The following is a 57,671-nucleotide window of genomic DNA, read 5'->3' on the forward strand; positions in this document are numbered from 1 at the left end:
GGTAGGTTATCCACGCGTTACTCACCCGTTCGCCACTAAGCTTCAAAGTAGCAAGCTACTTATCTGCTCCGTTCGACTTGCATGTGTTAGGCATGCCGCCAGCGTTCGTCCTGAGCCAGGATCAAACTCTCCAAAAAAGGATGTTTTGGAGTTAACCGCGCCATGGATGGCGTCAGCGGTTAACTTCCTTTGCATTCCTTATATATGGGTGAGCCTGATAAAGCTCTTAATTGACTTAATTTAGTACAATTCGCTTTGCCCCATCAGGGACTCAGCAAAATGTCAAAATTGTTTCTGAATTGTTGTGGGGTCTGACCCCCGAGCAATTCGCACAATTTCTTGTTTCGCACGCTTGACTTGTTTACAACTGTTTGATTTTCAAGGACCGATGTTTTGTCTGATATTGTCGCTTTTTGTTTGCGTCAACGAAGGATATCTTATCACATCTGCTTCGTTGTGTCAACAACTTTTTTTGAGGTTTTTTATCGCAAATCGGCGACAAGGAGTATCTTAGCATAGTTACTCCCTTGGGTCAACAACTTTTTTTAGAAAAATGTTATGCACAGTTCTATTCGTTCTGCTCTATCCCTTTGGTTACATCTATCGAAGGTTTTACACCTGTATCGCCACGCATATAGACATTAGGTACAGCACCAGGAATGATGGTGGTGGAAATGGGGATGTGGGTGTGAACAGGTATTTCTGATGATAGCAGGGGAACTACAATACGAATAACTGCTTCTATATTAAGAAAGACCATAAACTTGGTTTGATTGATACCGGCTTCTTCAAAAGTCTCCACTGGTTTTACCGTGACAGTTCCTATCGGTAATATATGAACAGGTAGTGAGGGACCTCTGTTTGCAAAGAGCGTAGAACCTGATAGTTGTCCCAAAGGTATTTTTAATTCGCTGGTACTTAGATTTGACAATGTATCTTGTACCTCTAAGGCCGTTTCCGCGGCAAGATGGTTGATCATGATGGTGTTTGGCTGTAAAAGAACAATTCTTCCTTGTTGATCTGTTTTGTAGACAATGAGATCTTGAAAATTGCCATGATTGACAATACGATGTCGAATGGCTTCATTGATCGCCTCTACAGCAATAGCTTTGCCCCTCGCTTCAGCCATTGTAATGATTGTATTTTTTAGGTTGTTCTCAGCATACATAAAAAAAATCGGCGCCGAAAAGAGCAAAAGCACAGGCAAGGTCAGTAAAATTATGAAAAATCGCACTTTCCAGCGATCAAAAAACCATCGCATTCGAAGCCAAAACATTGTTGTCACCTCCCCTGCTCCCACAATGTATGCAGGTGCAAAAAAAAGGTGCCTACTTATACTATAAAAAAACGCTGTTTCTATGAATAAAAATAGAAAACAGCGTTCGTTCTATAGAGACAACGTACGTGGAATAACAAATTACTTCCGTAGTTTCACAAACTTTCGCTTACCAACTTTGACGATCATACCATCACAAATGGTGACTTCCGCTTTATCGTCGGTAATAGCATTGTTATCGATTTTTACAGCACCCTGGTTAATCATGCGTCGACCTTCACCATTGCTTTTAACAAGTCCCGCTTCTACGAGTAACTTCACAATCCATACTGGCCCGCTTGACACAAGCTCTGCTGGTACTATATATTCCGGAATCTCATCGGGCAGTTCTTTTCTTTGAAAAATATTGATAAATTCTCTCTCTGCCTCATGCGCTGCTTCTGAACTGTGATACATTGTAACAATTTCTCGAGCCAATCGCATTTTAGCATCTCTAGGATGAACTTGTCCTGACTCTACAGATGCAGAAAGTTGCTCAATCTCCTCCATGGGCACAGCTGTCACTAGTTCATAATAACGAATCATGCAATGATCGGGAATTGACATGGTTTTTCCATACATTTCTCGGGGAGACTCATGAATGCCAATATAATTGCCCAGACTTTTGCTCATCTTTTGAACACCATCAAGACCTTCCAAGATAGGCATTGTAATGGCAATCTGAGAAGCTTGGCCATACTCTTTCTGTAAAGCTCGTCCCACAAGCAAATTAAACTTCTGGTCTGTGCCACCCAATTCAACATCGGCTTGTAGAGCGACAGAGTCATACCCTTGCATCAATGGATAGAAAAGTTCATGAATGCCGATTGGAAGATTTTCTTTCATGCGCTTGGTAAAATCATCTCGCTCCAGCATGCGCGCAACAGTGTACTTGGCTGCCAATTGCAAAATATCTGCAAAGTTGAGAGGACTGAGCCAACTAGAGTTGAATGTGACTTCTGTTTTTTCTCGATCTAAGACTTTGAAGATCTGTTCTTTGTACGTTTCTGCATTGCGATTGACTTCTTCTTCTGTGAGTTGCTTTCTTGTCTCGGACTTTCCAGAAGGATCGCCAATACGACCTGTAAAGTCTCCAATAATAATAATGACTTGATGACCTAACTCTTGAAAGTGGCGCAGCTTTTGCAGAACCACTGTATGGCCAAGGTGAATATCAGGTGCTGTTGGATCGAGTCCTAGCTTCACCCGTAAAGGTTTGTTATTCAGAATAGATTGTTCTAATTTCTTGACCAGATCTTCTTCTGGGATAATTTCTGCTGTACCGCGTTGAATAAGCGCCAATTGACGTGCTACTTCAGCTTTGACCTGTTCAGGCACTGCTGTCCCTTCTGTCACACTCGTTCCCTCCTGCAATTCAATACCTTAAACTGTATCATGTTTTTCCACTTCTTTCAAGAAAAGCACCTGTACCAATTCGACTTGGTGCTTATAAAAGACCGCTGTAACGACTTCCTACTCCTGTGCTATAATAAGCAAGTAGTCGAAAGGAGGGCATTCCTGTGGAACGAGAAAAAACCCAGGAAGAAAGCAATCATACAGTGAAACGCAAAAAAAGAAAAATCCACTGGCCTCGTTTTACTCTTTTTATCACTGCTGTATTACTCGTCGTTGGCCTGGGTGTAGGTTCAGGACTTCTTTTTGCTTGGGCAACAGATACGCCTTCATTTAGTCCTGATGATTTAGACGTTCATACAACAACCATTTTATACGATATTCATGGCAATGAGTATGCCAAGCTTCATGGTGGGGAAAACCGAACTCTTGTTGAACTACAGGATGTGCCACAGTCTGTGCTCGATGCTTTTTTGGCCATTGAAGATAATAAATTTTATGATCACCATGGCGTCGATTTTCTTGCAATGATGCGCGCTGTTATGGCAAACATTACCGGTGGTTTTGGCTCACAAGGTGCTTCAACGATTACACAACAGTTGGTAAAAAACGCTTTCTTGACGCCTGATAAAAAGCTCAAACGAAAAGTTCAAGAAGCGATGCTTGCTCTTCAATTGGAGCGTACGTACTCCAAAGATGAGATCTTTCAGATGTATTTAAACCGCATCTACTTTGGTGAAGGCGCTTATGGTGTACAAGCTGCTGCCCACACTTTCTTTGGCAAACCCATTAGTGAAGTTCACCTCCATGAAGCGGCTCTTCTAGCGGCTATGCCCAATGCACCGAATCATTGGTCCCCTTATCGCAATCCCGAACTGGCCGAGCAACGACGACAACTTGTCTTAACGCAGATGAGTCGTTTCGGCTACATTTCTGAACAAGAGTCAGAAGAAGCGAAGCAAAAGCAACCTGTTGTCATAGAACGTGGAAATCGATTGGGTTCTACAGGTGGGAATCAGTTTCCTTATTTTGTTGATTATGTGATTCAAGAAGCCATTGAAAAATATGGCATCAATGAAAACTTGCTTTACAGAGGCGGATTGCAGATCTATACAACTCTCGATCCGAAAGTCCAAAGGCCCGCTGAAACAGCCCTTTCCGACAGCAAAAACTACCCGCCGAACAGAGCTTCCCAACCCGTTCAAGCCGCTATGGCAGTTATCGATCATTCCAATGGACAGATTCGAGCTCTTGTAGGCGGTCGTGAGCATACAGCTAAGCGAGGCTTTAACAGAGCCACTGATCTAAAACGTCAGCCCGGTTCGGCCTTTAAACCGATAGCCGTCTATGGACCGGCTCTTGAGATGGGTCGAACGGTCGCTACTGTCGTTGATGATGTCCCCGTTCGCTATGGCAATTACGAACCCGATAATTACGATGGGCTCTATCGCGGCTTGATTACCATGCGCGAAGCGGTACAGTATTCTGTCAATATCTATGCTGTAAAGCTACTTAATGAAATTGGTGTTCAAAATGGCTATAACTTTTCAAAACGTGTTGGTATTCGTTCCTTAGATGATAAAAGAGATCAGGTCTTGGGCCTTAGTTTAGGCGGCTTAACCCATGGCACGAATCCTTTAGAATTAGCAGGTGCTTATGGTGCATTCGCCAACAAAGGTGTCTGGATTGAGCCTCATGGCATTACAAAAATCCTAGATAGAGAAGGCAATGTTTATGTCCAAGCCAAACCAAAACAAGACATTGTAATGAAAGAAACGTCTGCCTATCTCATGACGAGTATGCTAGAAACGGTTGTAAAAAGTGGAACAGGGACTAGAGCCCAAATGAATCGGCCTGTAGCTGGTAAGACAGGAACAACGGAACTACCAAAAGATGACCCCCAGTTCCAAGGTATGCGTGGTAACAAAGACGCTTGGTTTGCTGCTTACACACCTGAGCTTGTTGGCGTTGTATGGATGGGTTACGATCTAACGGACCGTAACAATTATCTCTATCAAACCTACGGCGGTTCCTTCCCCGCTCAAATCTGGCGCAGTGTTATGACTTCTTCCTTAAGAGATGTTCCTGTAAAAGCCTTCCCTAGACCTCGAGGATTAACAGAAGTGGCTGTTGATATTAAGTCAGGTCAACTACCCAGCGAACTAACGCCCTCTGAGTTTGTTCGTGTTGAAATCTTTGATGAGCGCAACGTACCTACAGCAACAAGTACTGTCTGGGTTGAAACGACCGTTTGTATCGATACAGGCCTCCCTTATAGACCTGGTGACGATTGCAGCGGTCTTAAGAGAGCTGTGCTTTTACAAAGACCGATTCCTTATACTGGGGATAAAAAGCCACGTGACGCCCATTTAGAGATGACAACACCTGTAGAAAGGCCTCTAGAACCAGAAGAAGTCGATGACGAATCAAAAGAAAATCTTGATGAAGAAAGTGGCGGTTCATCGAGTACCAACAATGGAAACAACGTAAACAGTGGAAATAAACCGAGTGACACCACAGCACCAACAGAGCGAGAAGGCCCTTCTTTTCCTTTCGACTTTCTAAATCCGAATCGCGATAGTGAGAAAAAAGAGCCAGAAACGCCAACACAAAAAGAGGATGATGTTGTGGAACGTCCACTAACAGCACCCCTTGAATTGTTTTAGCTTTTTAACTCAACAACGGTAACACCGAGACCGCCTTCACCTTGTTCTCCATTGCGGAATGACTTTATATACTGATGATTTTTCAAATAGCTCCGGATGGCGCTGCGTAGAGCCCCTGTTCCCTTTCCATGAATAAGGTATACAGGCGATGTTCCTGTAAGATAGGCATCATCAAGATATTTGGCCACTTGCTCCATCGCTTCATCGACAGTGGTGCCTCGAAAATCTAGTTCCCTTGATATCTCTTTGGCTTTACTACTGGCTACAGCGGCGTAAGTGGTTTTACCTTTTTGCTCTTTCTCTTCTTGCGCCGCTTCTAATTCTTTGATGTTAACTGTGAGCTTTAAGATTCCAGCTTGAATTTGCAAATCGCCCTGGTTGTTAGGCAGCGTTAAGACGCTGCCTTTTTGATGCAGTCTAGGAACGTAAACGGCTTGACCGATTTTGACGCTTTTAAGGCTTTTCTCTGCTTTTTCATCTTTTTTCAATCTTTGTCCTGTTATCGCATCTTGCATCTGCCGTAGTTGATTCCGTTCTTTTTCCGCTTTGATGAGTTCTTCTTTCACAGGCAGTCGCTTCATGGCTTCGCGCAAATCTCGAACGATGCTATCGCTTTCTTCTTTTGCTGCTTTCACAATGTTGTAGGCTTCATCACGAGCTTTTTGTAAGATTTTATCTTCTTTTTCTCGCCATGCTTTTTCTCTTTGATCGAGCTTTCTACGCAGCTCTTCGGCCTCCTGGCGAAGTCGAAGGGCTTCTTCACGCTCTTTTTGCGCTTGTACTTGATTGGCTTCTAAATGCTCGATTAAATTGGCTACATTGCGCTCATCTTGTGTAAGTAAAGAGCGAGCTCTCACAACAATGGATTCATTCAGTCCCAATCGTCTCGATATTTCAAAGGCATTAGAGCGACCGGGGCGACCAATGAGCAGACGATAGGTAGGGCTTAGTGTTTCGATGTCAAATTCAACACTGGCGTTTTCAATCTCTTCACTCGTATAAGCAAAGGTCTTAAGTTCACTATAGTGGGTCGTAGCAATTGTCTTCGCGCCTCGTTGATGGAGATATTCTAGCATTGACTGCGCCAAGGCAGCACCTTCTGTTGGATCAGTGCCTGCACCGAGTTCATCGAGCAGTACAAGGCTATTCGGTCCCGTTCTTTCTAAGATTTGAACTAAGTTGGTCATATGAGAAGAGAAGGTACTTAGTGATTGCTCAATCGATTGCTCATCACCAATATCTACAAAAATTTCTTCAAAAATAGCAAGCTCCGTTCCTGGTTCTGCCGGTACATGGAGTCCCGATTGAGCCATGAGCGTTAAGAGACCTACTGTCTTTAATGTAACCGTTTTGCCGCCTGTGTTCGGTCCTGTAATTACCAGGGTATGAAACTTTTTCCCCAGCTCGATTGAAACAGGTACAACCTTGCCTGTGATCAGTGGATGACGACCGGAACGAATGGTCAGGTATCCCGATTGATTGATCGCTGGTTCTCCACCATCCATCCGTTGCGACAGCCTTGCTTTGGCGAAAATAAAGTCCAAGCGAGCCAAAATATTTACCGTTACAGCGATATCTTCGCTTTCTTGCCCTACTTGTTCTGAGAGCACTTGTAAAATTCTAAGGATTTCTGTTTTCTCTGCAGCCTGATAGCGCTTCAAGTCATTGTTTAGCTCTACCACGGCCATCGGTTCAATAAAAACAGTAGCACCAGAAGCAGATTGATCGTGAATCAAGCCAGGAATTTGACTCCGGTATTCTTGCCTTACCGGTACGACATACCGATCGCCTCGCACCGTTACCAACGCTTCTTGTAGATATTTTTGTTTTTCTGGGCTTCTGATGATAGCTTCTAACTTTTCTCGCACCCTGCTTTGAATGGTTTTGATCATTTTACGCAGGCGCTGCAATTCTGCAGAAGCGTTATCAGCGACTTCCCCTTCTCCAATAATACAGCGATGGATCTCATCTTCTATATTTCTATAGTTTCCTAAGCCCTGGGCCAATGCTTTAAGCAAAGGCGTAGGGCTTTCATCTTTATCTTCTGTTAATAAAAAAGCTCGCATTTTTCTTGAGGCTCGAAGGTAGAAGCGATGGCTAGCAATTCATCAGGCTCGAGCATTCCACCTACTTCTGCTTTTTTTAAGGGGCCTCGAATATCTTTAATACCTGCTAGCGGTACATTCGGTCGCAGGCGAATTGTTTCTTTGGCTTCTGTTGTTTCGGCCAGTGATTCTTCAATATACCATCGCTTGGTAGAAGGTTGAAGAGACCTCGCTTCATCTTTCCCAATGGACGAAGTACATAAGTTGACTAGTTTTTCAACAATTTTATGAAACTCCAGCTTCTGTAGGATAGGCTCCTTCAAAGTTTCTGATCTCTCCCTTTTATCTTCCTCTATTCTACGCCTCGATAAAGATGGCCCTTTGTATAGCCTGGTAAATGATAAAGCGCCAATTGCGACAAGCTTTTCTCTAGATGATGGTCTTGTAGCTTGCCTTTTTGCCACTCTGTTAAGATTTGACGATATAGTGTTGTAACATCGCCGATCCACTGTGGTGATTTTGTTCTACCTTCAATGCGTAGACGTCCGAAACCAAGCTTCACCAACTGTGGCAGCTTATCTAATAGAGCAAGATCTTTGGCATTCATCAGGTGGTTGCGACAAAAGGCATCCACATAAAGCGGAAATTTATAATTCATTCGATCTTGCAAGTACAGTTCTTTGTGGATTTGACAGGGGCTATTACAGCGCTGGCTTTTATTGCGTCCTCCAAGTAAAACACCTGCTACGCAGTATTCACTAACCATCATAGGAAGTGGGCCATGGACAATCATTTCAAAAGCACCAGGATCGAGACCTTTTCTCGAAGCGACAACCGAAAACATGTGTTCTATCTGAATCCAAGAAAGCTCAGGACTGATTGTGTAGTGCTTCAAACCATGTTCTTGTAAAAAAAGTGCTGCCTCTGCATTCATAACCCAGAGCGGATAGTCGGCTCGAATCTCCACTTTTTCAGCGTCAGGAAGGGCACGAAGCAAGGGCAAATAACCTAGATTGGCGACGAGGAAAGCGCGGGCGCCTGCTTCATACCAACGCTCTATGATATGGACTATCTTTTTTTGTTCTTCTGCGCGGTACAGTCGAGGCAATGCAACAATTGCTTTGACATTGGCTTCTTGACAGAGCTGTAAAGCTTTGGCTTCTTCCCCTTTTCTAAAAGGTTGACCATGACGAAAACCTTCTGTACCTAGGTAGACTTCATCGGCGCCCGATCGTAACGCTGCGCGAAGGGCAGGAAGTCCTTCTACCGCTAGCGTTAGCAGGGGATGGACTTTTGTTCTTGTAATTCCTTTTTTTGCTTGAGAAAGACTACGAAGATGTCTCTGCCAGCTTTCTTCATCGATCAGTGGCTTTAGAAACTTTTCGCTTCTCCTTTTTTCTAGTTCAGCAATGGCTTGGCGTCGCACCTCATTGAGCTGACGTAACGGTATCATAGCTCCTTCATCTAGTTGTGCTTCTAAGGTTTCTAATACAAAGGCCGTTGTACCAAGACGACCCAACTGTTCCTGGAGCACTTCTACCGTAAGAGGTCGTTTGTTGGCCACTTGAACGACTTCTTCTGTGCAAGCTTGCCCTTGATGACCTTCGCCGTCTCGGTAGGTTACAGTAAGAGGCATGCCTACTTGCACCGTCACAGTGCCTTGAAGAGGAATGCGTCGAAGTGTGCTGGGTCGTTGATAAGATTGACGAGCCCAGGTCACCAGCTCACTATCATATATTTTAAAGACGCGGTCGCCTTCACGGAAAGTGCCTTTCCAAGGTAGAATTGCAACCTCTCTTGGGAAAGCTTTCTCTCTTTCTTCTCCCTGTACCGTCAATTGCTTGACTGCCGTAACAGATCGACCGCCTTTCGACACCCAAGCCTCAATCTCATCTCCCTGGGTAAGCTCTTCAGCGAGATCAAGATGAACAAGACTTTGCTTAGAATCGATCTTCTTAATCCGACCTATATAGAGTCCTCGATGATTGGGTCGTTTATAACTCATCAAGTCTTCTCCTAGATTGCCTTCTAAGTAAGAAGGCGAAAAGCCTCGATTAAAAATCTGTTGTAATGCTCTTTCTTCTTCTTTCTTTACATAAAAAGACTTACCCTCCAAAGCCCGATCGAGGGCCTGGCGATACTGCCGAACAGCGGTGGCTACGTATTCTGGCTTTTTCATTCGACCTTCGATCTTCAAAGACCTAACGCCTGCTTCAATTAATGCAGGCAAATGTTCTATCGTTTTGATATCTTTTGGGCTGAGCAAATGATGCCCTACTTTTTTTATATCGACAAGATTTTGCCCTTTCTGATCCACAAGGTTGTAGGTCAATCGACAAGGCTGGGCGCAGCGACCACGGTTACCACTTCGACCGCCAATCAGGCTAGACATAAGACATTGGCCAGAGTAAGAGATACAAAGAGCGCCGTGAACGAAAACTTCTGTCTCTATCCCTGGCACTTTAGAAATCTCAGCAATTTCAGGTAATGATAATTCTCTTGCGAGAACGATGCGTCGCACCCCTTCTTGAGCCAGCAAAAGAGCGCTTTCAACATTGCTTACCGTCATCTGTGTGCTACTGTGTAGTTCCCAGTGGGGAAAAAGTTTTCGCAACAACCTTAAGACGCCTAGATCTTGCACGATCAAGGCGTCTACAGAAGCTTCATAGAGTTGACGGGCATAGCGAGGCAATTCCTCCATTTCTCCATCATGCAGTAGCGTATTGACAGTCACATAAACGGCTACATGACGTTGGTGCGCATAGGAGACTGCTTCTGCTAACTCGTCCATGTCAAAGTTTGAGGCATAGTGACGTGCACCAAAACGAGTACCACCTAGGTAAACCGCATCGGCTCCATTTTCGATAGCCGCTCGCAAAGCATCCATTGATCCAGCTGGTGCCAGTAATTCAGGAAGTTCAGGCACAAAGTGGCCCCCTTATCGGTGTTCATTTTCTATTGCATTTCTTGCTTTTGTATTCCTGTCTTTTTTTATTATAACAAATTAGAAAGGCAATGAAAAAGTAAAAACCGCCCTATAGCCTGGTTATGCTACAGGGCGGTTTTTTTGAAGTTTTTTGTGTCGGTGTGAATAGAGGAGGCAACACTACATTAGCTGTTCAGGATTGCCTGCGCTTCTTCTTCGTCATGCTCCATAATATAACGGATACCGCTGATTTCAGCTGCTTCTTTGGTAAGCGCGATTACATCATCACGGGTGATGTAGTCGAGGGAGAACTTACGAGCTCCACACATGAATTGTTTGAGACCCATGCCCAGACGCTCGAAGTAGCTATAGACGCCAATGGCACCAATGGGAAGATCTTGGTAGCGATCTCCTAGCATATTTTTCACATTGCAGGCTTGTGAGAAAACTTGCTCCACATTGGTTCCGTATTTGGCAGCGTCACCAGAAATTTTACCTGCTTTGATTTGATTGCCAATGGTTTTGCCAACCATAGCTGCAGCAAGAGGAGAACGAGCCATGGCGATCACTTTAATGTAAGGGGAACCCATGGCAAAAGCTTTGAACATCTGATCTTCTAAGGTGATACCACCGGCAATGGCTACAGGTGGAATATAGGCACCTTTCTCTTTCAGTTGATCAAGGTACTTAATTAAGAGAGATTGAATGTAGATAGTAGGTACGCCCCACTCGTTCATCATTCTCCAGGGGCTCATACCTGTACCACCACCAGCGCCATCTACAGTCAGTAAGTCTAACTTAGCATCGGAAGCGTACTTAACAGCTCTTGCTAAGTCAGCCGCCCTGTAGGCACCAGTCTTTAAGAAGATATTCTTAGCACCAGCTTGGCGTAGTTCTTCCACGCGAGCCATGAAAGACTCGCGCGTAACCATGCCAACACGAGAATGACGCTCGAATTCATTAAAAGAACCATTTTTGTAAGCAGTTTGAACGGCTGGATCAGTTGGATCAGGCAAGACAATGTATCCACGGCTGTGTAGCTCTAGCGCTCTCTCAAGAGAATTCAGCTTCACTTCGCCGCCAATGTCTTTGGCACCTTGGCCCCACTTAAGTTCTACTGCCGTTACACCGAGTTTTTCAATGGCATACTCTTGCACACCAAGACGAGTATCTTCTACGTTGGCTTGCACCGCGATGCAACCATAACCTTGATACCAGTCTTGGAAGTCGCGAACGCGCTTTTCTAAGGCCGGAGACTTCACAACACGACCATTTTTGATCTCAACGTTTGGATCCATACCACAGATGTTTTCACCAATTACAATGGCTGCGCCGGAAATGGCACAACCGGAAGCAAGGTGATCCCAATTGTTGGCAGCCACGTTGGTGGAGCCCATACCCGCAACAATGATTGGATTTTTTAGTTTGATTTTATGTTCATTGCCTATCTCAGTTTCTATGTTGGCAGCTGGGAAGATGGCTTTATCAGAATCGGCTTCAACACCATGAGCGCCGACGGCTGTTCCCATGATATTAAAGTGAGAGTAGTCAACAGGGTAATCTTTTTCCGAAGCTGACGTTGTTGTCCCGAAAGGCTGAGGATAGAGCGTTTCTTTTGAACGATAGGCTGCTTTGCCTACTTCACAAAAACCTGGACAACCATCGATACAGGTGGCGCACAGGCCAGAAAATGGGACGATGCTGTCAGGTGTACGGCATTTTGTTAATGTAGCTGCGCTACGGTTCAACTTACTGTAAGTCATAACGACCTACCCCCTATTAAGTTTTATTGGCACCTTTTCAATATTGGTTAAAGAGACGCAAAGAGCCGAAGGTCTTTGCGTACTTGTCTATCTACAGATGGTGGTCCTGTAGACTAGTATCTCGTTAGGTACTGTTCAATCTCCCAAGGATGGACTCGAATGCGATAGTTGTCCCATTCGGACAGTTTAGCCTCTATATAGCGCTCATAGATATGAGGACCTAGTGCTTCTTGAATCACTTGATTCTTTTGTAATTCTTCCAACGCCTCTTGAAGACTCATTGGCAGTTGGCCAATAGACAGTTCTGCTCGTTCCTTCTCGGTCATAGTATAGATGTTCCGATCGACAGCAGCTGGTGGCATCAGTTTCCGCTTAATACCGTCAAGACCTGCCTTAAGAGCAACTGTTAAAGCTAGATAGGGGTTACAAGATGGATCGGGGTTGCGCAGCTCAACCCGTGTGCTCATGCCTCTTTTGGCTGGAATTCTAATCAAAGGACTACGGTTTTGGGCAGACCAAGCGATATAGACAGGCGCTTCAAAGCCCGAAACAAGTCGCTTGTAAGAGTTGACAATGGGGTTCGTTATGGCCGTCATGGCTTTTACGTGTTCCATCAAGCCAGCAATATAATGGTAGGCTTCTTGGCTCAGTTGTCGCTCCCCCTGGGGATCGAAAAAGACATTCTGCTCGCCTTTGAAAAGAGATTGGTTCATATGCATACCCGAACCGGCAATTCCGTAGACTGGTTTGGGCATAAAAGAAGCATGCAGACCATGTCTTTGCGCAATCGTTCTGACGACAAACTTAAAGGTCATCACTTTGTCAGCGACAGCCAATGCATTGTCGTATTTGAAGTCTATTTCATGCTGTCCCGGTGCCAGTTCGTGGTGGGACGCTTCAATTTCAAATCCCATGGCTTCTAAGGTTAAAACCATTTCACGACGAGCATTTTCCCCTAGATCAACGGGCGTTAAGTCAAAATAGCCAGCCTTGTCGTGGGTAATTGTCGTCGGGTTACCTTCTTGATCCATATGGAAAAGGAAGAATTCTGCTTCCGGCCCAACATTGAAGGCACTGTAGCCTAGTTCTTCCGCTTCGGCAAGAGCTCGACGTAAGGCAGTACGAGGGCATCCCATAAATGGTTGACCATCTGGCAGAGCCACATCACAAATGAGACGAGCTACTCTACTTTCTTTTGGCGTCCAAGGAAAGACAGTAAAGGTTGATGAATCAGGCTTTAACATCATATCGGATTCTTCAATCCGTACAAACCCATCAATGGAAGAGCCATCGAAGGCAATATCTCCATCTAAAGCCTTTGGCAATTGTTCTACAGGAATAGATACGTTTTTGGGGATACCAAAGATATCAGAGAATTGTAGACGTACAAATTTCACCTGACGTTCTTTGGCTTGATCAAGTACCATGTTCTTTTCTGCTGAAGTCATGATCATACTGTCTCACCTCCTCATTGAAGTTTCTTGCTTATCATAACAAATTTATTTTCTTGTAACAACAACAGTTCACCTATTATGCAGTATACATTGTGTTGAATTCATTAATGCGTCTTTTCTTGCGGATTCTAGCTAGAAATATTAAGCAAAAAGAGCCTCTTCTGGTAAAAGAGAAAGAGGCTCTTTCTATTATTTTACTGGACATTTCGACTGTATCGGATCATCCCTGCACAAGCAACGACTTGAATGCCCTGTCTTTCCAGCGCATCAAGCAGTAGATTCATTCCTAGAGAGTCACTGGCCATATGGCCTGCAATGACGACATTAATATGGTATTTTTCTGCTTCTTTGCGATGTTTTTCTCCCATATGCATTCCTACAATGGTACCTACACCGGCTTGAGCCAGTCGAGCATAAGCTTCTTCTGAACCAGAAGTGCCTCCTGTCATATCAACAATGACTTTACCACAGCGCCCATCTTTTTTACCAGCAAATAGCGTAGGGCCAGAACCTCTTTTGGCCGCTTCTTTGTATTCAGGAATCTCTTTGAGTAGCTTTAGAATATCATCAACTTTCTTAGGGTTTCTTTCTTCAATTACTCTGCTTAAGAAAGTTTGAACCTGGTTGTCTGCCGGCGTATGGACGCACATCAAGGGCAGATCTAGCAAGCGGGCTGCGTCGACAGCTCGATTGTGGTTGAGAGGAGCCAGCCCTCTCCGAACTTCTCCAATACGACTGGCCATAATACCTTCTGCAATATTGATGGGTACACCGATTTGATGTAGCAAATCTTCTTGCATATGCATTACTTTATGGAGCGCAGATAAGGCTTTGCCTTCAGGATGATGAGCCATGATTAAATCAATAGCCTCGCCTTTTTCTCGAAGTCTATCGGCCAATAATACTTCGCCGACTTCAATATCAATGCCTACTAGAATGCGCTTTATTTCCCGAGTTTCTTCACCATAAAGAATGGCCGTATCACTATAGGGGTTGAATAAAGTATCTTCCTGAAAACCTTCAGAATCATCGCCTTTGGCTTTTTCCTTTTCTTTTTGCCGCTCTTTTAGAAGTTCTTCTACTTGTTTTTTGCCTCGTGGGTCTGCTTCTATTCCTAGAGCGACCATGCGTCGATAGACATCTTTTAATTTCACCGTTGCTTCCTCCTATCGTGGTGAGTAGAGCTAGCCTTTCGGTTTCTTTAGAATCTTTTTGACTTCTTTGAGTCGATGGCAATTAAGAACATCTTTCTTTTCTAGTCCTGCTTTTCTGGCATTATTGATGCCATAGCTTATGTCAGCAAGGCGGTTTCGATCATGGGCATCTGTATTGATAGCAATCATAATCCCTCGGTCTTTGGCCATCCTGGCATGCGTAGCCGATAGGTCGAGTCTTTCAGGCGATGCATTGATCTCGAGGATGGTCCCTGTCTTTGCTGCGAGATCCAACAACCAGTCAAGATCAACGTCATAGGGATCTCTTGACCCTAGCAACCTTCCCGTCGGATGGGCCAGAATATCGACATGGGGATTTTTAAGCGCTTTTTCAATACGATTGTGGATCTTATGCCGATCTTGTCTTAGGTTGGTGTGGACAGAAGCAATGACCAGATCCATCTTTTCTAGAAATTCATCAGGATAATCAAGGCGACCGTCTGTTAAGATATCCATTTCTACGCCCGCTAAAACTGTGAAGTCTTTTTGCCCTTTGTTCAAATTCTGAATTGCTTTTCTTTGCTCAAGAAGCTTCTCTTCTGTTAAACCACGAGCAATATGAAGCGATTGAGAGTGATCTGTGATGGCCATGTACTCATAACCGCGGTCACGCCCTGCCGCCACCATCTCTTCTAAGGTGGATACTCCATCACTCCACTTGGTATGGATGTGCAGGTCCCCTCGAATGTCGCGCTCTTCTATTAGCTTGGGCAAAGCACCTCGTACTGCTTGCCCTACTTCTTCTCCCTTTTCTCTTAATTCCGGTGGTATCCAAGGAAGATGAAAGTTTTGGTAATAGATTTCTTCTGCTTCTTGTGAAGAGAGAAATTGCTGCCACTTGTTTTCATGATTTTCAAAGGCTGTGGCCGTTCCATTCTTGCGCGCTTGTAAGGCTTGCCAGTGCGCTTTTGAGCCTGTTGTCTCAATCCAGCGAGGAATAAATTCTTCTTCAGAAACAATTTCAATCTGCACGGGCAGTCCAAAAGGAAGGCGGAATCGAAGATGTCTTGTACCTTCTTCTATCACTTTGTTAACAGAAGGATGCTTTTTCAGCAAGTCAACCAAGAGCTCTTCCTCTTCAGAAGTGCAAAGTATGGAAACTTCTTGTACCATCTCTTCACTGCGTCGAAGGTCACCTGTAATTTCTACGCGGTTGACTTCAGAGAGATTTTGTAAGAAGTTAACAAAGCTATTTGCAGCAGGCTTCGCAATACCGATGGGAAATTTTCCGCTTCGTCGACGAATCATTTCAATGCCTCGTAAAATGGCCATCTCTGTCTTCGGACCCTGACCTGGAAGTTGTCGAACCTTCCGAGCTCTTGCTAGCTCTTCTAGTTCTTCTATGGTAGTAATGCCTTCTTTGTAAAAAGATCGAACACTAGCAATACCGACTCCCGGTAAGTTCAGAATTTCTAGCAAACCAGGCGGCACTTCATGACGTAGTTTATCAAGCAAGTGACTTTCCTGGTAATGGACAAGGGCTTCAATTTCTGCACAAAGCCCCTTACCAATGCCTTTGATCTTAGAGAGTTGATTGCGAGCGACGAGCTTTGTCACGGGGCTTTCGATGGCTTCTATTATCAGTGCACCCTGGCGAAAGGCTCTTACTTTAAAGGGGTTTTCTCCCTTAATGTCCATCAGATCCGCAATTTCAGAAAGAGCCCAGGCGATTTCCTGGTTATGCATTCCCGACTCCTCCTTCAGGCTATTTTGCCCATAGAGCAAGGAAAAAAGCGCCTCTATAACATTATGGCGCTTTTTTCTAAGGGTTCGTTGTTTTTGATGAGTGGGAATCTTCCAGTAGCTTGATTAGGTCATCGTAGTCTTCTTGCAATTTCATCAAATCGTGAGCCAAGTGAAAAGAGGCCAGAACTGCGATTTTGGCAACGGAAAGGTGCGGTGCTTTGCGACTAATCTGCTCCATCCGCTCATTGACAATAGAAGCCACTTCCTCCATATGTTCTGGTGTTACGGCTCCTTTGATTGTGTAGGGTTCTCCGAATATTCGAACTGTGGTTTTGTACATTTCTTCTTCACGCACACCTTGCCCTCCTTTTCGCTTCTTAGCCTATCCTGCTGCATTGCTTTATGGGATTATGCGTTCTGGTCTATAATTGACTTTTTCTTTGGATCTTTCGATTGGTTATTTTATCCTTTCGATGCACTGATGAAAAAACCCTGCTATTTTTCGGTAAGGAGTTAAAAAAACCCCCCGCTCGTCGTTAGCGCGATCGGGGGGGTTGCTTTAACGAAATTGAGCGCCTAGTTCTTCTGTTAAAGCCACTTTGATAGCATCGTGTGTTTTGTTCACTTCTTCATCCGTTAAGGTGCGATCGGCTCTTTGATAACGCAAAGAATAGGCTAAGCTACGATAACCTTCAGGAATCTGATTTCCCTGATAGACATCAAAAAGCTGCCATCTCTCTAGGAGCTTACTGCCTCGTTTGGCAATGATAGCTTCAACCTTGCTCGCAGGTACTGATAAGGGAAGTATCATGGCCATATCGCGATCGGTAGAGGGATAACGAGGCAAGGGCTTGTAGTAGCCTTTCGTCTGGGCTAGTTCTGTTAAAGCCGCTACGTCGAGCTCCATGACTACCGCTCTTTCAGGAAGATCGTAGACCTCAATAACATCAGGATGGACTTCTCCTAAGACACCAATCTCTAGGACTGTATCTTTTTCCTCTTTGTAAAGTCGAGCACTTCGCCCAGGATGGAGATAAGAGCATTTTTGCAGCGCTTCCCACTGAATGCCTTCGATTTTTAAGCTTTCCATGAGCTTTTCTATAATGCCTTTGAGGTAGTAAAAATCATAATTTTGCCTGGAACCACTCCAGTGAATGGGCTCTTTCCCCATTACCAGCGCTGAAAGTTTCCAGTTCTCAATGGGAAGTTCTTGGAGAGGCAACTGGCGAGGATGAAAGGTGCCACCAAGCTCGAAAATAGCTAGATCGCTTGTTCTTCGACTGGCGTTGCGAGATGCTACGTCAAGCAAGCCCGCTACTATCGTAGGTCGCAATATCCCTTGCTCTTCACTTAAAGGATTTTGTACAGGAATGACGGGATAGGATTCTCTATTCTCGGCCATTTTCAATTTTTGAAGATGGCGAGGGTTGATAAAAGAGAAAGTGACGACTTCTCGGAAGCCACTCCCGACCAGGGTTTGTATCATTTTCTCTTTTACTGTCTGGGGCCAGGTTCGTTGTCCCGTTGTTGTTACACCACTTGGAAGAGTCGTAGCAATATTGTCATAGCCATAGAGACGAGCCACTTCTTCTGCCAGGTCATGTTCATCTTTCATATCTTGGCGATATGTGGGGATTTGCACCTGTCCTTCCAGCCCTTCTTGACTCTCTTTCCATTGAACAACAAAGCCTAAGTTGTTAAAGTAGCGAGACATTTCTGTGCCGGCAATGTCTGTGCCTAAGAGGCTGTTGATTCTCTCCGTCTGAAAGAAGATGCTACGTTCTTGGACTGGCTTCAGATATACATCAATGGTACCAGGCACTACATCGGCAACTTGGAGTTCTTCAATGAGCTGAGCGGCTCTATCGATGGCTAGTGTAACGGTATCGATGTTAACACCTTTTTCGAATCGCTGCGATGCTTCAGAACGGAGTCCCACTTGTCTTGCTGTACGACGAATGGAAGCTGGATGAAAGTGAGCCGCCTCTAGCAAGATGCTTTTTGTCGATGCTGTAACTTCCGTTTCCAAGCCACCCATTACACCAGCCAAAGCAATTGCTTTTTCCCGATCAGCAATGACAAGATTCTCGGCGTTGAGTTCTCTTTCTTGTCCATCGAGGGTGATCAGCTTTTCTCCGGCCTGCGCTCGCCGAACGATGATATGACCTTCTTGAATGGTGTCATAATCAAAAGCGTGCAAAGGATGACCGAGCTCTAACATAACATAGTTGGTAATATCTACAATATTGCTAATTGGCCTCATTCCAGCACTTTGTAGACGTTGTTGCATCCAAGCGGGTGATGGGCCAAGGCGCAAATTCGTAAAAAGACGGGCTGCATAACGGCCACAAAGCTCGGGATCTTCTATGGTTACAGAAGCTTGTCCTTCAATCGTACCTGTTCCTTTTTCTTCTACTGCAATCGTCGGGAACTGTAAAGGCTTCTCTGTAATGGCAGAGACTTCGCGAGCCACGTTGAGCACAGCAAGACAATCGGCCCGGTTGGGTGTTAGCTCTAGCTCTAGAACAGGAGAATCGAGACCAAGGGTCTGTGCAATCGGTTGACCTACTACGGCATCATCGGAAAGAATGAGAATGCCTTCTCGATCTTCTGGGGCAATGGTTTTTTCATTTAAGCCCAGCTCTTCGGCTGAACAGAGCATACCTGATGATTCAATGCCTCGTAGCTTGGTCTTTTTAATCTTGAGGCCATTGGGCAATTTAGCGCCTGGTATGGCGACAGGCACCTTCTGCCCTGCTTTTACGTTGTCTGCGCCTGTAACAATGGTGTAGACTTCTGAGGCTGTGTCGACCTTGCATATGAAAAGACGGGCGGCGTCGGGATGCTTTTCTACTTCTTGTAAATAGCCTACGACGACTTTTTCCAAGCCCTGATCACGGTAGATGACGTTTTCTACAGCAATGCCGGCTCTCGTAAGTTTATCGGCTAGTTGCTCCGATTTGAGACCCGATTGAACATAACTGTTAAGCCATTCTGTGGATACATGCATTCTATTTCACCCTTGTTCTTATTCGCCTTCTTGTAGCGATGTTATTGTTACCATTTCTATTTAGAAGCGACTTAAAAAGCGCATGTCATTGTCGTAAAGCAAGCGCATATCATCAATGCTGTACTTAAGCATGGCGACGCGTTCTACGCCCATGCCAAAAGCAAAGCCTCTTACTTCGTCTGGGTTATAGCCACCATATTCTAAGACCTTCTTGTGCACCATACCGGCACCTAAGATTTCTAACCAGCCTGAGCCTTTGCAGACACGGCAGCCTTTGCCATCGCAGATCACGCAAGAGATGTCCACTTCGGCGCTTGGTTCTGTGAAGGGGAAGAAGGAAGGTCGCAGGCGGATTTCTCGGTTGGGGCCGAACATTTGGCGTACGAAGGTAAGCAAAGTGCCTCGCAAGTCACCAAAGGTAACGTTTTTGTCTACGAGTAATCCTTCTACCTGATGGAACATGGGAGAATGAGTGGCATCATCGTCACGGCGAAAAACGCGGCCGGGGCAGATGACTTTGACGGGGGCGATGGGTTTTTGTTTTTCCATGGCTCTGATTTGAACGGGCGACGTATGGGTTCGCAAGAGAATGTCTGGCGTAATGTAGAAAGAGTCTTGCATGTCTCTTGCGGGGTGATCTTTGGGAATGTTAAGAGCTTCAAAGTTGTAGTAGTCGAGTTCCACTTCCGGCCCTTCAGCAATGGAATAGCCCATGCCCAAGAAGATTTCTTTGATTTCGTCAATGACGAGCGTTAAAGGGTGCTTGCTACCTAAGTTGTGTACTTTTCCAGGCAAAGTAACATCAATGGATTCAGCTGCAAGTTGCGCTTCTTTTTCCCTTCCTTTGAGCTGTCTTCCTTTTTCTTCAAGCATGAATTCAAGGGCTGCCCTGACGTCATTGGCCAAAGCGCCTATGATAGGTCTTTCTTCTGCTGAGAGCTTGCCCATACCACGAAGTACTTGCGTGAGTTGACCTTTTTTTCCTAAGTAGCGAACACGCCAGTCTTGGAGTTCTCCTGAGTTATTTACTTCATCTAATGTTCGGGATGCTTCTGCCCGAATCAGTTCTAGTTCTGCGCGCATCTTGTCCTCCTTATCGATAAACAAAAAAACCCCCATCCCCTTATGGGGACGGAAGTTATTGTTCCGCGGTACCACCCCGTTAGGCTCTGCTCATTCTACAGAACCCTCTCGGCCGACCCATGAAATGGGTCGCTTCCCGGTAACGGTGGGAATGCCGTCATAGCCTACACACCGAGAAAAACCATCGCTCTTTCGCTAAGAGATGGCTTTCTTTCTCGGTTTCAACTTGCTGCTCCGGGGTGAACTTCCTCTCTCACTCTTCAACGAGGCTTCCAGTCTGCGGCGCTCGTCTCCCTAGGAAGAGTTATAGAGAGTACTTTTCCCGTTCTTCGCATTTCTCTTTCATTTACTGTCCGATTCCTATTGAGTGTCCTTACTGCACGAGCAATCTTCTGTACAGCATATAGGCTGTAATGGAACCCGTCTTCTCGAAAATACGCCAGAAAAAGCAAGCGGAAATCATTTACACACCACAACCTCTCCGCGTTCCAGGGTTCACCAGCTAGTATCGATTATATCACAGCCTGTTGGGTGAATCAACTGAAGGGAGGCGCCCTTTGGCCACATCAAAAAGTAAGACGGCTGCTGCAATGGCAGCATTTAAGGACTCTACAGGTGGAGCCAGGGGTATGGTAGCAATGTGGTCGGCTTTTGCACGAAAATAAGCGCTTGGCCCGTGACCTTCACTGCCAATAACAAGGGCTAGGCTTTTGCTTTCTTGTAAAGGCAAGTTGTAATAAGCTTGCTCTCCACCACTATCGGCAACGACAAGAGTACATTCTTTTTCTGCTAGAATTTGCTCTATCGCTTCTTCCGTTGGTGCTATGATGACGGGAAGACGAAAGATGGAGCCCATGGAAGCGCGAATTACCTTGGGGTTAAACGGATCGGCTGTCCCGGCTGTCATGATAACAGCATCCACAGCGGCTGCTTCTGCAGAACGAAGTATGGTGCCCACATTGCCTGGATCTTGCAATCCATCGAGAATTAGGAGAAAGGGCTTCCTCGTATTCTGAAGCTTCTTGCTCTGTGCAACTTCTTCCCAACGCGATGGTTCTGGCAAAGGCGCTACCGCGATGATTCCCTGGCTATGCTCTGTTTCACTGATAGACTGCAAGGTTTTATCGTTGACGAGTAAGCCCTCACTGCCCTGGCTTTGTAAGGCTGCTACAAGTTCTTGGCCTGCTTTTTGCTGCCCTATGCGTTCTGTATAAAGAAAGTAATCAATTTGAATTTTAGAAGCGACAGCTTCTTCAATGAGCCTTCTTCCTTCTATTAAATAGCGCTTTGCCGTAGTGCGTCCTTTTTTGCGAGAGAGGGTGCGCGCTTCTTTCACTCGTTTGTTTTGATCTGAAGCAAAGGTTTGCAAGTTTGCGCCTCCTACATTGAAATTATGAAAAAAAGCAAGGCACGATCTCTTCGATCAAGCCTTGCTTTTTCATTACTTGGAATTAAGTTGTGTTTTGGCCAAGTCTGCAAATTTGTTGAATGCAGGTAGATCGTTGACAGCCAGTTCTGCGAGCATTTTGCGATTTACGGTAACGCCTGCTTGCTTCAGTCCGTTCATGAAGGTGCTGTAGGACAGACCGTTCATGCGAGCTGCTGCATTGATCCGGGTGATCCAAAGTTTGCGGAAATCGCTTTTTCTCTTTTTGCGGTGTGCATAGGAGAAAGCCATGGCGCGCATAACCGATTGCTTAGCTGTACGAACCAGCTTAGAGTGGGCGTTGCGATAGCCACGGGCCAGCTTTAATACTTTTTTATGTCTTTTGCGGGACATTACTCCCGTTTTTACTCGAGCCATTGTGAAGACCTCCAGTAGCCTAAGGCTTTGTATTTATTTTTATGAATTAGCTGTAAGGAAGTAGCTTAGCTAGCTTCGGTGCTTCGCTCTTGCTTACGACAGATGTACCGCGGAGATTGCGCTTCCGCTTGGCTGATTTTTTCTCAAGAATGTGACGGGCAAAAGCATTTTTTGCCTTAAACTTTCCGGTGGCCGTCTTTTTAAAACGCTTCGCAGCTCCCCGGTGGGTTTTCATTTTAGGCATGTGGTTCCACTCCTTGTAGCGATATTAAAGAGCATGGTCATTGAAGCGTTCTATACTTCAATCGCCAACCTTGGGGCTTGTGCATGCTTATTCTGGGGTTTCTACATTCGCCGCTTTAGGACCTCGGCTTTCCCGCTTTTTCTCAGTCTCCCGTTGTGCATCCGTCTTTGGTGCCAGAATCATGATCATATTCCGTCCTTCAACCTTGGCATCTCGTTCAACGTTTGCATAGGGCTTGCAGACTTCTGCCAGGCGGACACAAAGTTGTCGACCTAGTTCGGGATGAGTGATCTCACGTCCACGAAACATGATGGTTACTTTTACTTTGTCACCATCTTCAAGAAAACGTATGGCGTTGCGAGCTTTTACATCAAAGTCATGATCCTCAATATTCGGACGAAGTTTCACTTCTTTGATATTGACAATCTTTTGCTTCTTCCGCGCTTCTCGCTCTCGCTTGCTCTGCTCGAACTTATACTTACCATAGTCCATTATTCTGCAGACAGGTGGCTTCGCCGTAGGCGCTACTTCCACCAAATCCTGGTTCTGCTCAGCTGCAATACGCAGAGCTTCTCGAGTATTAACAATCCCTAACTGTTCACCCTCGGAGCCCACTAGTCGAACTTCACGGACGCGGATCTCCTCATTGATGCGTAAATCCTTGCTGATAAATGTTCACCCCCTGATTATTTTCCAAGACAAAACAAAAAAACGGGTATTCACCCGCTTCATCGAACGCAAAAAAGTGACCGAACAGTATGTTCCTGTCCTCATGATCGCCTTTCACGTATGAACCCAGATCAGCATTTATGAAGAAAGCTCCTGGGTGAGAAGCGGCGGGCTTCTACTTTTTTGTAGTTCCTAAGGAAATATATCACATCGCTTGGACGGTGTCAAGAAAAACTATGATATCTTTAGTTTTCTTGTTGCCATAATGTGACATTTCTTCGTTATAAGCATACTTTAAAGTAGATAAAGAATACTTGGTTGAAAGGAGAAGAGGTTCTATGGGTATTCGTGATCAATTCGTTGTGGTTCCCAATTTGAAGCCGCAAGATTTTCAAGTCGTTCCTGTAACGATTGATTGTGTTAGAACACGTGGAGTTCGCCTTGTCTTTAAGGGTGATCCACTTTGCGATTACTGTCTTGATGAAACTTTCTGCTTTATCGTCGAAGTCTACCGTCAACCTAAAAACGTTTTGGTAAGCCGCAAATTCTTCGATTGCATAAAACCACCTCTTAAAGAATTGGTAATACCGATTTGCGAGACTCGCTGTGAGAAATTTACCTATACAATCAAACTATTCAGTGCTGATTGTATCCTTCCTCACCAAAAAGAATGCTCTTGTTAGGCTCCACGCCCCGAACCTTGATGTTAGCTGAGGGGAGTTTTTTTCTTTTTAGCAAAAAAAGGTGTGGTCTTTGTGGATAGTCTTTCTAGCATAAGCCTTTGTATGATTGTACGAGATGAGGCTGAACAGCTATCTCGATGTCTTAAGAGTGCGCAAGATGTTGTCGATGAAATTATTATTGTAGATACTGGATCAGTTGATAAGACCGTAGAAATAGCCCATTCTTATGGTGCACAAGTCTATAACTTTCCTTGGACTGGTGACTTTGCCGCCGCTCGCAATGAGAGTCTTGATAAAGCCACAAAAAAGTGGATTCTCTTTCTAGATGCCGATGAAGAACTCCCTCTAGAAACAGCACAGCTTTTGCCAGCACTAGTCGCTTTATCGAAGGAAGAAGCCTGGTCTTTTCAGATTCTTAGTTTTTTAAGTGATGATAAAACTCAATCGGTTGCACACAGCTCGATCCGTTTATTCAAAAACAGTAAATCCTATCAATTTGAAGGAAAAATCCATGAGCAAATCGGTCCTAGTATCAGGAGGGAGCAACCCTACGCTACCATCGGTCAAAGTGATTTGATCATTCATCATTACGGCTATAGCCAAAAATCTCTTCAAAATAAAGGAAAAAAAGAACGCAACATAGCTCTCCTAGAAGAGTTTGTTGCTCAATCTCCTGAAAACGCAAACCTACACTTTAACCTTGCTGTAAGTTACAGCGTTAATGGTCAATGGCCCAAAGCAAAAGAACATTTTCAGAAGACCTTGTCCTTACCCAATCTATCAGCTACGCTTCTCGCCGCTCTTTGTCGAAGCTATAGTATATGCCTTTATCATCTAAGAGAATATGAAGAAGCATTACAGTTTTTGCAACAAGGCTTGTCTTTGTTTCCACATTATGGAGAGCTTTATTATCTTCGTGGTCAGATTGCTTGGGCCACCGGTGATCTAGAAGAAGCAGAAAAAAATTTTCTCCAAGCTACGCAGCTTCAACATACAACTGCTGAATTTATCTCAACAACAGGGACGACTTCTTTTTTGGCATGGGAAAATATTGCGACCATTGCTCTTTATAAGGGTAAGGGGCAGCAAGCGATTGAAGCGATAGCGAAAGCCCCACAAGAAAAGTTTTCGTAAACAATAGACACCTTCTGCTTTTAGCTAGGAGGTGTCTTTTTGACAAGCAGAATCTCTTCTGTGTGAATACCATCTTCTTTTTCCATAATGTTACAATTTCTCGTTATAAGCATACCTTAGATTAGATAAAGTATACCTAGTTGAAAGGAGAAGAGGTTCTATGGGTATTCGTGATCAAATCATTTTGGTTCCAAATTTGAAACCTCAAGAATTTCGAGTTGTTCCTGTAACAACTGATAGTGTTAAAACACGTGGGGTTCGCATTGTCTTTAAGAAAGATCCACTTTGCCATTACTGTCTTGATGAAACTTTCTGCTTTATCGCCGAAGTCTACCGTCAACCTAAAAACATTTTGGTAACCCGCAAATTCTTCGATTGCATAAAACCACCTCTTAAAGAATTGGTAATACCGTTTTGCGAGACTCGCTGTGAGAAGTTTACCTATACAGTCAAGCTATTCAGCGCTAACTGTGTCCTTCCTCACCAAAAAGAATGCTCTTGTTAGGGTGGCACGTGGACGCTTCGTTTGCCACGTTACAGGAAATCTTTCGTAAAAAAATAGATACCTTCTGCTTTAGGCTGAAGGTTTCTATCATTTTATTACATTGTCTATAAGATGGATTCTTCATGCTAGATCTAAAACGCATACCGGTGAATTGGCCATAATTTTCGCTTTGGCAACCAAAGTGCCTTCTTCTGGCTCTGGTACAGAAAATTTAGTAAGGCAATACAAATCGTAAATCTGGCGTGTAAAAATTTTGTTTTTGCCATCACGAAAAACAGAAAAAAGAATGGCCAGATCAAAAGTAACAGTTATTTTTACATTTTCACGAAACTCTTGTCCTGTCCCTGTAATATCAATTTTTTCTTTCACGTTAATTGGAAAGGCGTCGACAACTTGGGCCAGCTCTGGTACACCACGTATCTTAAAGGTATGTTTTACTACCTTTTGTTCTATCGCCTTAAAGTCTACGGCTGATACAAGAATAGGTACAGGAGGTCCGAGAGTTTCTTTTTTATCATCAACTATTTCATAGCCTTCTATCTCTACGGGAAACAACTTCCTTAACTCTACACAACAAAGTATATCGAGCTCACCAGGTACAGGCTTATGGGGTTTTAAAAAAACTTGTTTTTCTACTAGTTCATTGGGTCCTACTGTGACTGACACGGTTAGATCAGCCGAACTATCGTTCATTGAGCACCGCCTCGCTTTTTACTATTGTTGATAGTCCATTATATGTCTATTGGTTCTAATCAGTTCCTCTGATCTATTCCGGAAAATCTCAAGAGTTCTTTTACTTTGTTAAGATCAAGAAGAATGTCTTCTGAGTGAATTTGGAAGGTGTCGTGATATTCTGGAGGCCTCTTGCCTTCACCGATCATATAGTAATACTCTAACTGCAGTTGATTGGATAAAGTCCAGTAAATACCTTGCACATAATTGGGTCCAAAAAACTCTAACACCTTCGTTCCTGCTCTAGCAAAGACAAGATTAACCAGCCCCGCGCCATGAGGTGCTATGACAACATCTACTTGGGAAAACAAGCGAGCTTGATCGGCTACTGACAAGTGCTCTAGATAAAGGGGTCGAATGCCTAAGGGTAGCAAAAGCTCGATCAGTTCTTTTTCATTGATCACTTTTCTCCACGGTGCTCTGGCTCGAGAAATATAAACTCCTCGTAAATGACTCTTTCCCATAACCACTTCTTCAGGCCTTAGGTAAAGAGATCTTACAAATTGGCAAGCCCACTTCGGCATAAATCCCCATAAACCAGGGAGAGAAGGTACAATCAGTTGTTTCGCTTCTATATGAACTTGATCGGTTCCGTAGATAATCTGTTCTTTGCCAATACCTGCTCTTTGTAGTGCCTCTTCTTGATAGGAATACCTGAGATCTACATAATATTTGTCTGCTTTCAGCTTCCCTTGTTGGAGTAAGTAGAGTCGAGGCAGAGCGTCAAAAGTCCAGTGATAGTAATTGTCCGAGTACGAAGTGGCAAGTACTGCAACAGTCTGGTCTACTTTTGCCATTGGTGGCAGTTGAGGTATAGCTAAGGCTTGATGACAAGAAGGTTCATATAGTTGAGATTCTGCTGATACATCGTAAAGGACGATGTTGTCTGGTGTAAGGACTGTTCCATTTATCCCCCACAGGCGTCCCTGCGGGATGGTTGCTACAAAGCAGTCAGGGCTATAGTGGAGGTGCTTTTTTAATAAAGACCAATTTAAGGGACTCTCCGTTACAATCGTCTCGCCTTTAAGCAAAACATCATCTAATCGGAATTTCCAATGTAAGGACTTTTCAAGGCTGCGAGGTGGACATCGTGGAATTTCTTCTCCCCTTTCTACCCTTTGATAACTAGCTCCCTTTGTACGAGCCTCTTCAGTTTCCATCCACTTTTCGGTCGTCATATATTCCCATGGTGGTCCAACAAAGTTCTGGTTAGATATCATTATTAGATACCACCTATCATTAATAGAGACTGTACTTTGTTCACATCCACCTGAAAGTCTAATAAATACTGTCCTGTCGAAAAGGGATCTCCCATTTCTGCTGGAACTTCTCCTTCTCCAAAGATGTAGTAATAGTCAAGGCCAACTTGATTAGCAAGCCCCCAGAAAACAGGATTAATATAATGAGGACTCATCAGTTCAAAAACTTTCGTTCCTGGCTGACAGAAAACCAGGTTGGTTAATCCTGCACCATGGCTAGCTACTATCGCTTCAGCTGATGCAAAAAGTTTAGCTTGCTCCAAGACTGTTAATTCTTCCAAGTATACTACTTCAAAGTTTAAGAAGCGCAAATGCTGAACAAGCTCGCTTTCATTTAGAAGCCGGCGAGAAGAACCCTTAGCCCGTGAAATGTATAATCTCCGTTGAGCAGAATCTTGCTGTGACTGCCTAGATGGAAGAAAATGCTCCCTTAAAAATTGACAAGTCCATAATGGCATGTTATCAATGTGACCTGCATGGGACGGTACCAGCAGTAGATCAGCTTGAACATAAAAATCATCATTCGGAGAAATAATTTTCTCTTTAGGAATCCCTACTATCTGTAAAGTCTGTTCCTGATATTTAAATTCATTGACGTTATGATTGACGATATAATAATCTGGCTCCCAGCCTACATGGCGGAGTAAGGCGAGACGAGGAAGAATATCGAACATCCAGTGATAGTAATTCCACCAACCTGCTTGGGAAAGTACAGCGACAGTACCCGAGATAGTTTTAAGCTCTGGTAAGATCTGTTGACTGAACAAGGCGTGATCTTCTAAGGTTGTTCTGAAGACTTTGCTAACGTCGCCAAGCAGATGATTATCCGGCGTAATCACCGTACCGTTGGCACCCCAGACCCTGCCTTTCGGTATTTTAGCAACGAAGGTAGCAGGGCTCTCAATGGAGAGCAGATTCAAATATTCAGGATGAATGGAACCCTCTATGGTTTTCGGTTTGGAACGCTTTATACGGTGTGGTGGTTCGATTTGAACATATTTTGCTCCACTACGGCGTTCTTGTTGTTCTACCCAGGCTGATGTAAGTACATAATCTCTCGGTACAGATAAATCCATCTCTTCTTGCAGTATGGACGAATCCTTCTCCTCTATTTGTACCCACCGTTGCAATTGGCTCTCCCATTGACAATAGGCTGGCATCACCTCAATTACATGGAGATAGTCCTGAGCCAATGATTGTGCTTCATTGTACATTTTGAGTTGAGAATAGGCTTCGCAGAGAGTAATGACTGCTTCAAAACAAAAGGGCCTATGCTGTAAGAGTCGTTCTAGGTGAACTCTCGCTAAGTCTATGTCTCCTTGTCGAAACAGAATCTGGGCCAGTTCATAGCGAGCTTGACCATTGTCACTACGATGACCTAAGCTCCTCTCAAAAGCCTCCATGGCTGATTCTGTTTCTTCCATAGCTAGATGGGCTTTGCCTTTGAGCTCGCAGAGTTCACTTAAGTAAAGATTGGTCAATGCACGATGGCGCTGTAACTCGGAGCTTTTGGAAAAACTTATCAACTCTCGTTCTACTCGAAAGTCATCGTATTGGCGACAAATATTTAACCCTTCAAAGCCTTGTAGATCAGTCATAAGGCAACGATGATAGATGGCCGTAAAGTTTTGTAGTCCTATGGAAAAACTCCCCGTTGCCATAAGTAGTTTAAAAAGATTGAATAAAGGGAGGAAATATTTAGGTTCCCTATCACTTGCTTTTTTCCAGCAATCTAATATACGTTGTATGCTTTCAAGAGCCTTTTCCTCTTGAGCAGACTTTACATTTTCAACTTCTGTTCCATCGTCCACTAATAAATTGTTTGCTAATAAGGCATAGCAACCGTGAACATTAAGCCACCAGCTCTCTTGCTCCTCTTCAACAGCCACGCCCCGCTCTTTCAGCAATTCTTGTAACATACTTAACAAAGCGCCATGAGAAGCGTTGAAACATTGTATAATTTGTCCTCGCAGCAATGCTTCTCTATCTTTCTCTCGCCCTGTCCTTATACTTCCAGAAAGCCTATTCTCTTGCTTTAAAATGCTAATAATTTTTCGAAAATGCTGACTGTAGCTGCTCTGACCCATTACTTTTTGTCGACCCTGTTCTGCAATCGCCTGGCGTTCTTTGTCATGGGTTAGGTATTTTGCTATCAATTGCTCAAAGTTATCATCTCGGTAGGGTACGTAATCAACAAAAGGCTCATAATGGTCACTGACTTCGCTATTTTCCTCTTCAAGCATCAGCATGGCCCCGGCGGCAGGAGCTTCATAGGCACGAAGGTTCATCTCAGAACGGATAGAACGGTTAAAAACAATCTTGGAACGATTGAGAATCTCGTTATAGTCCTCACCATAATGTCCCGACACTATTTTTAATTGGATGCCTTGTTTGCGCAGGTTACAAAGTCTTTTTAGCCAGAAAGAACGTTCGAACTGCACTTCATGATTGATATTCCCAACCATAGAAATGTCTATATCTCTTGGAAAAGTACCTGTTAGAAAATGCTCTTTTGGATTAAAGCTATAAAGTGGTGCATATGAGACATGGTTAAAGCCTCTTTCTCGAAATAAATCTGTACCTTTTCGATCCATAAATACATGGTCGTAGCAGGCAAGATGCGCTGCTAAAGAAGAAAAGCCTAAGTTCCAATCACTTACCAAAGCGATAAGTGGTACCGTTGCTTCGTAGAGCCCTAGGGGGTTGGCATAAAACTCGGGACTCCAAACAAAAATCAGATCTGGCTTCCACCCTCCAGGATATCTACGTTCTAATTCCGCCATTGTAAAGCAATGATTACGTAAGGTGATCTGAGAATCTTCTTCCCAGCTTGCTGTTACAAATCTTTCTTCATGATAAAAGTCACCGAAAAAAGCCCTAGCCAAGGAATTCGTAAAGTGAAGACAGAGACATCGTTGAGTGAACACTCCCTCATTCAAAGCAGTCACTCCCAACAACCCATCCTTGTGATGGGTTTTTTATTTTCCTTTACGATATGCATCTTCAGTTAACATATGCTCTTTATTCTTCGCTGTTGCTTTGATGGGCTCGCTAGATAGAGCAGTCTTTTATTCTTCACCAATAACCTGTTTTTTCAATATCCTAAATTGATGTTTGAAAAATTTAGCAATTTTTCAAACACTGCTTTTCTTTTTTTGTGTTTTTTGCTCCATTTTTTTATGAGAGGTGAATCTAGTGAATGTTTCTGTGATTGGCACAGGCTATGTTGGACTTGTAACAGGTGCTTCTTTTGCCTTTCTAGGCCATCGCGTTTGTTGCTATGATGTCGATCTAGCCAAAATCGAAGCTTTACAAAAAAGTATAATCCCCTTCTATGAACCTTATCTTGAAATTCTAGTTGATGAACAGGTTAAGAAAAAACAACTCTTTTTTAGTTGCTCTTTAGATGAATTCTTTGCTCAAAGTGATATTGTCTTCATAGCAGTAGGTACGCCAACGGATCCACAAAGTGGCGCTGTCGATATGACTTACCTGAAAAAGGCGGCTTTAGAGATAGGGAAGAATATGCAGCCCCATCGTTATTATGTTGTTGTTAACAAAAGCACTGTACCTGTGGGGACTCATCAACTGGTTGAAGAACTGATTAAGGAAAGTCTTCAAGTAAGTGGTACAAAAGATGTTGCTTTTGCTGTTGCTAGCAACCCCGAGTTTCTTCGCGAAGGCAATGCCATCGAAGATGTCTTCTATCCTGATCGCATTGTTGTAGGCACTTATTGTCCTAAAGCTTTGGCTCTTTTAGAAGAGCTCTATCGCCCTCTGATTGAGCAAAGTTTTACATTGCCATCTTTCTGTCCTCAAAGGCCACAGAACTTAGGAAGAGTGCCCTTTGTAAAAGTTCATCCCTTGAGTTCTGAGTTGATCAAGTATGCTTCTAATGCTTTTCTTGCTACAAAGATTACCTTTATCAATGAGATAGCCAATCTATGTGATCTTTTTGGTGCTAACATTGATGAGGTATCTCTTGGAATGGGTCTTGATCAAAGAATAGGACCTTCTTTTTTGAAAGCCGGTCTTGGCTGGGGTGGTAGTTGCTTTGGAAAAGACTTGAAGGGCTTAATTCATGATGGAAAGAAAATGGGCTATGCGGCCGAACTACTGCAAAAGTCATTGCAGAATAATTACTCTCAACGCAGTCGAGCAATCTATAAACTACAACAAGCTTTGAAAACTTTGCGAGGTCGTAGGATAGGCTTGCTCGGTCTTGCTTTCAAAGCGCAAACGGACGATTTGCGAGATGCGCCTGCTCTTGATCTTATAGAAAAATTAATGGAAAGTGACTGTACTGTGAAAGTTTTTGATCCTGTGGCGATGGAAAATCTTAAGCGACTGCGTCCTCAATGGCCTCTTGTCTACGCCATAGATGAGTATGATCTGGCAGAAGGCTGTGATGGTCTCATTCTCGTTACAGAATGGAAACGCTTTCACGGTGTTGATTGGCAAAAGATTCACAGCCTTATGAAAAATCCCCTCTTAATCGATGGAAGAAACTTCTTGGACCGTCAACGATTGGAGGCGTTTGGTTTTGTGTATAGCGGAATCGGTCGATAAAAAGCAAGCACCTCGTTCTCTTGTCTCAGGTGGTGCTGGCTTTGTCGGCAGTCATCTTGTTGATAAACTACTCGAACAAGGCCATACGGTAACAGCGATTGATAACCTTTCTACAGGGCGAATAGAAAATCTTAAAGAAGCTAAAAAATACGGCCTAGTTTTTCACTTTGTGGAAGGCGATATATCAAAATGCTCTGAGCTACCTCTTGGACCCTTTGACTTTATCTGGCATCTTGCTTCGCCAGCAAGCCCTCCCGATTATCGTCGCTTAAGCTTAGAAACGATGGCAGTAAATAGTGAAGGAACACGAAACTTGCTCAATCTAGCTTTACAAGACAAGTCTACTTTTTTGTTGGCTAGTACTTCAGAAGTCTATGGCGACCCTCTCGTTCATCCCCAACCAGAAACGTATTGGGGCCATGTAAATCCCATCGGGGAAAGGGCTTGCTATGACGAAAGCAAACGTTTTGCAGAGGCTTTGACAATGGAGTATTCTCGTCGCTTTGGACTTGATAGTCGTATTATTCGTATCTTCAATACCTATGGGCCCCGTATGAGAGAAAAAGATGGCCGCGTCGTAAGCAACTTTATCTCGCAGGCCTTACAAGGTATACCTCTTACGATTTATGGTGATGGACAACAGAGTAGGAGTTTTCAATATATTGATGATCTCATTGAAGGAATCTGTCGTACCATGTATTCCTCTTATTGTCAGCCCATTAATTTGGGTAATCCCAAAGAGTTCACCGTTCTAGAACTGGCTCAACAAGTCTTAGCCTTGACAGGCTCACAAAGCCAGCTAACTTTTGCACCATTGCCACAAGATGATCCACGACAAAGAAAGCCTCTTATTGAAGTAGCCAAAAAAGTCTTACAATGGGAACCCATCATACCACTACAGGAAGGCTTGCGCAGAACGATTGCAGACTTTCGGAAGTACTATCAAGATTCAGGAGCAGTCTTGCAATCGTAGCTTTTCTCTCTCTTCATATGAACCTATGGATTATTGTAAAAAATAGAGCCCCTTTCAAGCAATGTAGCTGAAAGGGGCTCTATTATTTCGTGAGTCTCTTGTTTAGCACTTCACCATATCAGGGTTCTCTTTGGTTACTATTTCTCGCTTAATTCTTTCCACAAATTCTTCTAAGGCTATAGCCCCCAGGTCCCCTTCCCCGCGCTTACGCACAGCGACGGCACCGTTTTCCGCTTCTTTATCACCGACGACAAGCAAGTAAGGTACCTTCTTCACCTGACCTTCTCGAATCTTGTAGCCAATCTTCTCACTGCGACCATCGACTTCTACGCGAACGCCAGCATTAGCCAAGGCAACTTTCACTTGTTCAGCATAATCACGGTGACGGTCTGTAATCGGCAATACGCGCACTTGCTCCGGCGCCAGCCAGACAGGGAAAGCCCCGGCATAATGCTCTGTCAGAATACCAATAAAGCGCTCAATCGATCCAAAGACAACGCGATGAATCATAACCGGTCTATGCTTCTGGCCATCTTCGCCGACATAGTTAAGGTCAAACTTCTCCGGCAATTGGAAGTCAAGCTGGATGGTACCACACTGCCAGGTTCTGCCGAGACAATCGCGAAGGTGGAAATCAATCTTCGGTCCGTAAAAAGCACCGTCGCCAGGGTTGACTTTGTAAGCCATATCTCGCGCTTTTAAGGCTTCTTCTAAGGCTGTTGTGGCTACTTCCCAGCTTTCATCACTGCCCATGGATTTTTCCGGTCTTGTAGAAAGTTCAACATGGTATTCAAAGCCGAAAGCCTTGTAAAAGCGATCGACAAGGTCAATCACAGCAATAATCTCGTCTTTGATCTGAGAAGGCAGCATAAAGATATGGGCATCATCTTGGGTAAAGCAGCGTACCCGCATCAAGCCGTGGAGAGCACCGGAGAGTTCATGACGATGGACAAGGCCAAGCTCTGCTAAGCGAAGAGGCAAGTCACGGTAAGAATGAATGCCTGACTTGTAGACAAGCATCCCACCAGGGCAGTTCATCGGCTTCACCGCAAAATCTTGTTCATCAATTTGGGTAAAGTACATATTCTCATGATAGTGATCCCAATGACCGGAACGCTCCCAGAGCGCTCTGTTCAAGATAACGGGCGTTCTGATTTCTTGGTAGCCTGCTTTTTCATGTTCTTGGCGCCAGAACTTCTCCAATTCATTGCGCAATATCATGCCTTTGGGGAAAAAGAAGGGGAAACCTGGGCCTTCTTCCATCATCGTAAAGAGTTCTAACTCCTGACCAATCTTGCGATGATCACGGCGCTTGGCTTCTTCAAGACGATGAAGATGTTCGTCCAGTTCTGACTTTTTGGGGAAGGAAGTGCCATAGATGCGCTGTAGCATCTTGTTCTTCTCACTGCCTCTCCAGTAAGCGCCGGCTAAGCTCATTAATTTGAATGCTTTTAAGCGCCCTGTGGAAGGAAGATGAGGTCCTGCGCAAAGATCGCAGAAGTCGTCTTGACTGTAGATGCTAATCGCCGCATCCAATGGGAGATCTTGAATCAGCTCTACTTTATAGGATTCTCCCTTTTCTTCAAAAAAGCGAATGGCTTCGTCACGAGGGAGAACTTTGCCTTCAATGGGGTAGTCGGCTTTGACAATAGCGGCCATTTCCTTTTCAATGGCTTCGATATCTTCCGGTGTGAACTTATGCAAAGAATCAAAATCATAGTAGAAGCCTTCGGCAATGGCCGGACCAATACCCAGCTTTGTTCCAGGGAACAATCTTTGTACAGCCTGGGCCAAAAGGTGAGAAGAAGAGTGACGGTAGACTTCTCGACCTTCTGCATCATCAAAGGTAAGAATTTCGATGGCACTATCTTCGTCAACGGATGTCGATAAACTAACCACTTTGCCATTAATTTTGCCTGCGAGAGCATGTTGACCCAGTTTACGACTGATGGCATAAGCCATCTCGCCAAGAGTTGTTCCCTCTGAAAACTCTCGAACAGAACCATCTTTCAGGGTTACCTTCACCATATTCAAAGTGAGTCCTCCTCATATACAAGTAAGCCTCTCTTTCCCTGACTGGGAGCGAGAGGCCCTACATTCCATCTCAAAATTTAATTTTAAACATCCTGTAAGAGCTTGTCAATAAAAGTCCTCTAAGGGTTCTTCTATCGTGACCGATTAGAGCAACCAGAGACGAATCATATAAGAAACTAAAGCTTGAATCAGACCGACTAGAAAACCAAGAGCACCACCAAGAACAACAATGTGACGCAATTCTTTCGAAGCCACTCGTAGAACCAGTTGCTCCATTTCTTTTAAGTCGAGGCTTCGAATTCTTTCTTCCACCATCTCCTTAATCGATATGTGTTCTCGTATGGACGTGTCGAGCTGTCGAGCCATTCGGTCTAAAACAGCGGGTGCCTCTTTCTTGACCAGATCGCGAGACAGCTCTGTTAGCACTTGTCGAATGCCTAAGGGAAGAAAAGCGGGAACTCTTTCCGCAAGGCGAGCAGAGATTACTTCTGATAGAGAACGAGATAGCTTTTCTCGTGTCTCTTGCGTATTAATTCGTGCCATTAAATCGTCCTGGGAAAGCAATTGCTCCTCTACAATCTCTCCCACTTTGATAGCCATTTCCCCTTGTCGCCTTGGTATGAGACCTTGAATGGTCCAAGGCAATCCCGGCAAAACAATGGGGTGATAAGGTCGAAAAAGCATGCTTACCGCTAGCAGGTTGGTGAACCAGCCAATAACAGCCCCAATGATCGGCATGAAGTATAAGTCTATTGTTATCATAAGCCAAGAATAGCAGATTGGGGGCGTAAGAAGCAAGTTTGGCCTTGTAGGATCTACGATTTTTCATCAAAAAAATATTCTATATTTTTATTTCTAGCAATCACTGCAAAAACCCGTAAAAAAAGGCAGTATTACACTGCCTTCATATGTTCCTGGTCGATCTTATGTTGATGGGTTGACAACCCAGGCTTCCCGTTCTCTTCCCTTGAGAGCGGTCAAACATCGTTCGCAACCTGGACAATGGTGGAGTCGTTCACCGAAGACAGCTTTAATCGTATTGATAGCTTCACTTTTGTGTTCTCTTTCTTGGGCATGAATTAAGACCTGTTCTGGCGCTACGGTGATTAAAGCACTGATTAAAAGGTCATCGTAACTTACATACTGTTTTACTTCTTCCTCTTGTAATCCTTCCATCGCTTCATGGATTACTGGATTTCCCTTGTCATCAATAAGCTGAAATTGCCCTCCTGAACGTAAAAAGACATGGACGAGAGGAATGCGCGAATCCTGAATTTCCAGGAAATATTTAAGCAAGCGAACAAATTCATTATATTCCTTTTCCATCATATATTCATCGACAGCTAAGTCTAGCGCTTCACATAGCGATTTCGTATAGTCTTTTAAGCGAAAACGGATAAAACCGTCAATGTGAATTTCCTTACGAAGAATCATCACTTCTAGGAGTCGCTCTAGTATGCGTTCGTTGCGACCAACTCGATAGATAATATAATCTTTCGATGTTTCTTCTTCTTGCTGTAGAATTCGTAAAGCTTTGTCGATGATGTTCCTTCGCTCGGCGTCGGAAAAGTAATAATACTTTGTTTTCGCATACTTTTTAAGCATCTCTTTTTCCCAGTCATCAAGAATCCATTCTGTGATTTGACGAGCCATGTACTGTTGAAGAATTCGTATCATGTCTTTGGCCGTTTCACCGGCTGGTACTTTTTCAATAACAACTTGGAGCTTGTGAATTTTTTCGTCGTAAGAATGTTCGCAAGCTATTTTCCATCCTTCACCAGTCAATGCACGTATCTCTCTGAACAGCCTCTTTCCTATTACGTCCAGGTTACGGCTAGCTCCTATTGTTACGATTTTTGACAAGGAGCTCACCCCTTTCCTTGCTGTTATTATATGTGCGAAAAGATAGGAGTATACAGTTTTGACAAATCGCCTGTAAAAAGCAGATTCTAGAATAGTCATGCCACCATGGTGGGCATTTTAAACGATGACAATATAAGGGGGCCGATGAAATGTATCGTCTATTCTGGTTGTTAATCGCTGCTTTTGTATTGATTACTGCGATTACGTCATGCACACCACAGCGCCAACAGGCGGAAACACAGAATCAACAACAAGGACAGGAACAAGAGCAGGAAGAACAAGAGACACCAGAGTATCAGGATTTGAAAGCGATGATGCTCGATATCATTAATACTGATGAGTATCAAGAGAAGCTTGCTCGCACAATCCGCGACCCTGAGTTCCAGAACATGGTTCTTGCAGAAGATCCAAAGTTTGAGAAAATGCTACAAGAAATGCTTCGAGATCAAACGTTTCAAGAACATCTTGCCCTGGCCATGCGTGAAGATGCCGTCAAAGAAACAATGAAAGAATCTCTTACAGAAATTATGGAAGAACCAGAAGTGCAGGAACAAATCAAAAAAGCGACAGAAGAAGGCGATCAGAAAAAGCAAGACGAGGAAGAAGGAGAGCAAGAAGAACAGGGAGGACAAGAACAGTAAGTTTATTGTTGTTTTCTTCTTTGGAAATTTTCCCAAACCTTCTGATACTATCTTAACGTAACTGGAGTAACATAGTATAGAACAACAAGAAGTACAGGCTGACAAATCCGAGAAGGGGGTCGCCTTGTGTTATTTCTAGGACAACAGGGATTATTGCCTCTCGAGCATGTCGTTCAAGCTTTTCACACTTTTTCTACAGAATATCCCGATGCGAAAGTATCGATCTGGGTTGGAACTGATAGCCAGAAACATGGTTGCTCAACCCGTGTCGTTACTTCTCTTACAGTCTATCGTCAGAGCAAAGGCGCTCAATCATATCAATATATTCATACTCTGAATCGTCTGTTACCACTGGGCGAAAAGCTTGAGTACGAAACGCACATGTCCATTGAAGTAATCGGTCAGCTACGTCAAATTCTTAATGAAAAAGTGTTGTGTTATGAACTAGAACTCCACATCGATGGCGGCCATAGAGGAAAAAGCCGCCAGCATTTGCAACGCATCGTAGGCTGGGCTGAAAGCCTTGCTAGTGTGTACAACTACTCAATTCGTACAAAACCGCTGGCTTTCGGCGCTACTTCTGTGGCCGATCGTTACGCCAAGTAACCCCCCGTCTCTAGACTTGACAGGGGGTTACTTGAGATTGTTCAGCCTTTTGCATACCACCATCTGCTCCTGCATTACTAGCGATTAATAACCATCGTAAATGGACCGGGTCTCTCTTGTAGCTCTACTTCAATTAAAGAGAAAAGGCGACTTAGCTCGCTCGCATTATACAGAAAAGATTCTGGTTCAATAATTTCCGGCTCGTGAAACTCATCCCATTCAATTTCGGGATAGGTATAAGATATTTGCATGCGACCAATCACACGATAGTTCAGTTTGAAGTACAATACCAATGTTTCTGCTTCACCATGATGAGGGTCCCATTCTGAATCGATTTGAATCGTTACTGTGTCGCCTATTACCGCTTTAAAGAGGGTTACAGCACCCACATCAAGTGTCGCTGTCTGTTGAGACATAGCGATTCCTTTACGAGCTGCCGACTGGTGTAGCCTTTTGCGCAAAGGATTTCTTACGCGCTCTAAAAAAAACTGGTATAACTTACGACTTAAGTGCTTTGTTTCTTCTTGTGCTTTTTGTAGCCAATCGCGATTGATACAACTTAAAGGTGCCAATTCGCGCCGCAAAATAGGAACGATGAGAGAATAGCAGACTTTACAAAGTCGCACTGGATCAGCTTTTTTCTCAGCCAAACTGTTACTCTGGGCTGTAAGCACGCGAACATTCTCATGAAGCAAAAAAGGAGCATTACAGCAAGAACATCTTGCTAAACTCTGGGGATTAAAGTCGGATGCTGCAATGCCTTGTTGCCCAAGTAAAAAGCTAAGCTCCAAAATACTCATCTTCTCAAAGTATGACAGAGGGTCGAAGGTCATAGATTGTTGCACTTTAGAACCTTCTTGTTGATATAAGCTTTTTACGAGTTTTTCCGCATAATCCCGAACTTCATCGGTCTCTAAATCACGTGATACGGCCCAGCGCATAACCATCATTTTTTCATCCATGTTACTGGTTTCTTCTGCGATAAGGCGCAAATTCTCAGCCACATGGCTAGGCACTTCGAGGCCATACTTATACATCATGGAATGCTGTAAGACGGCCCAAAAATGTTGACCTACTGTCCTGACTTGTATCTCAGCGTAACGAGTCGCTGGTCCCCTTAGATCGTTATAATCATACTCTACGATCAGGTGATAACTGCGGTAGCCACTCGTTTTGGGAGAGCGAACAAAATCTTTTTCATCGATGACACGCAAGTCTGTTCTTTGATGTAATACATCAACCACTCGATCAATATCATCAAGATGCTGCACAATGATGCGCAAGCCTGCTATATCTTTAATGCGATGAATTGTCTCTTCTGTAACTTGCCAGCCATAGCGTCGAGCTTTTTCGATTAAACTGTTGCCTTTTTTGGTTCGACTTTCGATAAATAGAATCACCGGTCTCCCGAACTTCATTTCTAAAGGGCTTTTTAGTGATTCCAGCTTTACTCGTAACTCTGATTCAATTTGTTTGTAGCAAGCCAGGATCCCTTCTAGTTGTTGACTGTTAAGACTCAACTTTTTTCACCTCAACAACTTCTACTAACTACTACATGTGCAGGAGCACACTTTCTTTTATTCGACATCCCCTTTCTTACTTCCTCCCAGCTTTTCATAATACTTCAGAAAAAAAAGCATGATGCTTTATAAAGCATTCTTTTTTCTGGGAATTTTTTCTTCTCTATGTCTTTTTTAAAAAACTTTTGTAGGAAAAGGAAGAGGCCGTGATCGTAGTGAATCACAGCCTCTTTTTATCGTCGTCATTTCGAATAAGCGGGGGGATTGCCCCAGAAACGACTGAACCAACCTTTGATTCCTTTTGAGCTACCTTTGCTCTGCTCTCTCTGCATCTTTTGTCTCCATTTAATGATCATATCTGTTGAGCGATCAACAGATCGTTTGACACCATCGACAGACGTCTTCATATCTTCGAAATGACGCTCTATCGTTTCGGAGCTCTTTTCTTGTTGTTCTGATAGGTTATTCACAACCTTGTTCACTTCCACGAGAAGCTTTTTCACCTCTCCCACCGTGGACTGATTATCTACAGTAAGTTTGTTAACAAAGGCTTGGCGCATCTCTGACTCGGTCTGACTGGCTGCAATTTCTTGTACATTCACTCTCATCTCACCGATAAGAGCATCTAAATTGTCATGCCAGCCATCCAATCCGGCTCTGATGTCTTGGAAATTCTGGTTGCTATTATGGCGCAAACGGTCAACAGCCGCTTTCAATTCGCCATTTACACTTTGTTGAACATTGACGACTCGACTTTCTACTTTACTCAGATGTTGATGAACACCTTTTTTCAAACCGAGCACGTCTGCTTGAACTTCCACCATCTGCTCTATAAGTTGTTCCATGCGCTGTTCCCACTCTGGAAGCTTCTGCATGAATTCGGATAGGTCTGCCGCAGGTACTGCGACAGTTTTTTCTTCTTGGGTATGACCAGAATCTTTTCCAGAAGTCTCAAAAGGCACCGGTTCTTGCACCTTTTTGTTAGGAGACTCCTGCTCCTCTTTCTGAGGAGCCGTTTCTGGGCTATCTACCTTTTCTGGACCTTCTAGACCCAGAGCGGTTGATTGAATACCACGACGCCGTCCAAAATCTTTCAGGCTTCCAAGGGGAATAAGATACTGAAATCCTCCCGGAATCTTCTGTTGCTTTGCTGGCAATTCGCCACGATGAATGGCGTCTCGAATGGTATACCTTTGCAGGCCCATCGACTTGGCAGCTTGAGCCACAGTTAACTCCTCTGGCAAGCTGATCATCTCTATTCCCTCCTTTTTGCAGAATGTATTCTATGGAGGGTAAGGAAAATCCTTCCAGTATTTTTACTTTTTTGGAAATATTTTTCTTTTTACAAGGTTTTTTATGCTTTTGTTTCGTAGTATGCCGTTATAATTTGATCGAGCAAGCGATTTCGGTCTTGTTGATTGTTGACAAAGTCAAGGCAAGTGACGTCTACCGTAAGCAAGTGACCACCACTGTAATTTTCATACGTGGCATCATAACAACGATTGAGCCGCTCCCAGTAAGCACGTTCAACTTCTAGCTCATCAGCGCGGCCTCTTTTGTGGATACGGCAAATCGCTTCGTTCGCATCTACCTTGAGGCGCACCATAAGACGAGGCGGCATCAGATCAGCGAGCATGCTTTGAAGCAAGTTGTGATAGACGGCAAATTCTTCTTTCGTCAGATAACCATCTTCTAGATACATACGGGCAAAGATAGCGTCCGAGTAGATCGAGCGATCCATAATCGCTTGATAGAGACAAGAAGCTTCCCGATATTGTTTATAACGATTCGTTAAAAAGTTGATCTGCATAGGGAAGGCCCACCGTGCTCGATCATAAAAAAACTTATGTAGTAATTGATTTTTATCCTCAAAAACCTCGTTATAGGCTTTCAGTTTCAGATGCTCTGCAAGAATCTGCACCAGACTGCTTTTGCCCACACCTGTTACGCCATCCACAACAATTTGTACTCTGCCCTGGTTGTCCACCATTTCTGATCGTCTCCTCTGCGATTGTTTATTTCTTTATTCTATGGAAAAAAGCGATGTTCCTTCAAGGCTTGTCCCTTTGGCGAAAGAGCTTTATACTTAAGTGTGCTTAGAAAAGCTATCATAACAAAGCCCTCTACGCCCCATCCCTTTTCTCAAATGTACAGAAAGAATTCTTATAATAAGGAGTGTTTTTCTTAATGCTTTCCTTCTCACAGGCGAAAAAAGTCATGATACTATCTCTATGCAGCGTATTCTTACTTGCAGGTTGTGGCAGCAATGGCCAAAGTAACGTTGACGATGCATCACAATCGTCTGTACAGACAAGCCCTCCTGCTGTTTCTATGAAGCAGAATCAGTATCCTCAAGCACCAGATACCATCATTAACCCTGATAATCAGTATATCGTCACCATGGAAACGACCTATGGTACGATGAAGATTGAGCTACTTCCTGAAGCGGCACCGCTTGCTGTCAACTCTTTTGTATTTTTAGCACAAGAAGGTTTTTTTGACGGCATACGCTTTCATCGTGTGGTTGAAGATTTCATGATTCAGGCAGGGGATCCTGTTGGCCTTGGGTTCGGTGGACCTGGCTATACTTTTGCTGATGAATTACCGCCGGCTCTTCCCTATGGACCTGGCGTGGTAGCCATGGCCAACGCAGGACCGAATACAAACGGTAGCCAGTTCTTTATCGTTACTGGCAATGAGACATCGCCTTCTGTTCAATACTTGAATCAGCAAGCGCCTAACTACACCGTCTTCGGTCGTGTTATTGAAGGTTTCGATGTGGCTTTGCAGATCTCAAAGGCACCTGTGACGATGAGCAACGGTGGTGAGAGAAGCTTTCCTGTTGAGGAAATCGTGATGGAGCGAGTCCAGATCGAAGAAAAATAAATAAAAGAAGGGTGCAAAAGCTTTCTTGGCTAGCACCCTTCTTCGTCTTCTCGAATTACAGCATCTTCATGCAAGAGCATCTTGGCTTTATATAAGTCTGAGACAGGAACATGAATGTCTACACCACGCAACGAACCGCCTGTAATGACTTTCATGAAATGATCTTTGTAAATGCGTCGTGTTGGGATTTCTGCGTTAGCCAGTATGGCCTCTACCATGTCGGCTTCATATAGTTTTGCATTCATCAGAAAAGCCCATTCGTCATCGTCGTTAAACCACTGCATATTCAGTATCACTGCGACTCACCTCCGTGCATTTTATGTTATTATCGGTAGAGCTAGACCTCGCCTATTATTTTCAAGCTAACTCTATTATATCACAGCTCTTGCAAAGGCTTACTATAGGGATTTTTCGAGCTTTGTTTGGAGGGATCTTTATCCTAGGTAAAAAGATTGCCGTTGCTTTTTTTGTTCTCTCTACTTTTGTTTCCATCGCTTTTCTGAATATGCTCATTGCTGGCTTTGTGGCTTACATAATATCTTTTCTTTTTAACTTGAACTTATCTTTAGAAGAACTGGCAAAGGTTGGACTGATTGTTTTTGCTTTTAATTTGATTCTAACACTTTTTAAAAGACCGAAAGAGCTGATGAAGCTTTTTCATTGGTTTCGGAAAGGAAAGTAAGAAAGCAACCCCTGTAATCGGTTAAGAACCAAGTTACAGGGGTTGCTTTCTGCTTTACAACTTTCTTTTGATTTTTTTGACTGTTTCGATGTCCTTTTGTGTAACGTTGTTATCCAAAAAGTTCATGATCGTTTTTTTGTGAGTTGGTGATAGTGTGCCGGACATTTTAGAAAGCAGTTGTAGGGCTTTTGCTTTCTCGCTGTCTGTAAGACTTTTCTTCGCTTTGATTTTTTTAAGCAAAGATGCAACAAGTTCCTCATCTTTCTTAGGCAGACCTAAAGAACGTACATCAAAGTTGCTCAGCAATGTGCTGATAACGGAGCTAAGATCCATTTTTTTACCCCCATAAAAAAGTAGTTGTTGGCAGGTTCACTTTACGGGGATAGAGGCTATACAAAGATGGAAAAGTGCTTTAATAAGCACGCCATGTTGATGATCCAAGTATTGCAATGATGATGATGAGGATCGCTAATGCAACAATATCGTTACCGAAGATTCCTCCAATTCTTCCTCCTGCGCTCACTGTAAAGTCCTCCCTTCTGATATCAAATTTTTTTTACTCTAGTACCGACCAAAGAGATGAGGGAAGAATGCACCTATTACAATTAAAGCAATGACAAGACCTGCAATACTGCGAAGACCGCCACCGAAAAAGCCGTGGGCGTGACTCATTACGGATAACACTCCTTTCTTAGACTTTCTTATGGGAATACCTTCCACTGCATGCTATGCAAAAAGGTCATAAATGTGTTACGGGAACATAAACTAGGACGCAAAATGATAAGTATGTTATTATTTACATTTGTAAAATAAGCATTACAATAAGAGTATATATGTATGGTTCTCTTTGGTATTTTGTAGAAAGGGGGTTATTCTTATCAAAGGTGTTATCCTTATGTGCATTCGAGAGTTGATCAAAAAAAATCATGGTGAAAGCAAATGGGAAGAAACATTGCAAAAGTCTTCTGTACCTATGAAAGTTTTATTGCCCGTACAAGATGTGTCTGATTCTGATACGATGAAAATTATGAAGACAGCCTCTAGTGTTTTGAGGATTTCTATGAATCAGTTTATAGATGCTTTTGGGCAGCACTGGTCTACTCTATTTGCACCGAAAATGTACAGACTCTACTTTACTAGCTCGAAAAGTTCTAAAGAGTTTCTAACAAAGCTTGATTCCATTCACGTAACAATGACGCAGCGCATGTCTGGCGCCTCACCACCACGGTTTACGTATGACTGGCAAGATGATAAGACACTTATTATGTCTTACTCGTCTAAGCGTGGCCTGGTCGATCTTGCCATTGCTTGCATTCATGGTGTCGGTAAGTATTACAATGAAAAGCTTATTGTCACGAAGTTGCCTGGGGATAAGATTAAGATTGTGTTTCCATAATTATTTTGTAATTTTTTTTTGTTACCATCTGTTTGTAACGAGAGTTAGCGAATGACGAATGAAAGAGCCCGCAAGAAAGCTTTTGGCTTCTTGCGGGCTCTTGAAATATAAAGCAGGTTAATCATAAGGACAAGTAGGAAGTGGGATCTCTATATGCCATCTTGTGTCTCGCGATAGGGATTAATGTGAACAAAAACTTTTCTGATATTTTTATGCTTTTCAAGTAGTGCATTTTTTACATTTTTTGATATGCTATGACCTTCTTCTACACTTAGATCAGGGTCTACACTAACCTTAATATCGATGACGATATAGTGTCCGTGGGTTCTAGCAAATAGTTCATCAACTCTACTAACACCTGAAACTGTATGAACCGTTTCTAGAAAAGGTTCTGTTTCTTCCGGCTCAAGTACTTGCTCCATCATGATCAATCCAGATTCTTTCGCGAGAGTGTATCCTATCTTGATAACCAGCACAGAGACAAGGAGCCCTGCTAAAGGGTCAAAGTAAATTAAGATTGGATAATTATACTGTTGACCAATCACAGCACCGAGAACTCCAACAAATGCAGCGATGGAAGATAAAGCGTCTGAGCGATGATGCCAGGCTTCTGCTTGTAAGGCTGAACTGTTAATTTTTTTTGCAAGACGATGCTTATACTGAAACAATAATTCTTTTACAAGGATTGAAATAACAATGGCTACCAAGGCATACCCTTTGGGCGCTTTTGGTACCTCACCGAAAAAAACTTTTGTTGATTCTATGGCTATCTCTATTCCCACAACAATTAAAAGTACAGCCACCACAATCGTTGCAACATTTTCTGCTTTGCCATGACCATAGGGGTGGTTGGCATCGGGTGGCTTTTGAGCCGTCTTTAATCCTGCAAGAACAGCAACAGAGCCTGCTACATCAGAAGCTGAATGGGCTGCGTCGGCAATTAGAGCACGACTGCCTGATAGCCAACCGACAATCCCCTTCATGACTGCTAGAAGCCCATTAAGGACTATCCCGACCCAGGTCGCAAACTCTGCTTGCTTAAATCGCTGGTCCATCATAAAACACCTACCACCAAAATATATGTTACGGATCCACACTATTATTTCTTCTGGAATTACAAGTTCTTCGTTTCATTGAACCTATGGGTTGGATAGATTAGCTATTAAAGGTTATTGTATCATAGAAGGACTGCCTGTAGGTTAAAAGAGCTTTATGGATGCTTTATAAACTTTGTCTATCTTGGCTTTATTATGTGTGGGGTTCTTGCATGACAGATTGCTTTCCAGAAAAAAAAAGAGCCCCCTTCCTTTGTGAAGGGGGCTCTTTATGAAGAGTTAAGAACTACGTTATTCTTATTTGCTGAAATGGCGCTCGAGCAAACCTTTGAAGGCAGCACCATGACGAGCTTCGTCTTTACACATTTCATGCACTGTATCATGAACAGCATCAAGGCCGAGCTCTTTGGCCCGCTTGGCTAGATCGAGCTTGCCTTGACAAGCGCCGTATTCTGCTTCAACACGGAGTTCGAGGTTTTTCTTGGTGGAAGTGGTAACGACTTCACCAAGCAACTCAGCAAACTTTGCAGCATGTTCTGCTTCTTCAAAAGCAATGCGCTTATAAGCTTCAGCGACTTCAGGATAGCCTTCGCGGTCAGCTTGACGACTCATGGCCAAGTACATGCCTACTTCTGTACATTCGCCCATGAAGTTCATTTTTAATCCTTCTACGATTTGAGCGTCCACATCTTTGGCAACGCCAATGCGATGTTCATCAGCCCAGTTCAGCTCGCCTGATGCTTTTTCTTCAAACTTGCTAGCAGGTGCTTTACATTGAGGACAAGCTTCTGGTGGAGCGTCGCCTTCATGGCCATAACCACAGATTACACAGATAAACTTTTTCACGTTGGGAACCTCCTACATATTCTTTTTAGAAATGATAACTCTTACTCTTATACTATTCGCTCTATCTTCGCCATTTCCTGCTTCTTATTAGAAAAAAATTCTGTACCTTTAGACTTGCCAAACCTTCATAGATTCTCAAAGAAAAACGTGAGGCCAAGGACCTCACGTTTTTCTTTGGTCTATCCCGCTATCCCGATAACTTTATAGTACGCTTCTATCAGCCATTATCCTGCTGTTGCTTTCGTAAAATAGTCAAGTAATCTTTGTGTGCTTCGCTCCAAATGAATATTTTGGAAACTACATCATTGAAGTCCTCAGTAAACGGATAGGTCATATAAAGGGTATATTCATATTTGCCTTCTTTGATTGCTTCTTGAAGATCATGCGCTGCTTTCTGAAAAGCTAAAAAAGATTGGCTAATTCTTTCTAGTTGATTCTCAGACATACTCTATTTGTCGCTCCTTCCAAGATGATTCTTGATGTCTTAATGTCTTTTCTTGCTGTATTTATCACATCTCTACCTTTTCCTTAAACCCCAAAAAGTTCCTTTTGTTATATTCTTTTTTTCACTATGCTTATGTTGACTTTTGTTGTCCAAAAAAAGGGTGGTGAGTGAAAAAATACTTTTCTTTTGAAAGGATGAATTTTTTATATTTCTATGTTATAAAGAGAAGTAGCATTGAGAGAAAGACTGGTGGTCATGAATAAAAAGGTAGAATTTGTTATCGAGCTAGGACGGCTTCTCTTGCAGTCAGGTGCGGAAACATACCGTATTGAAGAAAGTATGGAGCGCTGCGGTACTGCCTTTGGTCTCAAGAAGCTTGAAGCTTATGCAACCACCTCTGTCGTCATGCTAACCTATTATGATGACAAGGATGACCAAAAGAGTCACTTTACAAGAATCCGCGAAAGAGATTTAGACCTAGAAAAAATAACTCTATTAAATGATTTATCGAGACGAGTCAGTTGCAAAAGAATTTCCCCTGAGGAGGCTTATAAGCAGCTTAAAAAGATAGAAGAAAGCTCTAGTTCTATATCTTTCGGTATAACTACCTTTATTGCAGGCATTAACGGCGCTTTGATTGCTCTGTTAAACAATAGTGGCCCCTTAGAGGCCATGATGGCTTTTATTGTTGTTGTTCTAACTTTTGTTATTATTCGAAAAATCAAAGTAGAGCAAGTGCTTTTTTTCAAAGAAATGTCTATCGGCATGATAGGTGCTACCCTTGCTGTTTTGCTCTACTACGTAATTCCTTTCAATATAGCACCTGTCATCATCGGTTTGATGCTAATTGCAATTCCTAGTATTCAAATGGTGAATGCTGTACGAGATTTATCGTCTGGTGATTTAACAAGCGGTGCTTTACGAGGTCTTGAAGCGGCTGGCTTGACAGTGGCTTTATTTAGCGGTGTCGGCATTGTCTTATCCTTGTCTAAAGTACCTTTCCAAGAGGGTTACTCTTCTTTAATGGCCGTCAATCCGGTGAAAGCTGCTATCTTAGCGATTATGATTGCACTGCTCTTTAATATCTTTTTGAAATCACCGATGAAGTCTCTTCCCTTCACAGCCCTTGCTTCCTTCTTGGGATTGGTCTCCTTTCTTTTCTTTGGTAAGATAGGCTTTAGCCTCACTGCTTCCGTCTTTTGTGGAGCTTTGGCTGTTGCTATTACTTGCGAATTTTCTGCTCGAATCTGTAAGATCCCAACGACTGCTTTTATCGTTGCCGGCTTTGTGCCTTTGTTACCGGGTTTATGGTTTTATAAATCCATGAGCTTATTGGTTGTTGGTGACCTTGCAGGCTACATTGAGCCGTTGACGCAAGGCACAGCAATCATTTTGGCCATCGGCTTCTCTGCAGCGATTGCAACGGTCTTTTTTAGAAAGTTCTTAAATAATTTGACTTTCTTTCGCAAAAGGCAATGTGATGTTCATGAAAATTCAAGTAAGTCTCTGTCTTGAAAGGAAAAAACGCTCAGATTTGAATCTGTAGCGTTTTTTCTTATGCACCTTATTCACGTTATCCACATTATCCACAGATTCTCATGTCGCTTTGTGGATTAAATTGCTTTATTTCCAAGAATAAGGTTGTTGTTTTTTGTTGTGATGTTGTTCCTTAATATACCGCTAAAGCCATATATAAAATATTGATATAGTGCTTATAGGTTAATAGAATGGTTACAGAGGATGAATTAATACTTTCAAGGGGTGGCTATTTTGAAAAGAATCACGGCATTGTTACTAGCAACATTCTTAACCTTTTCTGTAACACTTCCGGCCCATGCTTTTTGGGCAAGGTACTCTACATCTGAAGCGATCGTGAAGTATGAAAAGTACATAGAGGGCTACCAAAATGATGAAGTCGTAAAAATCAAAGAGTACCGCAACAATTATGCTTTTATGAAAGATAGCCTTGCAGATCAGCTAATTGAACGAGCCATTTGGTACATGGAACATGGCTATATGGTCTACGGTCGTCAGTTTAAAGGCTATAAAGACTACGGCATCGTAGATTGTTCCAATTTTGTTTCTCTTGTATATAGTGATTTTGGCTTTAACATCACGACGACAGCGAGAAACTACAATTCGGTAGGCAAGAAAGTTGAAGGCGCCTATGCTACCAAGCAGGGAAACCATTGGGCGATCCAAGGAACTGAAAATCTTCTTCCCGGTGATATTTTCACCTATTGGCAAAAAGATGCAAATGGGAATAAGTACATTAGCCATGTCGCTATCTACATGGGGATGATTGACGGAAAGCCGGCTGTTATCGGAACGGCCGACGCTGGAAATCCGACTGCTATCGGTATTGTGAATGATGTTCGTTACTGGTGGGGTAGTAACTTTTACACAGTTAGACGTGTTCTCCCCGAAGGCGCCTGGACAGCAGGAAAGACATTGCCGGGACATGAAGCGAAAGCCCCTGTAATTCCAAAACAATATCAATTGCCGCCACAAAAAAAGGTTGTCATGCCCGGTGAAGCGAACAAAGACATCAAAACAACCTATACTGTTAAAGCTGGCGATAGCCTTTGGAAGATAGCTACTACCCACGGACTTACTGTTCAAGCGCTCATCCAGGTCAATCATCTTACTTCAACAACCATCTATATAGGACAAACTTTAACCATCCCAACGCAAAATTCCTATACCGTTGTTGCTGGAGATAGTATGTGGAAAATTGCTCAACAGTTCGGTATTTCTTTGACGAGCCTTATTCAGGCAAACCCTACGATTAACCCGAACTACTTGTATATTGGACAAATTCTTACTTTACCAGCCTAAGGTTCGAAAAAAGTTGGCATGAAAAAGACTTCGAGAAAATATTTTTTCATATTAAAACTATAGTTTAATTGTATCTACTACAAACCGTTGACCTACTTTATAAAATAGGCCAACGGTTTTTTCTTGTTTAAGGAATATTGTTCCATTTTGCTGGCAGAGTATTTTGCTTCCATTCGTGTAACCATAGCATTAGTTCTGTTATGAGAAAGAGGTCAAAGAGTGGCTTATATTTTACTAATTGTAGGCTTTGTATTATTAATCAAAGGGGCTGATCTATTTGTTGATGGCTCCTCCAATATTGCACGAGCTCTTCGTATTTCTCCACTCGTAATCGGCTTAACAATTGTATCGTTAGGAACAAGCTCCCCTGAAGCAACCATCAGCATCATTGCTGCGTTGGAAGAAAATACTGGCGTAGCTCTCGGAAATGTTGTGGGAAGTAATATTTTGAATACTTCATTGGTTGTGGGGATTGCTGCATTTATCTATCCATTAAAAGTGCAAAGCGAAACGATAAAAAAAGAAATACCCTTTGCATTGTTGGCAACTATTGTTTTATTGATTTTGGTTAGTGATGTACCACTTCAAGGGGCGACAGAAAACCTTCTCACAAGAGGAGACGGCTTTATCATCTTACTGTTTTTTGCGATTTTCTTGTACTATGTATTTGAAGTCGCAAGGAATAATCGGGAAAGTATTAAAGAAGAAGAGGCAGAACAGAAGCCTACTTCATGGAAGAAGAATATTTTACTGACTTTGGCTGGTCTTTTTGGAATTATACTTGGCGGGGAGTTGGTCGTAAAAAATGCTACTGCAATTGCACTTTCTCTGGGAATGAGTCAAACCTTAGCCGGTCTAACCATTGTAGCGATTGGTACTTCCTTGCCCGAATTAATCACATCCGCTACTGCTGCATTAAAGAAAGAAACTGAAATCGCTTTAGGAAACATAGTGGGAAGTAACATCTTTAATATTTTCTTCGTGCTAGGAACGACTGCTTCCATTCACCCACTTGTTGTAAATAGTGAGATTATTTTTGATATTATTGTTATGGTATTACTTACAATTACTCTACTGATTTTTTCAAGAACAAGCTTTGAAGTTGGAAAGCTTGAAGGGGTTTTTCTGGTTATTTCCTATCTTTTTTATTTGACTTTTATTATCTTTAGAAATTAAAAGAAACCCGCCAAATTTCTGGCGGGTTTCTTTCTGTAACCACATACTGGAATCTAAAGCCAAAAAAAAGGAGCAGTTGCTGTGTGCAAGGTGTGGGAAGGCGAGCTGGAAGCTACTGCTCTTGATGACTTTGTTCAGCCAATTAGGAAAACGATTGATGAGAAAGAGAATTCTGATCTGTTGAAGTGTTAGCCAGCGTTACCATTACCATTACCGTTGCCGTTGCCGTTATCTGAGAACATGAACTTAGCCCAAGCAAAAATGACAACATTTTTGAAAATATTACGGCCACATTGAGGTGTGAGAGCGCAACATTCTACATAGGTGTCGATGATAATGTTATTTTGGTGTATTTGCAGCGGATCGGTACCGTTAATCTCGTCAGGAATAATGATATATGCGCTAAAAGGAAACTGGAAATCTACACAATAGACATGACCGCCATGATCGCAATACTGAATCGTCTGGTCAACATAGCCTTCAAAGCAAAGCTTACGACCTGTGAATACTGTTCCATCTGTAGCGGTTACTGCTGGAGTTGGTACAACTTTCTTGGCTGTAACGCAAACCTCGATTCTGTCAACTGTCTTCAGTTCTTTGATGTCTGGTAAACCATCTGGTAGCGTTAAATGCTCCCAAACTGTGAATTGATTTGCATAGGGTGTTACGTTATTCGGTTGTGGCACTTGGTCAACAGGTCTAACTGGGCAGAAGATAGTCTTAGAACGTGGGCACCCCTCCTTCGGTGGACAATAAGGTTTTTTTGAGAATGGATACACAAAACATTCCTCCCTGGTAAAGTATGATGCGGAGGTTTTCCGCTCACTTTAAGTTATGTCAAATTATGGAAATTGGTTCTGCCTCCTATGGCCACTTGCTGATCTTTTTTCTATTTTTTTGGTGGACTTTCGTCGGGCGGACGAAATTATGGATCGAAAAAGTTTGATATATTGTAACAGGACTTTTCGATGTAGCAGTTGCATCATTGTTTACCTTCTGCGTAGGACAGCAAAGTGGCGGTGGGCAGGGTTTTGGTGGTGGACAAGGCTTGGGCGGTGGACAAGGCTTGGGCGGTGGGCAAGGCTTGGGCGGTGGGCAGGGCTTGGGCGGTGGGCAGGGCTTGGGCGGTGGGCAGGGCTTGGGTGGTGGGCAAAAGTTTTTCAAATGAATGAACAACAGAGCATTTATGACGAAATTTCGTTTGTTTTTTGGACAGACTACAAGATCTTCTACTACAAGAAAAGATCGAATGGGATCCTCATCATTCCAGTGTTCTGGAATGACGACATAATCAAAAAACGACAGCTTCTGTTCCAATGTACTAACATTACCACAGGGACTTTCGTAAACGAGACGATAACAGATAAAGCCTTCAACAACAGCTTTTTTACCCGTTAACTTGGTTTTGTCTAATGCACTTCCTTTCGGCGTTTCGACAAATCGCATAGATACAATCTGTTTGGCTGTTACTGTTACTTCAAGGATCTTCACAATTTCTGCCTTATTAGCAGGCAATTCTACTTCTTGATTAACTTGACTTTGTTTAAAGACGCGAGGTTTTTCTGGAAAGTCTTTATCTAAAGACTTTGCTATTACACAGGTTTGGTCGGGACAGGACTGTGCCGTGTAAAACACTTTTTGTCTCCCCCTTGCTTACCATTTACTGGTACATATTATGAGGAGCCTTCTAATATTGTTATAATTTTGAAATATTTTTTATAAAAGTCAGGAGGACCTTTCAAATCCATAGTTTCTACAGAAGCTGCTGACAATGACATTCCAAGAAAACATCTTAATTTTACGAGCATAAGCTATACAGAGAGGGGCTGTTGGCTATTATGCACGGAAACAAAGGAAAGAACTGCCGAAAAATTACAGACTACGGGACCCATGATTTATTTTTAGGCAAAAATCTCGACATCGTTACAGCAGCTTTGTTGCTAACAGGTAAACTCAAGGTGGACTCTGTAAAACTTTTTCGGGGATCACCTGTTGTGTCCGTAGAGCTGCTAGGCAAGTACTTGAACAATAATAATGAAAAATCGAATAAATTGGCCGAGTTTTTGAAGAAAAATGGCGATATGACCATTGATGAAGTTTTCGAGGCCTTTCAAAAAAGAATGGAAAAGGATGATTAATCCATGACCTATCAAAAGGATAAGAAAAAAGAGAAAGACCTTGCTTTTCCCGGTCGGGCTTTGTCTGAAAGCATAGCCCTGCTGGCTTTGATTTTCTTGTTAATATTCGGTTCTAAAGATATAAAAGATTTAACAGACTCACCGGAATAAGCAATTGAAATTTTGTAGAGGTGTAGTTATAGGCTGTGGTGGAGAGAACCGTTGCCGTTGAAATAAAAAAAGTGAAGCCTTTACACTTCACACAAAAAACATGCTTATTACTTTTTTTCTTGTTGATTCTTTCTACGTAACGTCTTCATTATTTTTTTTGCTTTGTCCCAATCTTGTAACATTAGAATAGATAGTTCCGTGTATAACAGAGCAAACTCTTCTTCTGACATATCGGCAATTCTATTTTGTAGTTCATTTGTATCTAAGCTTAACAAATCTTCTATTTTTTTATGGGTCATTAACACTTTCCCTCCCTAAAATAGTTACCCCTTCTAGGTTATAATCTCTCAACCATTGTTTTTAATCTGTCTGCTATTGCCATAAGCTTTCTAGCATTCTCAGCTACTTGTTCTGCTCCTGCAGATTGTTCTTCTGTTGTGGCTGATACTTCTTCTATGCTTGCAGAAATTTCTTCACTGACGACTGATATATTTTGTGCTGACTTTACCACTTCTTCCGAACTTGCCCTCATTTCTTCCGTTGCTACCGAGACCTCTTGAATATCTTCAATAACAGACTTGACGGAAGCTGATATAACTTCAAATTGTTGTTCAACCTCTTTTATCATCTTCGCTTCATCTGACACAACATGGGTAGCTTTTTCAATTTCCCCTACAATGAGTTTAATTTCTTCTTGTACACTGTGAATGATGTTGGATATATCGACGGCAGCTGCTCCTGCTTGCCCTGCTAGTTTTCTAACTTCATCTGCTACAACAGCAAAGCCTTTTCCTGCTTCACCAGCTCTAGCTGCTTCGATGGCTGCATTGAGAGCCAGTAAATTGGTCTGATCAGCAATGGTTGAAATGGAACTAACGATTTTTCCTATCTCCGTTGACTTGGCCGATAGTTGAAAGGCTGCCTTTTTGTTATGATTCACTGCTTTTTCGATGACTATAATTTCTTCTGATACCTTGTGCAACTGCTCTACACCAGCTTTTGTTAAGTCCATAGCTTCAGCAGAAGCCGATGATACAGAACTTGTTCTTTCTGTTACTTCTTTGATCACCTGGACAACTTGTTCTAGTAGTGATGTTGATTTGACTGTTTCTTTTGACTGTTCCATAGCTCCTTTTGCTAGTTCTTGTACAGTAAGTGCAACTTGCTCTGATCCCTTTCCTGATTCTTCGGATGTTTTTTCTAGTTCCCTAGATGAGCTAACCAAATCAACAACAAAGGTATTTAAGTTTTGTACAGTTTTATTTATCGCGATTATCAATTCTTTACCAATTAGCCAAGATATTGAGGCCACTATAATGATAAGACTGAAAAGTACAATGTATATGACAATCTCAATTTTTTGTGAATAAGCGTATTTTTCATAGGCTATATCTTGATTTAGTTGTACTAAGAAATCAAAAATGTGATTAACTTTTTCTTCCTGTGCTTCGTAATCTCCTTGCATCAATGCGTTAAGTTCTTCTGTGTTTTTTTGACTACTTAATTGCAAAACTTTATTCTCATACTCTCTTAGTATAGGCAACAGTGTTATAAGTTCGTTCATTAGCTTCTCTTCTTCAGGAACTAAATAAGAATCTAAATACCTTTCAATTGCATGATCCATTTCATTACGGTGGTTAGAAATATCACTTAGTAATTGATTCATTTCAACAGGATCATTCGTAATGATGTGTTCTAGAATAAGATTTTCCACAGACGAATCATGATGTCTGACCGTTGTGATTTCTTTCAATGGAAGAACTCTATCGTGATAAACTTCATCTAATTGCTTGTTAATTACCGCTAAACAATCGGCTTTTGGTCGTGATGCTTATCCAACTTTGTTTGAAAAAGCAGGGGCTTTATTAGAATCACTAGCCAAAAATCATGCTTTCCATAATGCCAATAAAAGAACGGCTTTTTTGGCGTTGCTTCAGTTTCTAGCTTATAATGGATATCATTTTGAAATGCATCCCAAAAAAGCCGTTGATTTTGTTGTAGATGTGGTCAAATCATAAGTACGATTTAGAGGAAATTGTGGCGATAATTGAAGAACATAGTTTTAAAGAGACTTGATACAGTTCAAGTTATAGAAAGCGCATGAATCAGCATTAATAGGTAGCGCACGGCTTTTTCTATGGTTGGATCTTGTCCCTCCCATTTCTTCTACCTCCCTAACTTGATACCGATGGACTTATTAAAATATTTGTAGCTGCTCAGCTTGATGGCTGGCTGTCTTACACAGAAATAGAAAAAAGATCGAAGGCGAATCCTGAACTTTGTAAAGAATTTGGAATAGAAACGTTTAGTGGCTCTCAATTAAGTCGACGAATTAACGTATTACCAACGGAGTTGCTTCGAGATTTATATATAATGGTTGTGGAAAAGCTTCGAACGTGACACAACATTCAAAAGGATTATCAAAAAGAATTGGCATACTAAGCATTCTTGATGCAACCCATCTAAAATTACCGGAAAATATATGCGACTGGGCCTATGTTACAAAGGGATGGAATGTAGTAAAAATGCATACCCGACTCATTGTAGCATCACCAGACACGGCTTATCCGGACAAAATACTACCTTCGAGAAAAATCGTGTATTTTTGTTGTATAACAGGCGAAGTCTTCTATCTCGCGACCCACTTTATGTCCTACCCATTTGCCGTTCTTCTTTTTATTCGATTTCTTCCTTTTTTTCTTGTTAGGAATACGAAGATGATCTTCCATCATATCGGGTTCTTGTGATAAACTATGCATAGAGGATTCCTCCCTTTGTGTGTTTTTGGTTAGCGCTTAAACACTTCGCAAATGGGTTGAGGAATCCTTTTTTTTGTGGAAAATTGAACCGTTAGGTGGAAAGCTAACATGTTTTTTGTCGTATTTGTATCGGGATTTCTGGAATTTTCACGTTTTCGTGACAATTTCGCTTAGCCCTGTGGCGTAAGGGTTAGAGGGCATTTTGGGGGTTAAGATGCGTAGACTCTGGCAATTAATGAGGTTGTTGTAATATAGAAGAAATTTTTTACTACGACTATTACCAAAGAAGGGGAGATTTTAATTGAAGGACAAAAGAAAAGGCTTCTTCAACAAAGAAGAAGCTCTGAAAAAGTTAACGCCCATGCAATACCAGGTTACGCAAAACAATGGCACAGAACCGCCTTTTCGCAATGAGTACTGGGATCAAAAGCAAGAAGGTATCTATGTTGATATTATCAGCGGCGAACCACTTTTTTCATCAAAAGACAAGTTCGATTCTGGCTGTGGTTGGCCTAGCTTTACCAGGCCTTTGCTGGCTGATGAAGTTGAAGAGCGCAAAGATTTTAGTCATTTTATGACTCGAACTGAAGTTCGAGGTAAAACGGCGGACTCCCATCTTGGACATGTCTTTAAGGATGGTCCTGCGCCAACAGGTCTTCGCTATTGCATTAACTCGGCAGCTTTGCGTTTTATACCGAAAGAAGATCTGGAGAAGGAAGGCTACGGGGAGTATTTGCAGTTGTTTGAGTAGGAGTAGAAGGGGGACGAAGCAAAGGGGGACGGCTCTGCTGTGTCATTTTTTAGTGCTAGCAAATTGCTTTGCCATACTAAAAAACACAGAAGAACCGTCACTTTACGCTCCCTCTTGTGCTCCTTGTACTATTTGTTTGCTTTTTTAAAAAAGAGGTCGAATAGCACCTACTTCACCTTTACCTCCTACGTTGTACCCAAGCATTTGATAACCTTTTAGCCTTTTGTGATACATTTTCTCCAATACTGGGACATTTTTATCGACATAGTCATATATCTTCACTTCATTCTTGCTATGATGCAGACGGTGTAATCGGCCAGCATATTGTTGCAAGGTGCCTTTCCAGGATATGGGTAAGGCTAGGAATAAAGTATCCAATCGGGCATCGTCAAAGCCCTCACCGATATATCTCCCCGTAGCAATTAATACCCGTTCTTCGTTATCAGGAATATTCGCTATTTTTTCATACACTTCTTTTCTTTGCTTAGAGCCTAAGCCACCCCGAAGCACGATAACGTTTTTTGCGAAGTTTTTTAACCTTTTTTCAAAATACTCCACGTGGTTTGTTCTTTCTGATAACAATATTGGTGTTCGGCCTGCTTCAAGAGCTAGTAATATATCATCAAAAATTAGATCGTTTCTTGCCTTGTCTTCGACTAATTGCGAGTAGATCTCCTGGATAGTTAAGTTTTCTTTATTTGTGGAAATGGTAAAGCTTGTATACCGTGGGACTACTATATGAGCAAATGGTCTATTTAACGCCTGCTTTTTGGCATCCACTTTGAAACGGATGGGACC

Annotated in this window: 52 protein-coding genes, 2 pseudogenes and 2 other annotated features (2 of these 56 only partly in view); of the genes and pseudogenes, 18 read left to right on the forward strand and 36 right to left on the reverse strand. The window is 42.8% G+C overall.

The window, feature by feature from the left end; translation table 11 throughout:
* Positions 1-129: a sequence feature (most likely nonfunctional fraction of RNA operon), on the reverse strand (it extends 303 nt beyond the left edge of the window).
* 439 nt (positions 130-568) lie between these two features.
* Both yunB and tyrS read right to left on the reverse strand, forming a co-directional pair.
* Complete coding sequence (gene yunB, locus FTV88_RS12305; RefSeq protein ID WP_153725890.1) at positions 569-1,276, reverse strand: sporulation protein YunB; 708 nt, start codon at positions 1,274-1,276, stop codon at positions 569-571.
* Between the two features lie 141 nt (positions 1,277-1,417).
* Entirely contained in the window at positions 1,418-2,671 is a 1,254-nt protein-coding gene (gene tyrS / locus FTV88_RS12310; protein WP_153725891.1) for a tyrosine--tRNA ligase, read from the reverse strand.
* 164 nt (positions 2,672-2,835) lie between these two features.
* Between tyrS and FTV88_RS12315 the strand changes: the two genes are divergently transcribed.
* The gene (locus tag FTV88_RS12315; RefSeq protein WP_162008036.1) at positions 2,836-5,334 is read left to right on the forward strand and encodes a transglycosylase domain-containing protein; all 2,499 of its coding nucleotides are present in this window, start codon (positions 2,836-2,838) and stop codon (positions 5,332-5,334) included.
* Here FTV88_RS12315 and FTV88_RS12320 read toward each other — a convergent pair.
* The 14 genes and pseudogenes from FTV88_RS12320 to infC form a co-directional block, all read right to left on the reverse strand.
* Positions 5,331-7,702: pseudogene (locus FTV88_RS12320) on the reverse strand (endonuclease MutS2). The gene FTV88_RS12315 and the pseudogene FTV88_RS12320 sit on opposite strands and share 4 nt — an antisense overlap.
* A gap of 29 nt (positions 7,703-7,731) precedes the next feature.
* Positions 7,732-10,305, reverse strand: a complete 2,574-nt coding sequence (locus FTV88_RS12325) for a U32 family peptidase (protein ID WP_153725893.1) — start codon at positions 10,303-10,305, stop codon at positions 7,732-7,734.
* A 185-nt stretch (positions 10,306-10,490) separates the two neighbouring features.
* On the reverse strand, positions 10,491-12,068 hold the full coding sequence (locus FTV88_RS12330) for an FMN-binding glutamate synthase family protein (RefSeq protein WP_153725894.1): 1,578 nt from the start codon (positions 12,066-12,068) through the stop codon (positions 10,491-10,493).
* 113 nt (positions 12,069-12,181) lie between these two features.
* The gene (gene glnA / locus FTV88_RS12335) at positions 12,182-13,516 is read right to left on the reverse strand and encodes a type I glutamate--ammonia ligase (protein ID WP_153726647.1); all 1,335 of its coding nucleotides are present in this window, start codon (positions 13,514-13,516) and stop codon (positions 12,182-12,184) included.
* A gap of 200 nt (positions 13,517-13,716) precedes the next feature.
* Positions 13,717-14,676: an NGG1p interacting factor NIF3 gene (locus FTV88_RS12340; protein WP_153725895.1), complete on the reverse strand. Its 960-nt coding sequence runs from the start codon at positions 14,674-14,676 to the stop codon at positions 13,717-13,719.
* A 30-nt stretch (positions 14,677-14,706) separates the two neighbouring features.
* Positions 14,707-16,422, reverse strand: a complete 1,716-nt coding sequence (gene polX, locus FTV88_RS12345; protein ID WP_153725896.1) for a DNA polymerase/3'-5' exonuclease PolX — start codon at positions 16,420-16,422, stop codon at positions 14,707-14,709.
* Positions 16,423-16,498: 76 nt separating this feature from the next.
* Entirely contained in the window at positions 16,499-16,777 is a 279-nt protein-coding gene (locus FTV88_RS12350) for a cell division protein ZapA (RefSeq protein ID WP_243137141.1), read from the reverse strand.
* Between the two features lie 204 nt (positions 16,778-16,981).
* The gene (gene pheT / locus FTV88_RS12355; protein WP_153725897.1) at positions 16,982-19,432 is read right to left on the reverse strand and encodes a phenylalanine--tRNA ligase subunit beta; all 2,451 of its coding nucleotides are present in this window, start codon (positions 19,430-19,432) and stop codon (positions 16,982-16,984) included.
* A gap of 60 nt (positions 19,433-19,492) precedes the next feature.
* Complete coding sequence (locus tag FTV88_RS12360) at positions 19,493-20,515, reverse strand: phenylalanine--tRNA ligase subunit alpha (RefSeq protein WP_153725898.1); 1,023 nt, start codon at positions 20,513-20,515, stop codon at positions 19,493-19,495.
* Positions 20,516-20,556: 41 nt separating this feature from the next.
* Positions 20,557-20,854 (reverse strand) — a binding site (T-box leader).
* A 34-nt stretch (positions 20,855-20,888) separates the two neighbouring features.
* Positions 20,889-20,978, reverse strand: coding sequence for a YqzL family protein (locus tag FTV88_RS16190; RefSeq protein WP_170285774.1), 90 nt, complete (start codon positions 20,976-20,978; stop codon positions 20,889-20,891).
* 54 nt (positions 20,979-21,032) lie between these two features.
* Positions 21,033-21,884: a TrmH family RNA methyltransferase gene (locus tag FTV88_RS12370; protein ID WP_153725899.1), complete on the reverse strand. Its 852-nt coding sequence runs from the start codon at positions 21,882-21,884 to the stop codon at positions 21,033-21,035.
* A 72-nt stretch (positions 21,885-21,956) separates the two neighbouring features.
* Positions 21,957-22,319, reverse strand: coding sequence for a 50S ribosomal protein L20 (gene rplT / locus FTV88_RS12375; RefSeq protein ID WP_153725900.1), 363 nt, complete (start codon positions 22,317-22,319; stop codon positions 21,957-21,959).
* Between the two features lie 46 nt (positions 22,320-22,365).
* Positions 22,366-22,563 (reverse strand): 50S ribosomal protein L35, encoded by a 198-nt coding sequence (gene rpmI, locus FTV88_RS12380; protein WP_153725901.1) that lies wholly within the window; start codon positions 22,561-22,563, stop codon positions 22,366-22,368.
* An 87-nt stretch (positions 22,564-22,650) separates the two neighbouring features.
* On the reverse strand, positions 22,651-23,232 hold the full coding sequence (infC, locus tag FTV88_RS12385; protein WP_153725902.1) for a translation initiation factor IF-3: 582 nt from the start codon (positions 23,230-23,232) through the stop codon (positions 22,651-22,653).
* Between the two features lie 338 nt (positions 23,233-23,570).
* On the opposite strand from infC, the gene FTV88_RS12390 reads away from it, so the two are divergent.
* From FTV88_RS12390 to FTV88_RS12400, 3 genes are all read left to right on the forward strand, one after another.
* Positions 23,571-23,915, forward strand: a complete 345-nt coding sequence (locus FTV88_RS12390) for a hypothetical protein (protein ID WP_153725903.1) — start codon at positions 23,571-23,573, stop codon at positions 23,913-23,915.
* A 72-nt stretch (positions 23,916-23,987) separates the two neighbouring features.
* Complete coding sequence (locus FTV88_RS12395) at positions 23,988-25,049, forward strand: glycosyltransferase family 2 protein (RefSeq protein WP_153725904.1); 1,062 nt, start codon at positions 23,988-23,990, stop codon at positions 25,047-25,049.
* Between the two features lie 160 nt (positions 25,050-25,209).
* Positions 25,210-25,554, forward strand: coding sequence for a hypothetical protein (locus tag FTV88_RS12400; RefSeq protein ID WP_153725905.1), 345 nt, complete (start codon positions 25,210-25,212; stop codon positions 25,552-25,554).
* Between the two features lie 120 nt (positions 25,555-25,674).
* Here the strand turns inward: FTV88_RS12400 and FTV88_RS12405 are convergent, their stop codons facing one another.
* The 3 genes from FTV88_RS12405 to FTV88_RS12415 are packed head-to-tail and all read right to left on the reverse strand — an operon-like array spanning position 25,675 to position 30,484.
* Positions 25,675-26,247, reverse strand: coding sequence for a hypothetical protein (locus FTV88_RS12405; protein ID WP_153725906.1), 573 nt, complete (start codon positions 26,245-26,247; stop codon positions 25,675-25,677).
* A gap of 59 nt (positions 26,248-26,306) precedes the next feature.
* Complete coding sequence (locus FTV88_RS12410) at positions 26,307-27,506, reverse strand: glycosyltransferase family 61 protein (RefSeq protein ID WP_153725907.1); 1,200 nt, start codon at positions 27,504-27,506, stop codon at positions 26,307-26,309.
* A gap of 2 nt (positions 27,507-27,508) precedes the next feature.
* Positions 27,509-30,484, reverse strand: a complete 2,976-nt coding sequence (locus tag FTV88_RS12415; protein ID WP_153725908.1) for a glycosyltransferase 61 family protein — start codon at positions 30,482-30,484, stop codon at positions 27,509-27,511.
* A 256-nt stretch (positions 30,485-30,740) separates the two neighbouring features.
* On the opposite strand from FTV88_RS12415, the gene FTV88_RS12420 reads away from it, so the two are divergent.
* Positions 30,741-32,114, forward strand: a complete 1,374-nt coding sequence (locus FTV88_RS12420) for a UDP-glucose dehydrogenase family protein (RefSeq protein ID WP_153725909.1) — start codon at positions 30,741-30,743, stop codon at positions 32,112-32,114.
* Positions 32,089-33,087, forward strand: a complete 999-nt coding sequence (locus FTV88_RS12425; RefSeq protein ID WP_243137143.1) for a UDP-glucuronic acid decarboxylase family protein — start codon at positions 32,089-32,091, stop codon at positions 33,085-33,087. The genes FTV88_RS12420 and FTV88_RS12425 overlap by 26 nt, the downstream gene beginning before the upstream one ends.
* A 102-nt stretch (positions 33,088-33,189) precedes the next feature.
* Here FTV88_RS12425 and thrS read toward each other — a convergent pair whose 3' ends face one another.
* From thrS to ytxC, 3 genes are all read right to left on the reverse strand, one after another.
* A complete protein-coding gene (gene thrS, locus FTV88_RS12430) occupies positions 33,190-35,115 on the reverse strand; it encodes a threonine--tRNA ligase (protein ID WP_153726649.1) in 1,926 nt (641 codons plus the stop codon).
* A 150-nt stretch (positions 35,116-35,265) separates the two neighbouring features.
* Positions 35,266-35,859 (reverse strand): DUF445 domain-containing protein, encoded by a 594-nt coding sequence (locus FTV88_RS12435; protein WP_162008037.1) that lies wholly within the window; start codon positions 35,857-35,859, stop codon positions 35,266-35,268.
* 186 nt (positions 35,860-36,045) lie between these two features.
* Positions 36,046-36,984: a putative sporulation protein YtxC gene (gene ytxC / locus FTV88_RS12440; protein ID WP_162008038.1), complete on the reverse strand. Its 939-nt coding sequence runs from the start codon at positions 36,982-36,984 to the stop codon at positions 36,046-36,048.
* A gap of 149 nt (positions 36,985-37,133) precedes the next feature.
* Here ytxC and FTV88_RS12445 point away from each other — a divergent pair, with 149 nt between their 5' ends.
* Both FTV88_RS12445 and FTV88_RS12450 read left to right on the forward strand, forming a co-directional pair.
* Positions 37,134-37,625: a hypothetical protein gene (locus FTV88_RS12445; protein ID WP_153725913.1), complete on the forward strand. Its 492-nt coding sequence runs from the start codon at positions 37,134-37,136 to the stop codon at positions 37,623-37,625.
* Positions 37,626-37,751: 126 nt separating this feature from the next.
* Entirely contained in the window at positions 37,752-38,231 is a 480-nt protein-coding gene (locus FTV88_RS12450) for a ribonuclease H-like YkuK family protein (RefSeq protein ID WP_162008039.1), read from the forward strand.
* A gap of 77 nt (positions 38,232-38,308) precedes the next feature.
* Here the strand turns inward: FTV88_RS12450 and FTV88_RS12455 are convergent, their stop codons facing one another.
* The 3 genes from FTV88_RS12455 to FTV88_RS12465 form a co-directional block, all read right to left on the reverse strand.
* Positions 38,309-39,751, reverse strand: a complete 1,443-nt coding sequence (locus FTV88_RS12455; protein ID WP_153725915.1) for a GTP pyrophosphokinase — start codon at positions 39,749-39,751, stop codon at positions 38,309-38,311.
* A gap of 242 nt (positions 39,752-39,993) precedes the next feature.
* Positions 39,994-41,004 carry a MerR family transcriptional regulator gene (locus FTV88_RS12460; protein WP_153725916.1) on the reverse strand — a complete coding sequence of 337 codons (1,011 nt, stop codon included), beginning with the start codon at positions 41,002-41,004 and terminating at the stop codon, positions 39,994-39,996.
* Positions 41,005-41,105: 101 nt separating this feature from the next.
* Complete coding sequence (locus FTV88_RS12465) at positions 41,106-41,741, reverse strand: deoxynucleoside kinase (protein WP_153725917.1); 636 nt, start codon at positions 41,739-41,741, stop codon at positions 41,106-41,108.
* A gap of 197 nt (positions 41,742-41,938) precedes the next feature.
* On the opposite strand from FTV88_RS12465, the gene FTV88_RS12470 reads away from it, so the two are divergent.
* Positions 41,939-42,637, forward strand: a complete 699-nt coding sequence (locus tag FTV88_RS12470; protein ID WP_207707869.1) for a peptidylprolyl isomerase — start codon at positions 41,939-41,941, stop codon at positions 42,635-42,637.
* Positions 42,638-42,666: 29 nt separating this feature from the next.
* Here FTV88_RS12470 and FTV88_RS12475 read toward each other — a convergent pair whose 3' ends face one another.
* Positions 42,667-42,933 (reverse strand): putative signal transducing protein, encoded by a 267-nt coding sequence (locus FTV88_RS12475; RefSeq protein WP_153725918.1) that lies wholly within the window; start codon positions 42,931-42,933, stop codon positions 42,667-42,669.
* A 14-nt stretch (positions 42,934-42,947) separates the two neighbouring features.
* On the opposite strand from FTV88_RS12475, the gene FTV88_RS12480 reads away from it, so the two are divergent.
* Positions 42,948-43,319: a hypothetical protein gene (locus FTV88_RS12480; RefSeq protein WP_153725919.1), complete on the forward strand. Its 372-nt coding sequence runs from the start codon at positions 42,948-42,950 to the stop codon at positions 43,317-43,319.
* A gap of 54 nt (positions 43,320-43,373) precedes the next feature.
* Here the strand turns inward: FTV88_RS12480 and FTV88_RS12485 are convergent, their stop codons facing one another.
* Positions 43,374-43,652 (reverse strand): hypothetical protein, encoded by a 279-nt coding sequence (locus FTV88_RS12485; protein WP_153725920.1) that lies wholly within the window; start codon positions 43,650-43,652, stop codon positions 43,374-43,376.
* A 514-nt stretch (positions 43,653-44,166) separates the two neighbouring features.
* Between FTV88_RS12485 and FTV88_RS12490 the strand changes: the two genes are divergently transcribed.
* Positions 44,167-44,715, forward strand: coding sequence for a heme NO-binding domain-containing protein (locus FTV88_RS12490; RefSeq protein ID WP_279236812.1), 549 nt, complete (start codon positions 44,167-44,169; stop codon positions 44,713-44,715).
* A gap of 149 nt (positions 44,716-44,864) precedes the next feature.
* Here the strand turns inward: FTV88_RS12490 and FTV88_RS12495 are convergent, their stop codons facing one another.
* From FTV88_RS12495 to FTV88_RS12505, 3 genes are all read right to left on the reverse strand, one after another.
* On the reverse strand, positions 44,865-45,773 hold the full coding sequence (locus tag FTV88_RS12495) for a cation diffusion facilitator family transporter (RefSeq protein ID WP_207707870.1): 909 nt from the start codon (positions 45,771-45,773) through the stop codon (positions 44,865-44,867).
* A 294-nt stretch (positions 45,774-46,067) separates the two neighbouring features.
* Positions 46,068-46,616, reverse strand: coding sequence for an NADH peroxidase (locus FTV88_RS12500; RefSeq protein ID WP_153725922.1), 549 nt, complete (start codon positions 46,614-46,616; stop codon positions 46,068-46,070).
* 217 nt (positions 46,617-46,833) lie between these two features.
* The gene (locus FTV88_RS12505; RefSeq protein ID WP_153725923.1) at positions 46,834-47,061 is read right to left on the reverse strand and encodes a hypothetical protein; all 228 of its coding nucleotides are present in this window, start codon (positions 47,059-47,061) and stop codon (positions 46,834-46,836) included.
* Positions 47,062-47,295: 234 nt separating this feature from the next.
* Between FTV88_RS12505 and FTV88_RS12510 the strand changes: the two genes are divergently transcribed.
* From FTV88_RS12510 to FTV88_RS12520, 3 genes are all read left to right on the forward strand, one after another.
* On the forward strand, positions 47,296-48,576 hold the full coding sequence (locus FTV88_RS12510; protein ID WP_162008040.1) for a threonine/serine exporter family protein: 1,281 nt from the start codon (positions 47,296-47,298) through the stop codon (positions 48,574-48,576).
* Positions 48,577-48,831: 255 nt separating this feature from the next.
* Positions 48,832-49,899 carry a LysM peptidoglycan-binding domain-containing protein gene (locus tag FTV88_RS12515; protein ID WP_207707871.1) on the forward strand — a complete coding sequence of 356 codons (1,068 nt, stop codon included), beginning with the start codon at positions 48,832-48,834 and terminating at the stop codon, positions 49,897-49,899.
* Positions 49,900-50,118: 219 nt separating this feature from the next.
* Entirely contained in the window at positions 50,119-51,075 is a 957-nt protein-coding gene (locus tag FTV88_RS12520) for a calcium/sodium antiporter (protein ID WP_153725926.1), read from the forward strand.
* A 188-nt stretch (positions 51,076-51,263) separates the two neighbouring features.
* Here the strand turns inward: FTV88_RS12520 and FTV88_RS12525 are convergent, their stop codons facing one another.
* Both FTV88_RS12525 and FTV88_RS15575 read right to left on the reverse strand, forming a co-directional pair.
* Positions 51,264-51,854, reverse strand: coding sequence for a hypothetical protein (locus FTV88_RS12525; protein WP_153725927.1), 591 nt, complete (start codon positions 51,852-51,854; stop codon positions 51,264-51,266).
* Positions 51,855-51,939: 85 nt separating this feature from the next.
* Positions 51,940-52,710 carry a DUF3794 domain-containing protein gene (locus FTV88_RS15575; protein ID WP_153725928.1) on the reverse strand — a complete coding sequence of 257 codons (771 nt, stop codon included), beginning with the start codon at positions 52,708-52,710 and terminating at the stop codon, positions 51,940-51,942.
* A gap of 194 nt (positions 52,711-52,904) precedes the next feature.
* Here FTV88_RS15575 and FTV88_RS12535 point away from each other — a divergent pair, with 194 nt between their 5' ends.
* Together FTV88_RS12535 and FTV88_RS12540 are read left to right on the forward strand one after the other, a co-directional pair.
* A complete protein-coding gene (locus tag FTV88_RS12535; RefSeq protein ID WP_207707872.1) occupies positions 52,905-53,213 on the forward strand; it encodes a hypothetical protein in 309 nt (102 codons plus the stop codon).
* A gap of 3 nt (positions 53,214-53,216) precedes the next feature.
* Positions 53,217-53,363: a hypothetical protein gene (locus FTV88_RS12540; RefSeq protein ID WP_153725929.1), complete on the forward strand. Its 147-nt coding sequence runs from the start codon at positions 53,217-53,219 to the stop codon at positions 53,361-53,363.
* Between the two features lie 107 nt (positions 53,364-53,470).
* Here the strand turns inward: FTV88_RS12540 and FTV88_RS12545 are convergent, their stop codons facing one another.
* Together FTV88_RS12545 and FTV88_RS12550 are read right to left on the reverse strand one after the other, a co-directional pair.
* Complete coding sequence (locus FTV88_RS12545) at positions 53,471-53,668, reverse strand: hypothetical protein (RefSeq protein ID WP_153725930.1); 198 nt, start codon at positions 53,666-53,668, stop codon at positions 53,471-53,473.
* Positions 53,669-53,700: 32 nt separating this feature from the next.
* Positions 53,701-55,116 (reverse strand): HAMP domain-containing methyl-accepting chemotaxis protein, encoded by a 1,416-nt coding sequence (locus tag FTV88_RS12550; RefSeq protein ID WP_153725931.1) that lies wholly within the window; start codon positions 55,114-55,116, stop codon positions 53,701-53,703.
* Positions 55,117-55,153: 37 nt separating this feature from the next.
* Here FTV88_RS12550 and FTV88_RS12555 point away from each other — a divergent pair, with 37 nt between their 5' ends.
* Positions 55,154-55,381 (forward strand): type II toxin-antitoxin system death-on-curing family toxin, encoded by a 228-nt coding sequence (locus tag FTV88_RS12555; RefSeq protein ID WP_207707873.1) that lies wholly within the window; start codon positions 55,154-55,156, stop codon positions 55,379-55,381.
* A gap of 561 nt (positions 55,382-55,942) precedes the next feature.
* Here the strand turns inward: FTV88_RS12555 and FTV88_RS12560 are convergent.
* The gene (locus FTV88_RS12560; RefSeq protein ID WP_153725932.1) at positions 55,943-56,122 is read right to left on the reverse strand and encodes a hypothetical protein; all 180 of its coding nucleotides are present in this window, start codon (positions 56,120-56,122) and stop codon (positions 55,943-55,945) included.
* A 337-nt stretch (positions 56,123-56,459) separates the two neighbouring features.
* Between FTV88_RS12560 and msrB the strand changes: the two are divergent.
* A pseudogene (msrB, locus tag FTV88_RS12565) lies at positions 56,460-56,873 on the forward strand (peptide-methionine (R)-S-oxide reductase MsrB); the annotation flags it as partial.
* A 144-nt stretch (positions 56,874-57,017) separates the two neighbouring features.
* Here msrB and FTV88_RS12570 read toward each other — a convergent pair.
* Positions 57,018-57,671 carry the end of a TOTE conflict system archaeo-eukaryotic primase domain-containing protein gene (locus FTV88_RS12570; protein WP_438266915.1) on the reverse strand. The gene runs 1,362 nt beyond the window's last position, so 654 of the gene's 2,016 nt are visible here — the last part of the coding sequence; the start codon falls outside the window, past its right edge — the gene reads right to left on this strand; the stop codon is at positions 57,018-57,020.

It is taken from the genome of Heliorestis convoluta (assembly GCF_009649955.1).
GTDB lineage: Bacteria > Bacillota > Desulfitobacteriia > Heliobacteriales > Heliobacteriaceae > Heliorestis > Heliorestis convoluta.

Excerpts from the sequence above, each read along its gene's own strand:
- yunB (WP_153725890.1), bottom strand. The coding sequence starts at position 1,276 with ATGTTTTGGCTTCGAATGCGATGGTTTTTTGATCGCTGGAAAGTGCGA.
- FTV88_RS12330 (WP_153725894.1), bottom strand. The coding sequence starts at position 12,068 with ATGACTTACAGTAAGTTGAACCGTAGCGCAGCTACATTAACAAAATGC.
- glnA (WP_153726647.1), bottom strand. The coding sequence starts at position 13,516 with ATGACTTCAGCAGAAAAGAACATGGTACTTGATCAAGCCAAAGAACGT.
- polX (WP_153725896.1), bottom strand. The coding sequence starts at position 16,422 with ATGCATAACCAGGAAATCGCCTGGGCTCTTTCTGAAATTGCGGATCTG.
- pheT (WP_153725897.1), bottom strand. The coding sequence starts at position 19,432 with ATGCATGTATCCACAGAATGGCTTAACAGTTATGTTCAATCGGGTCTC.
- FTV88_RS12360 (WP_153725898.1), bottom strand. The coding sequence starts at position 20,515 with ATGCGCGCAGAACTAGAACTGATTCGGGCAGAAGCATCCCGAACATTA.
- FTV88_RS16190 (WP_170285774.1), bottom strand. The coding sequence starts at position 20,978 with ATGATTTCCGCTTGCTTTTTCTGGCGTATTTTCGAGAAGACGGGTTCC.
- rplT (WP_153725900.1), bottom strand. The coding sequence starts at position 22,319 with ATGGCTCGAGTAAAAACGGGAGTAATGTCCCGCAAAAGACATAAAAAA.
- rpmI (WP_153725901.1), bottom strand. The coding sequence starts at position 22,563 with ATGCCTAAAATGAAAACCCACCGGGGAGCTGCGAAGCGTTTTAAAAAG.
- FTV88_RS12390 (WP_153725903.1), top strand. The coding sequence starts at position 23,571 with ATGGGTATTCGTGATCAATTCGTTGTGGTTCCCAATTTGAAGCCGCAA.
- FTV88_RS12400 (WP_153725905.1), top strand. The coding sequence starts at position 25,210 with ATGGGTATTCGTGATCAAATCATTTTGGTTCCAAATTTGAAACCTCAA.
- FTV88_RS12405 (WP_153725906.1), bottom strand. The coding sequence starts at position 26,247 with ATGAACGATAGTTCGGCTGATCTAACCGTGTCAGTCACAGTAGGACCC.
- FTV88_RS12410 (WP_153725907.1), bottom strand. The coding sequence starts at position 27,506 with ATGATATCTAACCAGAACTTTGTTGGACCACCATGGGAATATATGACG.
- thrS (WP_153726649.1), bottom strand. The coding sequence starts at position 35,115 with ATGGTGAAGGTAACCCTGAAAGATGGTTCTGTTCGAGAGTTTTCAGAG.
- FTV88_RS12435 (WP_162008037.1), bottom strand. The coding sequence starts at position 35,859 with ATGCCGATCATTGGGGCTGTTATTGGCTGGTTCACCAACCTGCTAGCG.
- FTV88_RS12445 (WP_153725913.1), top strand. The coding sequence starts at position 37,134 with ATGTATCGTCTATTCTGGTTGTTAATCGCTGCTTTTGTATTGATTACT.
- FTV88_RS12460 (WP_153725916.1), bottom strand. The coding sequence starts at position 41,004 with ATGATCAGCTTGCCAGAGGAGTTAACTGTGGCTCAAGCTGCCAAGTCG.
- FTV88_RS12465 (WP_153725917.1), bottom strand. The coding sequence starts at position 41,741 with ATGGTGGACAACCAGGGCAGAGTACAAATTGTTGTGGATGGCGTAACA.
- FTV88_RS12470 (WP_207707869.1), top strand. The coding sequence starts at position 41,939 with ATGCTTTCCTTCTCACAGGCGAAAAAAGTCATGATACTATCTCTATGC.
- FTV88_RS12485 (WP_153725920.1), bottom strand. The coding sequence starts at position 43,652 with ATGGATCTTAGCTCCGTTATCAGCACATTGCTGAGCAACTTTGATGTA.
- FTV88_RS12495 (WP_207707870.1), bottom strand. The coding sequence starts at position 45,773 with ATGATGGACCAGCGATTTAAGCAAGCAGAGTTTGCGACCTGGGTCGGG.
- FTV88_RS12505 (WP_153725923.1), bottom strand. The coding sequence starts at position 47,061 with ATGTCTGAGAATCAACTAGAAAGAATTAGCCAATCTTTTTTAGCTTTT.
- FTV88_RS12540 (WP_153725929.1), top strand. The coding sequence starts at position 53,217 with ATGACCTATCAAAAGGATAAGAAAAAAGAGAAAGACCTTGCTTTTCCC.
- FTV88_RS12560 (WP_153725932.1), bottom strand. The coding sequence starts at position 56,122 with ATGCATAGTTTATCACAAGAACCCGATATGATGGAAGATCATCTTCGT.